This is a genomic window from Pseudomonas marginalis (genome assembly GCF_001645105.1).
Taxonomy (GTDB): Bacteria; Pseudomonadota; Gammaproteobacteria; order Pseudomonadales; family Pseudomonadaceae; genus Aquipseudomonas; species Aquipseudomonas petroselini.
In genome coordinates this window covers 55,326-96,751 of the sequence record NZ_LKEG01000057.1, presented here as the reverse complement: position 1 = coordinate 96,751, position 41,426 = coordinate 55,326, and the positions used below count along the sequence as shown (strand labels likewise).

The following is a 41,426-nucleotide window of genomic DNA, read 5'->3' as shown; positions in this document are numbered from 1 at the left end:
TGAGAGTAGGTCATCGTCAAGATTAAATTCCGAAACCCCATTTGCGAAAGCAGATGGGGTTTTGTTTTGGGCGGTCGAAAATGTCTAACACATCCCAATTCCGCCAATAACTGCCCACAGTGCTAAAGTCGCACCTTCGATTTTTGCTTTTCCCAAGGAAGCCGTTATGCCGGACGCGACGTCCCTCAGTGCTGGATTCATGGTGGTTCACGGCAACCGCCTGGACGAACTGCGCAGCCTGGTGGTCAGTTGGATGCGCCGCTACCCACTGGCTCCCCTGGAAAACGAAATCGCCTTGGTACAAAGCAACGGCATCGCCCAGTGGCTCAAGCTGGCTTTGGCTGAAGATCCTGAAGATGATGATATGGGCGGTTGTGGAATCGCCGCAGCAATCGACGTGCAACTGCCCGGCAGCTTCATGTGGCAGCTGTACCGCATGGTCCTGGGCCGTGATGAAATCCCCCCCAAGTCCCTGCTCGATAAAGCCCCACTGACCTGGCGCCTGATGCGCCTGCTCCCGGAGCTTATCGATCAGCCGCACTTCGAACCGCTGCAGCGTTTCCTCACCCACGACACTGATCTGCGAAAACGCTATCAACTCGCCGAGCGCCTGGCTGATTTGTTCGACCAATACCAGGTTTACCGTGCCGATTGGCTGGAAGACTGGGCTGCCGGCCGTCACCAGTTGCGCAACGGTCGAGGCGAATCCAAACCGCTCAACACTGCCAACTGCTGGCAAGCCGAACTATGGCGAGCACTGCTGCTGGACGTAGGTGAAGAGGGCATGGCCGAAAGCCGCGCCGGCGTTCACCAACGCTTTATCGAGCGCATCAATACACTGGAAAAAGCGCCTGAAGGCCTGCCATCCCGAGTCATCGTTTTTGGCATCTCCTCGTTACCTGCGCAGGCACTCGAAGCCCTTGCCGGTCTCGCACGATTCAGCCAAGTTTTACTCTGCGTGCACAACCCCTGTCGCCACCATTGGTCAGACATCGTCGCCGACAAAGACCTGCTGCGTAACGAATACAAACGCCAAGCGCGTAAGAGCGGCATGCCGGTCACCATCGACCCACAAACCCTGCACCAGCACGCCCACCCGCTGCTGGCTGCCTGGGGCAAACAGGGCCGCGACTACATCAGCCTGCTGGACAGCTACGACGACCCCAACAGCTACCGCGCTGCCTTCCGCGATGGTCGTATCGACCTGTTCAGCGACAGCGAGCCCACCACACTGCTCAACCAGCTCCAGGACGACATCCTCGAACTGCGCCCACTCAACGAAACCCGCGAGCTTTGGCCTGCCGTCGACCTGGACCGCGATACCTCAATCCGCTTCCACATCGCCCACAGCGCCCAACGCGAAGTGGAAATCCTCCACGATCAACTGCTCCAACGCTTCAGTGCGGACCCCACGCTGCGCCCCCGGGACATCATCGTCATGGTTCCCGACGTGGATAGTTACGCGCCGCATATCCGCGCCGTGTTCGGCCAGCTCGAGCGCAATGACCCGCGCTTCATCCCGTTCACCCTGACCGACCAGGGCCAACGTGGCCGCGACCCTCTGCTCATCGCCGTCGAACACCTGCTGAAACTCCCCGACAGCCGCTTCCCCGTCAGCGAGATCCTCGACCTGCTTGATGTTCCGGCCCTACGCGAACGCTTTGCCATCAAGGAACGCGACCTGCCCACATTGCACCGCTGGATAGAAGGTGCCGGCATCCGCTGGGGGCTTAACGCCGAACAACGTGCCGGCCTGGGCCTGCCAACGGAGCTGGAGCAAAACAGCTGGCGTTTCGGCCTGCGCCGTATGCTGCTAGGTTACGCCGTAGGCACCGGCGCCGCGTGTGACGGCATCGAGCCCTACGATGAAATAGGTGGTCTGGACGCCGCCCTGATCGGCCCATTGGTCGCCTTGCTCGACGCACTCAATGACGCCCACCAAGCCCTGTCCCAACCCGCACCTCCGAGGGTGTGGGGTGAGCGTCTGCAACGCCTGATGCAACTGTTCTTCCTGCCCAGCAGCGAACACGACGATTACCTGCTGGGCCAACTCGAACAACTCAGAGAAACCTGGCTGGAAACCTGCGAGTCCGTAGGTCTGCAGGACGAGTTACCCCTCACTGTAGTCCGTGAAGCCTGGCTGGCCGGCCTCGACCAAGGCCGCCTGTCCCAGCGCTTCCTCGCCGGAGCTGTCAATTTCTGTACCCTGATGCCCATGCGTGCGATCCCCTTCAAGCTCGTCTGCCTGCTCGGCATGAACGACGGTGATTACCCGCGCGCGCAACCACCGCTGGACTTCGACCTGATGGGCAGCGACTACCGCCCCGGCGACCGCTCACGCCGTGAAGACGACCGCTACCTGCTGCTCGAAGCCCTGCTTTCAGCCCGTGACCAGCTGTACATCAGTTGGGTCGGCCGTAGCATCCGCGACAACAGTGATCGCCCGGCCTCGGTACTGATCGGTCAACTGCGTGACCATCTCGCCAGTGGCTGGCACCACGCAAACAGCGACGAGCCACTGATCGATGCCATGACACAAGAGCATCCGCTGCAACCGTTCAGCGCCCGCTATTTCCATGAGGGCGATGCGCTGTTCAGCTACGCGCGCGAATGGCAGTTGCTCCACGAAGCGTCCGATGCCCTCCCAACCGAACACGACCTGGCTCCCCACCAACAGGAAGAGCCCCTGAGCCTCGGCCAGCTCCAAGACTTCCTGCGCAACCCGGTCAAACACTTCTTCAGCCAACGCCTGAAAGTATTCTTCGAGGCCGCCGAAGTCCCGCTGGCCGACGAAGAGCCCTTCGTTCTCGACGCACTGCAACGCTACAGCCTGAGCGACAGCCTGCTCAGTGCTGCACTCACCCAACCCGATCACCTCGACCAGGCGCTGAATGCCCAGGCCCTGCGTCTGCAAGGCAGTGGCCTGTTGCCGATGGTCGGTTTTGGCGAATGCCTGCGTAACGAACTGATCGAGCCCTTGCCCGACCTGCTGCGACGCTACCAGCAATTACTGGCCCTTTGGCCCACCCCGCACCCCGGCGCCGAACCCGTCAGTTTTGAGCATCATGGCGTTCAGTTGGAAGGCTGGATCAGCGGATTGCATCGGCGCAGTGATGGCGGATTGCTCAGCGTCACCACCATTCCCAACAGTATTGGCTCGATCAAGACCCGCAAGTGGCATCGCCTGATTCGCCCCTGGGTCAATCACGTGGTTGCCTGCGCCTGCGGCTTGCCGTTAAGCACGGGCTTGGTGGCCAGCGACGACACCCTGCTCCTGCCACCACTGGATACATCCAATGCCCAGGAAATCCTCTGCAACCTGCTGCTGGCCTGGCATACCGGAATGAGCAAACCGCTACCCGTTGCCGTGAAAACCGCCTTCGCGTGGCTCAGCCAAACCGACCCAGTCAAGGCCGAAGCCGCCGCCAGTAAAACCTACGAAGGCGATGGCCTGACCAACCATGGCGAGCGTCGCGAAACCTCGGCGCTCACCCGGCAATTCCCCGACTACGCCACACTGATCGCCAGCGAAGAGTTTGAAGGTTGGTGCGAAACCCTGTATCGCCCCTTGCTCAACGCACCATGGCGATCACTCACCGGCGAGGACGGCGCATGACCCGTAAACCCTTGGCCCTGGCCTTCCCGCTCAAAGGCAGCCAGCTGATCGAAGCCAGCGCGGGTACCGGCAAGACGTTCACTATCTCCGCCCTCTACCTGCGCCTAGTCCTCGGCCACGGTGGCGACGAAGCAGGCTTCGGCCGTGAATTGCTGCCGCCGCAAATCCTGGTGGTGACCTTCACCGACGCCGCCACCAAGGAGCTGCGCGAACGCATCCGCATTCGCCTGGCCGAAGCCGCACGCTTTTTTCGCGAAGAAATCGAACAGCCCGATGCCCTGATCGCCGATCTGCGCGTCGAGTACCCACCCGAACAATGGCCTGCCTGCGCCAACCGACTGGACATCGCCGCCCAGTGGATGGATGAAGCCGCTGTCTCGACGATCCACAGTTGGTGCCAGCGCATGCTGCGCGAACATGCCTTCGACAGCGGTAGCCTGTTCACCCAGACCCTGGAAACCGACCACAGCGACCTGCTCGGCGAAGTGTTGCGCGATTACTGGCGGCTGTTCTGCTACCCGATGCACGACGACGCCCTCGACTGGGTGCGCAGCAACTGGGGCGGCCCCGCCGCATTAATGCCGCGAGTACGTGCGCTATTTGGCAGCGAACGGCCGACGGGTGAAACCCGCGAGCCCGCCGAGCTGATCAACGCCTGCCTGCAGGAGCGCCGCGAAGCACTGCAAACGCTCAAGGCCCCCTGGCAACAATGGGCCGCCGAACTGCGCGATATCTGCCTGCAAGCCGTGGCCGCAAAAACCGTCGACGGCCGCAAGATGCAAGCCCGTTACTTCGAGCCCTGGTTCGAAAAGATCAGCGCCTGGGCCGCTGACGAAACCCTTGAGCAACTGGACATCGGCACCGGTTTCGCCCGCCTCACGCCCGACGGTATGGCCGAAGCCTGGAAGGGCGAGCCTCCGCAGCATCCCGGTATCGACGCCATGGCCGGCCTCAAGGCCGCCCTTGATGCGCTGCCGACCCCCGACGCCGCCGTGTTGCAACACGCCGCCGGCTGGGTGGGCAAACGCTTCGAGGACGAAAAACGTCGCCGCGCCGAGATGGGTTTCGACGACATGCTCATCCGCCTCAACGCCGCCCTGCAAGCCGACGGCGGTGAACGCTTGGCCAGTGTGATCCGCGAGCAGTTTCCGGTGGCCTTGATCGATGAATTCCAGGACACCGACCCGGTGCAATACAGCATCTTCGACAGCATCTACCGCATCGAAGAAAACCACCTCGACAGCGGGCTGTTCCTGATCGGCGATCCCAAGCAAGCGATCTACGCCTTCCGTGGCGCCGACATCTACACCTACCTGCGCGCCCGACAATCCACTACCGGTCGCCACCACACATTGGGCACCAACTTCCGCTCCAGCCATGCGATGGTCGAGGCGGTCAATCACGTATTCCAGCATGCAGAAACAGGTCGCGGTGCGTTCCTGTTCCGCGAGCCCAACGGTGAAAACCCGGTGCCTTTCCACTCGGTGCTGTCCCAGGGCCGCAAGGAACAATTGCAGGTTAATGGGCAAACGCTGCCGGCCATGAACCTCTGGCACTTACCTACCGACCAGCCAGTGTCCAATGCGGTTTATCGTCAGCAATTGGCGGCCGCCTGTGCCACGCACATTGTTGAATTGCTCAACGGCGGGCAGCAAGGTACCGCCGGTTTCCTACGGCCGGACGTGAGCTTCACCGGTGTGCTTCCGTCAGACATCGCCATTCTCGTTCGCGACGGCAAGGAAGCCCAAGCCGTGCGCACCGAACTGGCAGCCCGTGGCGTACGCAGCGTCTACCTCTCCGATAAGGACTCAGTCTTCGCCGCCCAGGAAGCCCACGACCTGCTCGCCTGGCTCAAGGCCTGCGCCGAGCCGGATGTCGAGCGCCCGCTGCGCGCCGCCTTGGCCTGCGTCACGCTGAACCTGTCGTTGCCGGAGCTGGAGCGTCTGAACCAGGATGAGCTCGCGTGGGAAAGCCGTGTCATGCAGTTCCGTGGCTACCGCGCGATCTGGCGTACCCAAGGCGTGCTGCCGATGCTGCGCCGCCTGCTGCACGACTTCAAACTGCCGCAAACCCTGATCGCACGCAGTGATGGCGAACGGGTGCTGACCAACCTGCTGCACCTCAGCGAATTGCTGCAACAGGCAGCCTCGGAACTGGACGGCGAACAGGCACTGATCCGACACCTGGCGGAACACCTGGCACTCTCCGGCCAGGCGGGTGAAGAACAAATCCTGCGCCTGGAAAGTGATGAGCAACTGGTCAAGGTGGTGACGATCCACAAGTCGAAAGGCCTGGAGTACGACCTGGTTTTCCTGCCTTTCATCTGCTCGGCCAAACCGGTCGACGGCAGCCGCTTGCCGCTGCACTACCACGATGAACACGGCAAATCCCACGTCAGCCTGCGCCCTACGCCCGAATTGATCGCCCAGGCCGACAACGAGCGCCTGGCCGAAGACCTGCGCCTGTTGTATGTCGCCCTAACCCGCGCCAAGCATGCATGCTGGCTGGGCATCGCTGACCTCAAGCGTGGCAACAGCAATAGCTCCGTGTTGCACCTGTCGGCGTTGGGCTATCTGCTCGGCGCGGGTGCTTCGCTGGGGGAGTCTGCCGGTCTGGCGCGCTGGCTGTTGGACCTGCAAGCAGGTTGCCCTGCCATCGACTATGCGCAGGTGCCCGAAGCGCAACCCATCGTCTTCCACCCACCCCGCAACGAAGCCACACTGCGGGCGCCCTTGCTGCCCAAGCGCAAGGCCGCGGAAAACTGGTGGATTGCCTCCTACAGCGCCTTGCGTATCGGCGACAGCATGAGTGCCGCCACGCTCGAAGCGCCGGAAAGCCCCCAGGCCCAGAAGCTGTTCGATGACGAGCGCCTCGACCCCGATGCCCCTCGCGAAGTGGCGGCGTCCGGCGGCGACATCCACCGTTTCCCACGCGGTCCTAACCCAGGGACTTTCCTTCACGGTCTGCTCGAGTGGGCAGGGGAGGAGGGCTTCAACGTCACACCCGAGGCCATCGAAAAGGCCGTGGGCGCCCGCTGCAATCGTCGTAACTGGGAAGGCTGGATCATCACCCTCAGCGGTTGGCTCGGCCACCTGTTGCAAACGCCATTGCCGGTGGATAACGGTCACGTTTCCCTCAACGGTTTGCAGCAGTACCAGATCGAAATGGAGTTCTGGTTCGCCAGCCACAAAGTCGACGTACTCGCCCTCGACAAACTGGTTTGCCAGTACACCCACAACGGCGTATCCCGTGTCGCCGCCGAACCCGTGCTGCTCAACGGTATGTTCAAGGGATTTATCGACTTGACCTTCGAACATGACGGCCGCTATTACGTAGCGGATTACAAATCCAACTGGCTCGGCCCCGACGATTCGGCCTACACCCAGGACGCCATGGAACAGTCGATCCTCGAACATCGGTACGACCTGCAATACGTGCTTTACCTGCTGGCCCTGCACCGCCAACTCAAGGCGCGCCTGCCGGACTACGACTACGACCGCCATGTCGGCGGTGCGCTGTATCTGTTCCTGCGCGGAACCCGGTCCGCGAGCCAGGGTGCGTATTTCACCCGGCCGCCACGGGACCTGATCGAAGGCCTGGACCTGCTGTTCCAGGGCAAGACCCTCCCGCCCAAGGTTGAGCCCGCCTGGGAACAAGGAGTGCTGTTATGAGCCTGTCGCCATTACCGCTGGAGGCGTTGATGCCGCTCAGTCGCGCCGCCGACCTGGTGCAACTGCTGGAGCGTTGGGTCGATCGCGGTTGGTTGCGCGCCCTGGACAAAGCCTTCGTCGGCTTTCTGCACGAGCTTGACCCGCACGCTGACCCGCTGGTACTGCTGGCCGCCGCGCTGACCAGCCATCAATTGGGTCATGGCCACGTCTGCCTCGACCTGTTCGAAACCCTCAAGGCGCCGGACTTTGCCCTGTCGTTGCCGCCTGAAGGCGACCTGCAAACCGGTGCCATGCTGCTGCCGTCGCAGTTGCTGGAAGGCCTGGACGGCGCCCACTGGTGCCATGCGCTGGCTGCCAGCCACTTGGTCGCGTTGGCAGTCGATGGTAGCGAATCCGCCCAAAGTCGCCCCTTGGTGCTGTCCGGCAAACGCCTGTACCTGCGCCGTTACTGGACCTACGAGCGGCGCATCGACACCGCCTTGCGCCTGCGGCTCGCCACCCAGGAACGTGTCGCCGCCGATTTGCCGCAGCGCCTGGACAGCCTGTTCGACCAACCGCCGCCCGACGGCGTGATCGACTGGCAAAAGCTCGCCTGCGCCCTGGCCACTCGCGGTGCATTCAGCATCGTCACTGGTGGCCCCGGCACCGGCAAGACCACCACCGTGGTGCGCCTGCTCGCGCTGTTACAGGCGCCGGCTGTCGAAACCGGCAGCCCGTTGCGCATTCGTCTGGCCGCGCCCACCGGCAAGGCTGCCGCACGCCTCACCGAGTCCATCAGCCAGCAAGTGCTGTCGCTGAAAGTGCCGGACAACGTGAAGGAAAAAATCCCGACCCAGGTCACCACCGTCCACCGGCTACTGGGCAGTCGCCCAGGCACGCGGCATTTCCGTCATCACATCGGTAACCCGTTGCCCCTGGATGTGTTGGTCGTGGATGAAGCCTCGATGATCGACCTGGAAATGATGGCCAACCTGCTCGACGCCTTGCCACCCCATGCTCGCCTGGTATTACTGGGCGACAAGGATCAACTGGCGTCGGTAGAAGCGGGCGCCGTACTCGGTGATTTGTGCCGTGATGCCGAAGCCGGCTTCTACAGCGCCGAGACCCGCCAATGGTTGCAAGCCGTCAGTGGCGAAGACCTCAGTGCCAGTGGCTTGCAGGAAGACCTCGACGGTACCCATCCCCTGGCCCAGCAAGTGGTGATGCTGCGTTACTCACGCCGTTTCGGCGAAGGCAGTGGCATCGGCCAACTGGCGCGCTGGGTCAACCAGCAAAACGCTGAAGAAGCCCGCAAGCTGCTGGCGGCGCGTAGTCACGATGATCTGTTTTGCGTCAGCCTCAAAGGCGAACACGATTACGCCCTGGAGCGTCTGGTACTGGACGGACAGGGTGACGGTGCCGAGGGCTATCGCTATTACCTCAATCTGTTGCAAAGCGCCCGGCCATCTGCCGCCACCCCGCGCGAAGACACCGCCTGGACCCACTGGGCGCAACAACTGCTGCAAGCCTTCGATGCTTTCCAACTGCTCTGCGCGGTACGCAAGGGCCCTTGGGGCGTTGAAGGCCTCAACCTGCGCATCACCGCCGCCCTGCGCAAGGTGCGCCTGATCGAAGGCGACGAGCAATGGTACGAAGGGCGCCCGGTGCTGATGACCCGCAACGATTACGGCCTGGGTTTGATGAACGGTGACATCGGCATCGCGCTGAAACTGCCCGAAAGCGACGGCGGCCCCCCAGTGCTGCGCGTAGCGTTCCCACGTAACGATGGCCAGGGCGGCGTGCGTTTTGTGCTGCCCAGCCGTCTGAATGATGTGGAAACCGTGTACGCCATGACCGTGCACAAATCCCAGGGCTCGGAGTTCACCCACACGGCGCTGATCCTGCCGGATGCGCTGAACCCGGTGCTCACCAAAGAGTTGATCTACACCGGCATCACCCGTGCCAAACGCTGGTTCAGCCTGATCGAACCCCGGGGCGGCGTGTTTGAAGAGGCCGTGCGGCGCAAGGTCAAGCGCTTGAGTGGGTTGATGCTGGAGTTGGGTCAGGAGTCAGAAATATCCGACGCTGTGCTATCGTTGCGGCATCACCCCGAAAACACCTGAGAGTATCGCTGCATGAACGTGGCCGTCTCGCCCACAGAGCGAAGTTTGAGCTGGAGACGCCTGCTGCTGGCAATCCTGTGTGTGCTCGCGCCGCACGCCTTCGCCCAGGCGCCCGATCCCGCAGACCTTGCAGACCAGCGCGCCCAGGCGGTCACCCAAGTGGTACTTGGCATCCTCAGTTATGCCCGCTGGCCAGTCGAGCCGGCGCAATTGCGCCTGTGTATCGTCGGCCCGACCCAGTACACCGACGACCTGATCAAAGGCACTACCCAGGCCACCGGCCGTCCGGTCGTGGTGCAGCGCCTGCTGGCCAGCCATCCCGATATCGTCACCGCGTGCGATGCGGTGTACATCGGCAAACTCACGGCGGATGAGCGCAGCCAACTGTTCGCCGCGTTGATCGGCCACCCGGTGCTCAGTATCAGCGAAGGCGGCGACCAGTGCACCGTGGGCAGCCTGTTCTGCTTGCGGGTAGGGGATGAACAGGTGTCTTTCGAAGTCAACCTGGACTCCGTGGCCCGCAGCGGCGTGCGCATTCACCCCAGCGTGTTGCAACTGTCCCGTCGCCGAGCGCCCGCGCAATGAGCGGCGCCAAGGTGCGACCGACGCTGCGCTCGGTCATCGGCCGAGGGCACCTGATCCTGGCGCTGGTGGCCGTGACCCTGGCCAGCGTGTCCCTGACCCTGCTCGGTGTGTTGGCGCTGCGGGTGTATGCCGAACACAACCTCCACCTGATCGCGCGCTCCATCAACTACACCGTGGAAGCGGCGGTGGTGTTCAACGACAGCGCCGCAGCCACCGAAGCCCTCAGCCTGATTGCCTCCACCGAAGAGGTGGCCCAGGCCGAAGTCTTCGATGCCAATGGTAAGTTGCTGGCGCAGTGGATACGCCCGGATACCGGCCTGCTCTCGCGTGTGGAACTGGAGCTGGCGCATACGCTGCTCGAACAACCCATCAGCCAGCCGATCCTTCACCAAGGGCGAACCATCGGCAGCATCCATCTCATCGGCCACGGCGGTAGCCTGCTGCGCTTCCTGCTCAGCGGCCTGGCCGGGATCTTCATCTGCACCGCCCTCAGCGCGTGGATCGCCCTGCACCTGGCGCGCCGCTTGTTGCGCGGCATCACCGGCCCGCTGCAAAGCCTCGCCGCCGTGGCCCACGCCGCCCGCAGCGAACGCGACTTCGACCGCCGCGTACCGCCGGCAAAAATCGCCGAACTCGACAGCCTGGGCAGTGACTTCAACGCCTTGCTCGGCGAGATGGAAGCCTGGCAAAGCCACTTGCAAAGCGAAAACGAATCCCTCGCCCACCAGGCCAACCACGACAGCCTCACCGGTCTGCCCAACCGCGCCTTCTTCGAAGGCCGTTTGATCCGCGCCCTGCGCAGCGCAGCCAAGGCCAAGGAACAAGTGGCAGTGCTGTACCTCGACAGCGACCGCTTCAAAGAGATCAATGACAGCTTTGGCCACGCCGCCGGTGATGCCGTCCTCGTGGCCGTCGCCGAGCGTGTGCGCGCGCAATTGCGCGAAGACGACCTGGTGGCGCGCCTGGGCGGCGACGAGTTCGCCATACTGCTGGCGCCGTTGCACAAGGTCGAAGACGCCGAGCGCATCGCCGACAAGATCATCGCCAGCATGGACGTGCCGATCTCCGTGCCCGGCAATACCCAGGTATTGACCTCTCTCAGTATCGGCATCGCCATCTACCCCGATCATGGCGCCACCCCCGGCACCTTACTCAATGCTGCCGACGCAGCGATGTACCAGGCCAAGCGTTTGTCCTCGGGCGGCCAGCAAACGGCGGAGTCGGAGAACCCCGTCGTCAACGTTAAACACAGGAGTTGATCCCTTGTTCTCGACCGTGCGTTTCATGTTTATCACCCTGCTGGTGTCATTGCTCGCCCTCGGCGGTTGCCAGACGGCCCCACCCAAAGGCCTGACCCCGGCGCAAGTCGCCGTTCTCAAGCAGCAAGGCTTTGAACTGACCGACGAAGGCTGGGCATTCGGCTTGTCCGGCAAAGTGCTGTTTGGCAGCGATGTCGAGGCGCTCAACCAACCCAGCACCGACATCGTCCAGCGCATCGGCAAGGCCCTGCTGGGCGTCGGGATTGAACGCGTCCGCATCGACGGTCACACCGACGCGTCGGGCAAGGAAACCTACAACCAGCAACTGTCCCTGCGCCGCGCTAAAAGTGTGGCGACGGTGTTGATGAGTGTGGGCATGAAGGAAGAAAACATCCAACTGCGCGGCTTGGGCAGCAGCGAGCCGGTGGCGTCCAATGACACCGCGGCGGGGCGCACGGAGAATCGACGGGTGTCGATAGTGGTGATGTCGGACTGAGCGGCTTCACCCGTTTCAATCTGAAATACGATCAAAAGGTGGGGGCTTGCTCCCGATAGCAGTGGGTCAGTGATCGATAAGCTGACTGTCACACCGCCATCGCAGCAAAGGTATCTACACAATATTGTAGTGAGCGGGCTTGTCCCGCGCTGGGCTGCGAAGCGGCCCCAGCTCTTTGTTTAAAAAGACTGGGACTGCTGCGCAGTCCAGCGGGAGCAAGCTCCCTCGCCACAGGTTACTTTGCGCTCTTAAGACTTCTTAACTGACCGGCATTAGGGTTTGCCCCCGATACCAGTGGGTCAGTGATCGATAAGCTGACTGTCACACCGCCATCGGGAGCAAGCCCCCTCCCACCTTTTGATTGGTGTTGGCTTAACGGTCCGGTGTCATTGCCTGCGTTGGTGCTCCATCACCGAATCTCAGCAAAAACCTTCAAGCATTTTTCCTGTAGGAAAAGTCTGCCATGACGAATCTTGATGGCTAGGCTGACGAAGTTTCGCTTTTTCGCAAAGGGTGGGCTTAGTTAAATGGCCGCTCCAACTAACCATCGTAAAGGACTGCGATGAGCATAAACGTCAGTAATTTCCGCCAGAAATTTTCTAAGGCTAGGCTTTCAAACGTTGCTTTTAATGAGCTGTTGAGCGCAAGAGAGTTGCTCGAGCCAGGACAGATACTTATTTCAGCCGATAATAAGTTTCTCCATACCCGTACGCACTTTATCGATACGAATACGCCACGTGGCGTGATTGATGATTCGGAGTGCTTGAGTGATCTAAATCGCTACATGCTACGGATGTGGTTACGCAAACAATGATGCCCCGACGCACATAACGTGCAGCCGCCACTATCCGCCATAAGCCGAGCCCCATGGATAACTCTGATATTGCGATCACGCTGGTCTTGATCTCTGCCTTTATGCACGCCACTTGGAACGCCGTAGTCCGCGCCGGTAGCAGTCGCTTCATGACCTTGGCGATGGTGGATGGCACTGCGCTGGTGATATGCCTGCTGGCGCTGCCGCTTGTCAGTGTGCCGAGCCTGGAGGTGGGGGGTTATATCTTCGTCTCCGTGGTCCTCAATACGGTCTATCGGTTATTTCTGATCAACGCTTACGAAACCGGTGACTTCGGTCAGGTTTACCCGGTGATGCGTGGGGTACCCCCGGTACTGGTCGCGCTGTTTTCCTACTTTCTGCTGCATGAAGAGTTGTCATTCCAGGCCTTAACCGGAGTGTTGATGATTTGTGCGGGAATTATCAGCCTGACCTTTGTTCGCAGGATGACGGCGCAGAGGTTCAAGCCGATCCTGATGGCGGTGTGCGCCGGGGCGCTTATTGCGTCTTACACGGTGGTGGATGCCAAGGGTGTAAGAGCCAGTGAGACGGTGCTGCAGTACATCATCTATCTGACGGTGTTCCAGAGTATTCCAATTCCACTGCTGGCGTTTTCCAAAGAACGCTCGGCCTTGGCTCAAACGATACGTGGGCATTGGCGAATCGGCCTATTAGGTGGTGTTTTTTACCTGGCGTCCTACGGATTGGTGTTGTTTGCGTTGTCGCTGGACGCGGTGGCCAAGGTCTCAGCGCTGCGGGAAACCAGTGTTATTATCGGCGCCATTATTGCCGCGCTGTTCTTTCATGAACGGTTCGGTTGGCGACGGATGCTGTCGGCATTCGTCATTGTTAGCGGGATCATCTTGATCAAAGTGAGCACCTGATGGCTCAGCGTCCGCCTCCCACACCGATGCTTCAAGCGTTCGTCAGTGCTGCGCAAACCGGTAGTTTTTCGCGTGCGGCGTCTGAGCTTAACCTTACCGCCAGTGCCATTAGCCATCAAATTGCAGGCCTGGAGGAGTGGTGGGGCGTGCAGTTGTTTGAGCGGCATTCACGCGGCGTCAAGCTGACCGCAGCGGGGCAAGCCTTATTGCCGGTTACCGATGGCTTTTTCAATGCACTGGATGGGGTACTGCAGTCCCTCAACCCCGGTAAATCCCAACCGTTGTACCTCTCATGCACGTCTTCCCTCTGTTCGACGTGGCTAATCCCCAGGCTGCATGGGTCGCACACTGAGGCCTCGTTCAACCTTGATCTGGTACTGACCAGCGCCGACATGAACAACACCCGCCTGGAAGCTCATCAATACGATGTCGCGGTGGTGATGGGGTACGGCGATTACCCGGATCATCATGTTGAGCTGCTGATGCGTGACGCGGTGTTCCCGGTTTGTTCACCGGAGTTTCTGCGGTTGAAGGGGGATATTTCACTGGAGGGTGTCGCTCGGTACCCGCTGATTCATCGGGTGGACGATCAGGTATGTCCAGGGTGGGAAAGCTGGTTTGCGTTTCAGGGGTTGGCGCCGCCGCCTTATCACCATGGGCCGCGATTTCCGGATTCGAGCCTGGCGATCAGTTTGGCAGTGAAAGGCACAGGGATCGCGCTGGGCAGGACTGCGTTGGTGTTTGACCAATTGGAAGACGGTGCGTTGGTTGCGTTGAAAAGCCCCGTGATGATGTCGCCGGCGGCCTACTACATCATTTGTCGTAGCGGGCGGCAGTCAGAGCCGGATATCGCTCGGCTGATTGAATGGCTCAAGACCAGTGCGAGTAAGTTTCTGCGCGAAGTTCGGGCGCGGTATCCGCAAATTTCCGGGGCTGGTGCGGTTTAAATGTGGGAAGGCGCAAGGCTCCTCCCACATTCGAACGGTATCGCTTAACGGCCCGGCGTCATCGCCTGCGTCAAGTCATCTACCACGGCTTTGCCCATCTCACATAGGTAATGCGCAGCCCATGCGTATTGCTCGCCACGCACATCCATGGCGGCTTCCATCGCGAGTTTCTTGGAGTAAAAAAGTAAGGTGGAGGCGTGTTCCAAAGCTTCCTCAATCGGCATGCCGGAGTTGACGCGGAACAAGGGTTTTTGATTTTCGCCGTAGTCGCCGAAGGTGGCTACGCCGAGGGTGGTGATGGAGGAAAGCGGTGGGTCGGGGACGATTTTTGACATGATGTTTCCCAAATTTACAGTAGGGGTCACCACGGCATGTCGCTAAACATGAAGAGGTGGCAGCTGTACACGGGTTAGCGAACCGGTAAATTTGGGAACCCGGCAGACCCGAAGGTCTCCCGCGTACAGCCGCCATAAACGGTAAAGACAGATAAAAAGCCTGGCAATACTTTGGCATCACATCCCAACTAATCCGAGTCGCTAAACCCGATCGCTGATGAGCAGCGAAGTCAGGAGGCTAGTGACCCAAACGGTAAGGCGCAATGGGGTAGAGAGTCTCTAGGAAACGTCCTGCAATTTAAAGCGAATCGTCGTTGATGGCACTTTAATCCGCGAACCGCATCTCCCGCGTCTCACCCATCAACAACCCCTGATTCTGCTCCGTCACCTCCCTTATGTAATCCCACAACAACGTAATCCGCTTCAACTTGCGCAAATCCTCCCGGCAATACATCCAAAACTGCCGTGTAATCGCAATCTGCTCCCCCAGCACTGGCAGCAACCGTGGATCCTGTGCCGCCAAAAAACACGGCAATATCGCCATCGACCGCCCCTGCTGCGCCGCCACGTACTGCGCGATCACGCTGGTACTGCGCAGGCTGGCGCTGGCGCCGGGCACCACGTTCGCCAGGTACAGCAGCTCTGAACTGAACGCCAAATCATCCACGTAGCTGATAAACGGATGTTCGGCCAAATCCGTGGGTTTGCGGATCGGCGGGTGTTGGTCCAGGTATTCCTGGGTCGCGTACAGCTGCAGTTTGTAGTCGCACAATTTGCAGCACACATAGGGCCCGTGTTCCGGCCGTTCCAGGGCGATGACGATGTCGGCTTCGCGCTTGGACAGGCTGATGAAGTGGGGCAGGGGCAGGATGTCCACCGAGATGGCCGGGTAGGTGTCGACGAAGTGGCTCAATTGCGGGGTGACGAAGAAGCTGCCGAACCCTTCGGTGCAGCCCATGCGCACGTGGCCGGACAGCGCCACGCCGGAGCCGGAGACTTGTTCGCAGGCCATGTGCAGGGTGCTTTCGATGGACTCGGCGTAGCCCAGCAAACGCTGGCCCTCAGGAGTGAGGACGAAACCGTTGGTCCGGGATTTTTCGAACAGCAGGGTGCCGAGGGACACTTCCAGTGAACTGATGCGCCGCGACACGGTGGTGTAGTCCACCGCCAGGCGCTTGGCGGCCACGCTGGCCTTGCGGGTGCGGGCCACTTCGAGGAAAAACTTCAGGTCATCCCAGTTCAGGGAGCCCAGCGACGTGATGTTTTTTTGCATATTGGTCCGGCTTTTATGTGCGTTCTTATTAGAGATTTGCACATCTATACTCCAAAAACAGTCCGAACGCCTCATTTCCCAAGGCGGTTACGCGCCTTGTCTCTGTATAAATATAAGATTGGAGACCACATGAACGCATCTGCCGATATTTCCGTGCAACAGGTCAAGTTGCTGATCAACGGCGAGTGGGTCGAGTCCAAGACCACCGAGTGGCAAGACATCGTCAACCCGGCTACCCAAGAGGTGCTGGCCAAAGTCCCGTTCGCTACCGCCGATGAAGTCAACGCCGCCATCGACGCCGCCCACCGCGCCTTCCAAACCTGGAAGCTGACGCCAATCGGTGCGCGCATGCGCATCATGCTTAAGCTGCAAGCCTTGATCCGTGAACATTCCAAGCGCATCGCCGTGGTGCTCAGCAACGAGCAAGGCAAGACCATTGCCGATGCCGAGGGCGATATTTTCCGTGGCCTGGAAGTGGTGGAGCACGCTTGTTCCATCGGCACCCTGCAAATGGGCGAATTCGCTGAAAACGTCGCCGGTGGCGTCGATACCTACACGCTGCGCCAACCCATCGGCGTGTGCGCCGGTATCACCCCGTTCAACTTCCCGGCGATGATTCCGCTGTGGATGTTCCCGATGGCGATCGCGTGCGGGAATACCTTCGTCCTAAAGCCGTCTGAGCAAGACCCACTGTCGACCATGCTGCTGGTCGAGCTGGCGCTGGAAGCCGGTGTCCCTGCTGGCGTGCTTAACGTGGTGCACGGTGGCAAGGATGTGGTGGATGCGCTGTGCACCCACAAAGACATCAAGGCCGTGTCCTTCGTCGGCTCGACCGCCGTGGGCACCCACGTCTATGACCTGGCCGGCAAACACGGCAAGCGCGTGCAATCGATGATGGGCGCCAAGAACCACGCGGTGGTGCTGCCGGATGCCAACCGCGAACACACCCTCAATGCCCTGGTCGGCGCCGGTTTCGGCGCGGCGGGCCAACGTTGCATGGCCACCTCGGTGGTGGTGCTGGTGGGCGCGTCCAAGCAATGGCTGCCAGACCTCAAGGCGCTGGCACAAAAGCTCAAGGTCAACGCGGGCAGCGAAGCGGGCACGGATGTGGGCCCGGTGATTTCCAAGCGCGCCAAGGCACGTATCCTGGAACTGATCGAAAGCGGCGTGAAAGAAGGCGCCAAGCTGGAGCTGGACGGCCGCGACATCAAGGTGCCGGGCTTCGAGCAAGGCAACTTTGTCGGCCCGACCCTGTTCTCGGGCGTGACCCCCTCCATGCAGATCTACACCCAGGAAATCTTCGGCCCAGTGCTGGTGGTGCTGGAAGTGGCGACCCTCGATGAGGCCATCGCGCTGGTCAACGCCAACCCGTTCGGCAACGGCACCGGCCTGTTCACCCAGAGCGGTGCGGCGGCGCGTAAGTTCCAGAGCGAAATCGATGTCGGCCAGGTCGGCATCAATATCCCGATCCCGGTGCCGGTGCCGTTCTTCAGTTTCACCGGTTCCCGTGGTTCCAAGCTCGGCGACCTCGGCCCGTACGGCAAGCAAGTGGTGCAGTTCTACACCCAGACCAAAACCGTCACCAGCCGTTGGTTCGATGACGACACGGTCAATGATGGCGTTAACACCACCATCAACCTGCGCTGATTCGGGAGACGACCATGAAGATTGCATTTATCGGCTTGGGCAACATGGGCGCGCCCATGGCTCGCAACCTGATCAAGGCCGGCCACGCGCTGAACCTGTTCGATTTGAACCAGACGGTGCTCAAGGAACTGGCCGAGCTGGGCGGCACCATCAGCGCTTCGCCACGCGATGCGGCGAAAGACGCTGAGCTGGTGATTACCATGCTGCCGGCGGCGGCGCATGTGCGCAGCGTATGGCTGAATGACGACGGCGTTTTGGCCGGTATCGGCAAAGGTGTACCGGCGGTGGATTGCAGCACCATCGACCCGCAAACCATCCGCGATGTAGCGGCTGCGGCGGCCAAGCAAGGTGTCGTCGTAGCCGACGCCCCGGTCTCCGGCGGCACCGGCGGCGCCGCCGCAGGGACGCTGACTTTCATGGTCGGCGCCACCCCGGAACTGTTCGCCACCCTGCAACCGGTGCTGGCGCAGATGGGCCGTAACATCGTGCATTGCGGCGACGTGGGCACCGGGCAAATCGCCAAGATCTGCAACAACCTGTTGTTGGGCATCAGCATGGTCGGCGTCAGCGAGGCCATGGCGCTGGGCGACGCGTTGGGCATCGACACCCAGGTGCTGGCCGGCATCATTAACAGCTCCACCGGTCGCTGCTGGAGTTCCGACACCTACAACCCATGGCCTGGCGTGATTGAAACCGCGCCGTCGTCCCGTGGCTACACCGGCGGTTTTGGCGCCGACCTGATGCTCAAGGACCTGGGCCTGGCCACCGAAGCCGCGCGCCAGGTGCACCAGCCGGTGATCCTCGGCGCCGTGGCCCAGCAGCTGTATCAGGCGATGAGCCAGCGCGGGGAGGGGGGCAAGGACTTTTCGGCGATTATCAACAGCTACCTTAAAACCAATTAAGGGGAGGGGGGCCGGCGTAAGGCTGGCTCCCGGCTTTTACACCCGTGTTTAAGGGGGCCAATTTGGCAACGATTGAAATCCCCGAAGGGTAATAGCCGAGTGCCCTGCCCGCGGCTTTTTTAAGCCTGGTGTTCAACGCGGAAAAGTTTTTTTGGTTCTCGCCGGTTGCGGGATCCATATAGCTGCCGTCTGCCCGCTGTACCACCCAGTGCAATCCGATCGGCAAGCCGACACACGACACCGCCATGGCCTCTAGTTTTACCTCGTTGCTGTCGAGTGCGGGACCCGGCAGGTCAATAGGGCAGCCAATGCCTCTGAGCTTGTTTTCGATCGTCGGATAAAGCCAGTTCAACCCGGCGACAAGCATGCCCGGGTTCTTTTCCACCTTCATGTCCAAGCCCAAAAGCCTTCCCGCGATGACAAGACTGTCCGGCATCGAATAACCGGCTTGTTCCAGGTCGGTCTGCCCGTGCCTGACGGTTGTGCAGCCGCTGGTGATCCTGTACAGGTCGCTTTCACAACGATTGTCCAACTCCAGTGTGTCGACGCCTAAATGCTCAGACATTGATCCGGTAAGAACCGGGATTTTATCGACCCCCAGTTCTTTGGCCGCGCACAGCAGGGCAGCCGCGCCGCAGGAGTTGGGAAACACCTGCTTTTTGGCAATTTGGCTGACCGGGTCTGGCGGTTGGTGGATGACTGAGTGCCAGGCAGTTGGGGGCGCGGTACGGATCATGATTACCCTCTGGCGACTGTTCAATTCGCTTGATGAAGTCAGTCCAGATCTTGTCGATCAGCCCACGGAAGGCCTGTAGGAAAGCACTTAATACGCCATGAGTTTGGGCCTTAAAGAGCGCACTGGGCCGAATCCGTGTTCAGTGCGCCAAGGCATAGCGGGTCAAGCAAACACAAAATACTTACGCACTGTTTCCACCACTTCCCACGTTCCCTTCATCCCCGGTTCCACCACGAAGATATCCCCAGCCCGCAGGTGAATCGGCTCCATGCCTTCTGGCGTGATGATGCAGTAGCCTTCCTGGAAGTGGCAGTATTCCCACTTCACGTAGTCCACGTACCACTTGCCCGGTGTGCAGATCCAGGTGCCCATGATCTTGCTGCCGTCTTCGCTGGTGTAGGCGTTGAGGTTGACGGTGTGCGGGTCGCCTTCGAGTTTTTCCCATTTGCACGCGTCCAGGACCGGCATTGGGTGGGTGTCGCGCAGTACGGTGATGGGCTTGGACATGATGACTCCTAGGCAGGGAATGGAAAGATCCACCCTAAGGCCTTGGGCGTTGCACCAGTGGTCTGAACTCGACATCGGGATGCCCAGAAGCGCAGCGGTATTTATTTGATATAACCCATCACCAATCCGCTATTTCCTCGCAGTAAGTGCGAAAGATTTCCCGCTTCACGCCAGAATTCGCAAGAAAATTCGCAGCAGGGCCTCGTATCATTCACCCCAGTAACCGCCGAGAGCCTGCAAATGAACCCAATAAAAACGTGGTGGGATATCAGCCCGCCCTTGAGTGCGGCGACCCCGACCTGGCCGGGAGACACGCCGTTCCAGGAAGAGCGCGTGTGGCAGTTCGGCCCGGAGTGCCCGGTGAATGTCGGGCGCATCACCTTGTCGCCGCACACCGGCGCCCATGTGGATGCGCCGCTGCATTACAGCGCCGACGGTGCACCGATCGGTGAAGTGTCGCTGGACGTGTACATGGGGCCGTGTCGGGTGTTGCATTGCCTGGACAGCGGCGCGTTGGTGCAGCCGCATCAGTTGGAAGGGCGTGTGGATAACGTGCCCGAGCGTGTGTTGTTGCGCACTTATCCACAAGCGCCGCTGACCGAATGGGATGCGGACTTCACTGCCATTGCCCCGCAAACCATCGAGCTGCTGGCCAGCCTGGGGGTGCGCCTGATCGGTATCGATACACCCTCGCTGGACCCGCAGCAGTCCAAGACCATGGATTCCCACAACGCCGTGGCCCGCCATGGCATGGCGATTCTCGAAGGCATCGTGCTCGATGACGTACCGGAAGGCGACTATGAACTGATCGCGCTGCCGCTGCGTTTTGCCCACCTGGACGCGAGCCCGGTCCGCGCCATTCTCCGTCCGCTCAAGGAGCCCACGCGATGAGCCAATGTCCTTTCTCTGCTGATTACCAGCCGCCCGAAGAATGGCATAACGCCGAACTGAATTTTTCCGAGTCCATGAGCTACGGCGATTACCTGGACCTGGGCAAAGTCCTCAGCGCCCAGCACCCGCTGTCGCCGAACCACAACGAAATGCTCTTCATCATCCAGCACCAGACTTCCGAGTTGTGGATGAAACTGATGCTCCACGAACTCAAGGCTGCCCGCGAGCACGTACGACTGGGCGAATTGCCGCCGGCGTTCAAGATGCTGGCGCGGGTGTCGCGGATCTTCGATCAACTGGTGCACGCCTGGGCGGTGCTGGCGACGATGACGCCGTCGGAGTACAAGGCCATCCGCCCGTTCCTGGGGCAGTCGTCGGGGTTCCAGTCGTTCCAGTACCGCGAGATCGAATTTATCCTCGGCAATAAAAGTGCGGCGCTGTTGCGGCCTCACGCCCACCGGCCGGAGCTGTTGAACGAGCTGAAAGTGGCGATTGCCACGCCGTCGCTGTATGACGAGGCGATCAACCTGATGATCAAGGCGGGCCTGGCGATTGATCCCAAGCGTGCCGAGCGTGACCCGACGGCGGCGACGGTTCACGATGAGTCCGTGGAGGCGGCGTGGCGGGAGGTGTATCGCGACCCGAACCGTTACTGGGATTTGTATCAGTTGGCCGAGAAGTTTATCGACCTGGAGGATTCGTTCCGCCAGTGGCGCTTCCGCCATGTGACCACGGTGGAGCGGATCATTGGCTTCCAGCCAGGAACCGGTGGCACGGAAGGTGTGGGGTATTTGCGCAAGATGCTCGATACCGTGCTCTTCCCCGAGCTATGGCGAGTACGCTCAACGCTCTAAACAAATGTGGGAGGGGGCTTGTTCCCGATGGCGGAGTGTCAGTCACTTAATAGGTTGACTGGTACTCTGCCATCGGGAGCAAGCCCCCTCCCACAGGGGTTATTGCGCCACGGCTACTTTCGCGTTTCTCATCCGCAACCGATAGGCCACATAGATAATCCCCACCCATACCGGCATCGCATACACCGACTCACGAATCCCTGGGATCGCCAGCATCACGCTGATGATCATCAGCATGAACGCCAGGCACAGGTAGTTGCTGAACGGGAACCAGAAGGTCTTGAACGACGGCGTCACGCCTTGCTCGCCCATGGCTTTGCGGAACTTAATGTGGGTGATGCTGATCAGCGCCCAGTTGATCATCAGCGAGGCAACCACCAGCGCAAACAGCAACTCCAGGGCACTTTGTGGCGCGACGTAGTTGACCACCACGCACAGCATCGTCACCAGTGCCGAAATCGCCAGCGCCCGCAGCGGCACGCCTTGCTTGTTGAGTTTCATCAACGCCTTTGGCGCATCGCCTTGCTCGGCCAGGCCGAACAGCATGCGACTGTTGCAGTACACGCCGCTGTTGTACACCGACAGCGCCGCGGTCAGCACCACGAAGTTGAGGATGTGCGCGGCGGTGTCGTTACCGATCAGCGAGAAGATCTGCACGAACGGGCTGCCGCTGTAGGCATCGCCCGACGCGCCGAGGGTTTGCAGCAGTTGGTCCCACGGGTACAGCGACAGCAACACAGTCAGGGCGCCGACGTAGAAAATCAGGATCCGGTACACCACCTGGTTGATCGCTTTCGGGATCACTTTGCGCGGCTCGCTGGCCTCGGCAGCGGTGATGCCTACCAGCTCCAGGCCACCGAACGAGAACATGATGAACGCCATGGACATCAACAGCCCCATGCCGCCATTCGGGAAGAACCCGCCGTGGCTCCACAGGTTGCTGACCGAGGCTTGTGGGCCGCCGGTGCCGCTGAACAGCAGGTAGCAGCCGAGCGCGATCATGCCGACAATCGCCACCACCTTGATGATCGCAAACCAGAACTCGGCCTCACCGAAGAACTTCACGTTCAGGGTGTTGATCAGGTTCACCGCCACGAAGAACACCAGTGCGCTGACCCAGGTCGGGATTTCCGGCCACCAGAACTGGATGTACTTGCCCACCGCCGTCAGTTCGGCCATGCCCACCAGGACGTAAAGTACCCAGTAGTTCCAGCCTGCCAGGAAGCCTGCGTAGCCGCCCCAGTATTTGTGGGCGAAGTGGCTGAAGGAACCGGCTACCGGCTCTTCGACGATCATCTCGCCGAGCTGGCGCATGATCAGGAACGCGATAAAACCAGCAATCGCGTAGCCCAGGATCATCGACGGCCCCGCCGACTTGAGTACCCCGGCCGAGCCGAGGAACAACCCCGTACCAATCGCCCCTCCCAAGGCGATCAGTTGAATGTGCCGGTTCTTCAGGCCACGCTTGAGGCCTACCGGGTTAACCATGTCATCCGCCATTAACATTCCCTTCTACTTGTTTTTCTCAGGGTTGAGTGCACGCCGCATCAGCCCCTCAGAAGTGCTGAGGGTCAGATATTACTCTGCGTGAACTTTTCGTAATACAACTGAACGCCATCAAGTGCCTGATCCGCCAGCCATTGTTGGACGGATTCGACCATTGGCGGGGGACCGCACAGGTACATATCCGCCGATCTGTCCCGCAATTCGGCCAAGTCAAAATGCTCGGTCAGGTAGCCGCGCTTGCCGGGCCAATCCGCTGAGGGGGCGCTAAGGACTTCGGTGTAGCGGAAGTCCGCGATGCTTGAGGCGTAGGCCTGGATGCGCGCCGCTTCGCACAAGTCCTCGGCACCGCGCACGCCATAGTAGAGGTGCACGGGTTGGTCGCAGCCATTGGCGGCCAGTTCGTCGAGCATGCCCAGCAAGGCCGATAACCCGGTTCCGCCTGCCACCAGCACCAAGGGTTTGGTGACGTGACGCAGGTAGAAGGCGCCCAGGGGCGCTTCCATCAACAGCTCATCGCCCACCTGGCAGCGCTCGCGCAAGTAGTTGCTCATCACCCCGTCGGGCAACAGCCGCACCAAAAACTGCAAGTGATTGCCCGCAAGGTTGGCGAAGGAATACGAGCGCCAACTGTCCGTGCCAGGTACCGACAGCCGTGCGTATTGGCCCGGTAGAAAATCCAGCGCCTGATCCAACTGCACCTGCAGGATCGCCGTACTGGTCGACACCTGCCGTACCGCGCTCACCGTGCCACGTACCTGCACCGGTCCCGGCGCATTGCACAGGCTCGAATCAAAGTCGAAATAGAACGTCGCATCGGACTTCACCCGCGTCTGGCAACTGAGCATTTTGCGTTGTTGCAGGTCGAGGCTGGAGAGGGCTTCCTCATCCACATAGTCCTGGCTGTAGTCGCCGGATTCGCAGCGGCCCTGGCAGGTGCCGCACACCCCTTCGCGGCAATCCAAGGGGATCTTGATGCCGTTGCGCAGCGCTGCATCCAGCAGGATTTCATTCGCGCCCACCGGGAAAAACAGGGTCTTGCCGTCGGCAAAACTGAAGGCCACTTTGTGATTCATGTGTTGTTCTCTGCCTATTTATGACGTACGCACGGCCTGTTGTGGTGAGCGGGCTTTTTGTAGTGAGCGGGCTTGCCCCGCGCTGGGGCGCGTAGCGGCCCCAATAAAGTCACCGCATTTCTCCAGTCAAGCCGTAGTGCCTGCACCAGGGGCCGCTGCGCGCCCCAGCGCGGGGCAAGCCCGCTCACCACAACAAGCCCGATCACCACCACAAAAAGCCCGCTCACTACCACAACAAGGGCGCTTTAGAGGTGATAAAAATCCAGCACCGAGTTGATGGTGTCGTTGAGCAGCAGCGCGTGCTTTCGGGTGATCAACCAACTGTCGCCATCAGGCTTGAGGGTGTAAGTGGCGTGGCCGTAAAACTGCTCCGACGTGGCCAGGCGATAGAACAGCGTGTGCCAGTTCAGTTTCACCTCCAGCGTGCCCTCCGTCCGCTCGGCGATGCGCACGTTGTTGATCAGGTGCAACGTGCGCGGCATCGGCGTGGCCGACGCCGCCTTGCCGGTGCGCAGGCGGAATACGCGGTCTTCCAGGCCCGAACGGTTGGCGTAATAGATCAGCGACATCTCGCGCTTGGGGTCGCGGGTGTAGACGTGTTCCGAGTCCCACTGCGGCAGGTGGAATTCACTCTGCGGGTCGAACAGCTGCACATAGGCGTCCCAGTCCTGCGCATCGCACAGCTCGGACTTGCGGTAGAAGAACTGCTCGATCTGGTACTGCAATTGCGCATTCATCATTCCACCTCCCGCAATTTCAGCGCTTGGTTATCGAGGCCCTTGAGCAGGAACTGCTGCCAGTTGCGATGCTGGTTCACATAGAGGCCTTCGTGGGTGAATTCGGTGCCGGTCATCGCCGGTTGGATGCCGATGGCTTCGCTGTTCGGCGTGGGGCCGGTTTCCCAGCGGTGGCTGCCGCGTGAGATATCGCTCCAGCGTTCAAGCCGGCCCTGGAAACCGCGCTGGGCTTCGCGGAACTCCACCAGGTCATCCGGCGTGCCCATGCCGGACACGTTGAAGAAATCCTCGAACTGGCGAATGCGGTTTTCACGGTCGGCGTCAGACTCGTTTTTCACCCCCAGGCACTGGCTGATGATCTCGGTCTTGTTCCACGCCACGGGGCGGATGATGCGCAGTTGCGAGCTGATCTGGTCGAGAAAGAACAGGCTCGGGTAGATATTCAAATTGCGCAGGCGGTGCATCATCCATTCGGCTTTTTGCTGGCCGTGTTCTTCAATCAGGCGCGGCATGATGGTGGCGTAGCCGGAGCGCACGCTGGGGTTGGGCATGTCGCTGAACAACAGGCTATGGCCGTTGTTGAAGGCGAACCAACCGTCATCGGTGTTGGCGTCGCCGGCGCCAAGCTTGCTGTAGTCCAGGGTGCTGCCTGCGCTAGCGCCATGCTCGGTGTTCACCTGTTGGCGATGCTGCACCGTGGCCACGTAGTTGTAGTGCACGGTGCTGACGTGATAACCGTCCAGGCCGTTTTCGTTCTGCAGTTTCCAGTTGCCGTCGTAGGTGTAGGAGGATTTGCCGGGCAGCACTTCCAGCTCACCGGTAGCGGACTGCGCGACCATCATGTCGAAGAACACGGTGGCATCGCCCAGGAAGTCTTCCAGGCTGTCGGTGCCCTTCACGTCCAGGCTGATGAACACAAAGCCTTTGTAGCTCTCGATACGCGCCTTTTTCAGGCCGCGTGTGGCTTTGTCGAAGCCCTCCGGGTATTCCCCCGGCGCCTTGACCTTCACCAGTCGGCCATCGCTCTTGTAGCACCAGGCATGGAACGGGCAGGTAAAGGTGGACTGGTTGCCTTTGCCGACCCGCGTCAGGGTGGTGCCACGGTGCTGGCAGGCGTTGATCAGCGCATTGAGCTGGCCTTCGCCATCGCGGGTGATGATCATCGGCTGGCGCCCGGCGCGCATCGTTACGAAGTCGTGGTTATGGGCCAGTTCGCTTTCGTGGCAGGCATAGATCCAGTTCTTTTCGAAGATCAGTTCCATCTCCAGATCGAACAGTTCCGGCTCGGTGAACATGTGGCGGGCGATACGGAATACTTCGTCTGCCGGGCGAAAGTCCAGGCAGCCTTCGATAAACGTTTTCCACTGCTCGACGCTTCTTGCACCACTCATGGGAGGCACCTTTTTGATAGGGGCTAATCGGTGGTTTATTAGAGGCAGCGGGGCAGGGCGCGGGCTATCCGCTTAATGGGGGAACCTGGGCCGAAAAATGGGCAGCAAATACCCAACCCGGTGCAGCACGGTGACGGGATGCGCTACTGTCTGGCAGGGCAATTGTCGGAAAAGACCGCTTCTTATCCACTTAATCGACCGTTGCTATCCACCCAGTGGCCATTGCGCTGGCGTGGCGCATTACTTGCTGTCCTACACCAACGACGCGCCGCCAGAGCGCGCAACAGCCTAACCGCCGTGGGTGCACCCTGATGAGCAGCCAAACGATTCAACGCTTCGACCTGGAAGGCGCCCGCAGCTGGATGTCCGGCATTTGCGGGCCCCATCGCCTGGCCACCGCCACGCCTGAGCGCCTGCGTTTTCACCACAGTGCCAACGTGTTCAAGTCCCGCGCCACCACCCTGGGCGTGATCGAGTACGGCACGGACGTGACCATCGACATCGAAGACGCCGAGCACTTCAGCAGCTACAGCCTGAGCCTGCCCCTGGTGGGTGAGCAGGAGCTGAGCAAGAACGGTGAGCGCCTGAGTTCCAACCGCGACCAGGGCGTGATCATCTCGCCCAACGAGCATCAGGTGCTCGCGATCTCCGGCGACTGCCGCAAGTTGCAGGTGGTGATCACGCGCGCGGCCATGAGTGAGTCGCTGGAAGGTTTGCTGCAACGGCCCATTGAAGCGCCGTTGCGCTTTGAGTCGGTGATGGACGCGGTAGAGGGGGCGTCGGCGTCGTGGTGGCGCATGGCGCGTTACTTCATCGCCGAGCTGGAGCACGGCAGCGAGCTGTATGAGCAGGCTGCCTTTACCCGTGACCTGGAAAGCTCGCTGATCAAGGGCCTGATCCTGGCCCAGCCGAACAACTACTCCGAAGAACTGCGCGATGTCCTGGGGGTGAAACTGCCGCATTACCTGATCCGTGCGCGCCAGTACATCCACGACAACGCCCGCGAAGCCGTGCACCTGGAAGACCTGGAAGCTGCTGCGGGGGTGTCGCGGTTCAAGCTGTTCGATGCCTTTCGCAAATACTTCGCCCTGTCGCCCATGGCCTATTTGAAGAAGTACCGGCTAGGCGCCGTGCGCCAGGAAATCCTTGAGCACGGCTCCACCCGCACCATCTCCGAGATCGCCCTGGGCTGGGGCTTTACCCACCTGGGACGGTTCTCGGCGGAGTACCGCAAGCTGTTCGATGAGTCGCCGAGCCAGACGTTGCAGCGCAAGCGTGTGCGCGGTAGTTAAACATTGGATCTTCAGTGTGTGGGACATCTCAGATCAGTTCTTCCACCAGTTGCAGGCAATGACTCAACCCCGGCGACTGATCATGCACCCGCCGGCTGAGAATGATCGGCGACGTCGCCGTGGCTTCCACAATCGGCGTATAGCCAATATCCGCGCGGTGCAGCACCTGCACCGAGGCGGGTACCAGCGTCACGCCCATGCCGGCGCCGACCAGGCCGATGGCGGTCTGCAACTCGTTGGTCCACTGCGCCACCTTGAGGCCCAAGCCATGGGCATCAAACAGCGCGATCACATGGTCGGCATAGCTGGGGCGCGGGTTGCCGGGGTAGAGCACAAACGGTTCGGCGGCCAGTTGAGCCAGCGTGGCCGGCGCGCCCAGCAGCGGGTGGCCAGCCGGCAGCACGGCGACCAGCCGGTCCTCGACCAGCACGCGCTGGACAATGGCCGGGTCGTCGATACGAATCCGCCCGAACCCCACATCGATCCGCCCAGCCTTGAGCGCTTCAACCTGTTGCAAGGTGGTCATTTCCGACAGCCCCAACTCCAGCTCCAGCGCCTCATGGCTGCGCAGTCGCCGAATCAATTCCGGCAGCACGCCGTACAGGGTCGAAGGCGCAAAGCCGATGCCCAGCCAGGTCTTTTCACCCAGGCCGATACGTCGCGTGTTGTCGCAGACCTTGTTCAGTTGTTCCAGCAGCGCATTGGCGTGTTCATAGAAAAACCGCCCGGCCTCGGTCAGCCGCAGCGGTCGGCTACGTTCGAGCAAAATGACGCCCAGCTCATCCTCCAATTGCTGGATCTGTCGGCTCAACGGCGGCTGGGCGATGTGCAGGCGTTCGGCGGCGCGGGTGAAATTCAGGGTTTCCCCCAGCACCTGGAAATAGCGCAGGTGACGCAGTTCCATAATGGCTCCTTTCATACCTTGCGGGTATTGCTTGAGACCCATTCTATATTGGAAGCCTTTAAAGATAAGGGACAGAATCGGCTCAAACCTAAAAATAACCCAGCGGGTATAGCCATGCCGATTTGCCCCATCGAGTCGATCGACACGATCATTGTCGACCTCCCGACCATTCGCCCGCACACGCTGGCGATGCACACCCTGCAAAACCAGACCCTGGTGGTTATCCGCCTGCGCTGCGCCGACGGCATCGAGGGCATCGGCGAAGCCACCACCATTGGCGGCCTGAGCTACGGCAATGAAAGCCCCGACAGCATCAAGGTCAACATCGACCGCCACTTCGCGCCGCTGCTGATCGGCCAGAACGCCAGCAATATCAACGCCGCCATGTTGCGCCTGGAGCGCAGCATCCGTGGCAACACGTTTGCCAAGTCCGGTATCGAAAGCGCCTTGCTCGATGCCCTTGGCAAGCGCCTGAACCTACCGGTCAGCGAACTGCTCGGTGGCCGCGTGCGCGAGGCACTGCCGGTGGCCTGGACCCTGGCCAGCGGCAACACCGAAAAGGACATTGCCGAGGCGGAAAAGATGCTCGACCTGCGCCGCCATCGCATCTTCAAATTGAAAATCGGTGCTGGCGAAGTCAGACATGACCTGGCCCATGTGCTCGCGATCAAAAAGGCCTTGGGTGACCGCGCCAGTGTGCGCGTTGACGTCAATCAAGCCTGGGACGAAGCAGTGGCACTGCGGGCGTGCAAGGTGCTCGGCGACAACGGCATCGACCTGATCGAACAGCCCATCTCACGCAACAACCGTGGCGGCATGGCGCGGCTTAATCTGTCGAGCCCGGCGCCGATCATGGCGGATGAATCCATCGAGTGTGTCGAGGATGCGTTCAACCTGGCCCGCGAAGGCGCGGCGTCGGTGTTCGCCCTCAAGATCGCCAAGAACGGCGGCCCGCGCGCGGTGTTGCGCACCGCGGCGATTGCCGAGGCAGCGGGGATCGGCCTGTATGGCGGCACCATGCTCGAAGGTGGCATCGGCACCCTGGCGTCGGCGCATGCTTTCCTCACGCTGAACAAACTGGCGTGGGACACCGAACTGTTCGGCCCGCTGCTGCTCACCGAAGACATCCTCACCGAGCCACCGGTGTACCGCGATTTCCAACTGCATGTCTCCAATGCACCGGGCCTGGGCCTGGCCATCGATGAAGAGCGTTTGGCGTTCTTCCGTCGTGACAAACACTAAGAGGCACCTGCCATGTTGTTCCACGTAAAAATGACCGTGAACCTGCCCGTCGACATGAGCCCCGAGCGCGCTGCCAGCCTCAAGGCTGACGAAAAAGCGCTGGCGCAGCGGCTGCAGGAGCAAGGTAAGTGGCGCCACCTGTGGCGCATCGCCGGGCACTACGCCAACTACAGCGTGTTCGACGTCGACAGCGTGCAAGAGCTGCACGACCTGCTGATGCAACTGCCGCTTTACCCCTACATGGCCATCGAAGTGAACGCTCTGTGCCGGCACCCGTCGTCGATCCATGAGGACGACCGCTAGGTCGGTGATGCACCCAATAATGACAAGATGAGGAATGCACCATGTCCACCCGACTGTCCCAGACTGCCCATGCCCAACAGTTTCTCGAAGAAGCCAGCGGCAACCTTAACGACGCCGGCAACCCGCGCACCAAGGCGCTGATCTATAGGATCCTGCGCGACACCGTGAACATCATCGAAGACCTCGACGTGACCCCGGAAGAGTTCTGGAAGGCGGTCAATTACCTCAATGAGCTGGGCAAGCACCAGGAAGCCGGTCTGCTCGCCGCCGGGCTGGGCCTGGAGCATTATCTGGACTTGCTGATGGACGCCGCTGATGAAGAAGCCGGTAAATCCGGCGGCACCCCGCGCACTATCGAAGGCCCGCTGTATGTGGCCGGTGCGCCGTTATCGAAGGTCGAGGCGCGGCTGGACGATGGCCAGGACGACGCGGTGCCGCTGTTCATGCGTGGGCAGGTGCGCGACACCGACGGCAAGCCGTTGGCGGGGGCGATTGTGGACGTGTGGCAGGCCAACACCGGCGGTACGTATTCGTGGTTTGATCCGACGCAATCCGAATTCAACCTGCGCCGACGCATCGAGACCGATGCCCAGGGCAACTACCGATTCCGCAGTATCGTGCCATCCGGCTACGGCTGCCCGCCGACCGGGCCGACTCAGCAGTTGCTCGATCAACTGGGGCGCCACGGGCAGCGGCCGGCGCATATCCACTTCTTCATTTCGGCGCCGGGGCATCGGCACCTGACCACGCAGATCAACCTCTCGAACGACCCGTACCTGCATGATGATTTTGCCTACGCGACGCGGGATGAGTTGATCGCCGAGATTCGCTTCAGTGAGGATCCGCAGCTGGCGCGCGAGTTTGGCGTGGAAGGGCGGTTTGCGCAGATTGATTTTGACTTTGAGTTGCAGGTGGCGGATGCCCCGGTGGAGCAGAAGCGCATGCAACGCGTCCGTGCCCTGGAAGATTGATCAACGCGGTAAAAAAGTGTGGGAGGGGGCTTGCTCCCGATAGCAGTGTGTCAGTCACTGATAGGTCTACTGATACGCCGCTATCGGGAGCAAGCCCCCTCCCACATTTGACCGATGGTGTTGCGGTTATTTGCGTACCACCAGGTCCAACACCTCATCCCTATCCTTGATTTTCTGCAACACAATCTCCGAGCGAATATCCATCACCCCCGCCGTGCGGTTCAGGTGGTTCACGATAAAGTCCGAAAAGTGCTTGAGGTTGCGCGCCTGCACCCGCAGCACATAGTTGCTGGCACCGGTGATTACATACGCACTGGCGACTTCCGGCCAGCCCTGCACCTTCTTGATAAACGTCTCGTGCCAATCCTCCACATCCTGGCGCAGGGACAGGTGCACGATGGCCTCCAGCTCGATCCCCAATTGCTCGGCATTCAGCACCGCGCGGTAGCCGCAGATGATGCCTTCGCTCTCCAGCAGACGCAGACGGCGCAGGCACGCGGAGGGCGACAGCGCGACTTTTTCCGCCAGTTCCTGGTTGCTGATGCGGCCATCCTGTTGCAGGAAATGCAGGAGGCGCAGGTCGGTGGCGTCGAGAATCATGGTTAGAATAAATCCGCGTGTTTGGGGGTTAAATTCGAATTTCCTACAGCTTAATTAGCCTGTTGCCCGTCACTTTGCACGAAAATTCTCTAAAACTTCGTTCAAAATTTGGTCCATTCTTACTTATAAAAACCAGGACAGCCCATGACCACTCGAAGCCATTGCCAAGCCCTCGACGCGCAGGACTCGCTGGCGCCATTGCGCAGTCAGTTCGCCTTGCCCGAGGGGGTGATCTACCTCGATGGCAACTCTCTCGGTGCCCGTCCGGTGGCGGCGTTGGCGCGGGCGCAGGCGGTGATTGTCGAAGAGTGGGGCAATGGCCTGATTCGCAGCTGGAACAGCGCCGGTTGGGCGGACTTGTCCCAGCGCCTGGGCAACCGCCTGGCACCGCTGCTCGGTGCGCGTGACGGCGAAGTGGTGATTACAGACACCACCTCCATCAACCTGTTCAAGGTGCTCAGCGCCGCGTTGAGCGTGCAGCGTCAACGCCAGCCGAATCGCAAGGTGATCGTCAGCGAGGCGAGCAACTTTCCCACCGACCTGTACATCGCCGAGGGCCTGGCCGAACTGCTGCAACACGGCTATTCCTTGCGCCTGGTGAACAGCCCGGACGAATTGCCCCAGGCCATTGACCAGGACGTGGCGGTGGTGATGCTCACCCACGTCAACTACAAGACCGGCTACATGTACGACATGCAGGCGCTGACCGCCCTGAGCCATGAGTGTGGCGCGTTGAGCCTCTGGGACCTGGCGCACTCGGCGGGCGCAGTGCCTATCGACCTGCATCAGGCCGGTGCCGATTACGCGATCGGCTGCACCTACAAGTACCTCAACGGTGGCCCGGGCTCCCAGGCATTTGTGTGGGTCAACCCGGCGTTGGTGGACCTGGTGCGTCAGCCGCTGTCGGGCTGGTTCGGGCACACCCGGCAGTTCGCCATGGAATCGACTTACGCACCGAGTGCCGGTATCGCACGCTACCTGTGCGGCACGCAGCCGATCACCTCGCTGGCGATGGTGGAGTGCGGCCTGGAGATTTTTGCCCAGACCGACATGGCCAGCTTGCGCAGCAAATCCCTGGCGTTGACCGACCTGTTTATTGCGCTGGTGGAAACGCGTTGCGCGGCCCATGAACTGGTGTTGATCACCCCGCGTGAGCACGCCCGGCGTGGTAGCCATGTGAGCTTCGAGCACCCTGAAGGCTACGCCGTGATCCAGGCCTTGATCGCCCGTGGCGTGATCGGTGACTACCGCGAGCCGCGCATCATGCGTTTCGGATTTACGCCGTTGTACACAAGCTTCACTGAGGTCTGGGACGCCGTGGAAATCCTCGGCGACATCCTCGACAACCACACCTGGAACCAGCCGCAATTCAAAGTCCGTAACAGCGTCACCTGACACAACGCCGATCAAACTGTGGCAGGGGGCTTACCCCCTCCCACAGGGGATCTGCGTGAATATCCAAACGGTGCAATCACAATAATAAAGGGGCACACCACGTGACCACGCCAGACACCGGCTTTGCCGAGATCACCCACCGCGAACTGGGCCTGCGGCGCCAGCTCACTTCCGGCCAGATGAGCATGATCGCCATCGGTGGCGCCATCGGCACCGGGCTGTTCATGGGCAGCGCCTACGCCATCGGTTATGCCGGGCCCAGTGTGCTGGTGAGCTACGCCATCGGCGCGTTGATCACGTTGCTGCTGATGGGATGCCTGGCGGAGATGACGGTGGCCCATTCCACCTCGGGCTCCTTCGGCGCCTACGCCGAGTTCTACATCAGCCCGCTGGCCGGTTTCCTGGTGCGCTACGCCTACTGGGCGGCGATTGTGCTGGCGGTGGGCGCCGAGGTTACGGCGGTGGCGATGTACATGAAGTACTGGTTCGCCAACGTGCCGGAATGGGTGTGGATCGTGTCGTTTTCCAGCGCGCTGATCCTGCTCAACGCCATCAGCGTGAAGACCTTCGGTAACTTCGAATACTGGTTCTCGACGATCAAGATCAGCGCCATCGTCGGCTTCATCCTCCTTGCCGTGTACGTGGTATTCGGTTCCGGCAACCCGGACTACGGCGTGCAGAACTACACGGCCCACGATGGTTTTTTCCCCCATGGCCTGAGCGGCATGTGGATCGCGGTGATCGTGTCGATCTTCAGCTACCTGAGTGTGGAGATGATTGCCGTGGCTGCCGGTGAAGCGGCGGACCCGGAACAGGCGGTGAAGAAAGCCTTCCGCGCCACCCTCGTGCGCCTGGTGGTGTTTTATCTGCTGACCCTGGCGCTGATGCTGGCCATCGTGCCGTGGAACCAGGCCGGGCAGACCCAAAGCCCGTTCGTCACAGTGATGCAGACCATCGGTATTCCCGGCGCCACCGGGGTGATGAATTTCGTGATCCTGATCGCGGCGCTGTCGGCGATGAACAGCCAGCTTTACATCACCACGCGCATGATGTTCAGCCTGTCCCGCGCCGGCTTTGCGCCCAAGTCAATGGGCGCCTTGAGCAAGAGCGGCATTCCGCTGAACGCGTTGCTGCTGTCCAGCTCGGGCATTGCCCTGGCGACCTTGCTGAACGTGGTGTACCCGGAAAGCTCGTTCACCCTGATGATGGCGATTTCGATGTTTGGCGCGATCTTTACCTGGTTCATGATCTTCCTCACGCACCTGTGCTTCCGCCGTTACCGCAAGCGCCATGGCGGGCCGAAGCTGTCGTTCCAACTGCGGTTGTTTCCCTACAGCACCCTGCTTGGCCTGGTGCTGATGGGCGCGGTAATGATCACCACCTATTTCACCGAGGCGTTCAAGATGACCCTGGTGTTTGGCGTGCCGTTCCTGCTGATTCTGTCGGCGGTGTACTACGGGTTTTTCCGCAAGGGCAGGGCCAAGGCGTCGAACAAGGCTTTGGCGTAACCGGGCAGATGCTCAAACGCGCGCGCGCAGAGCAGTAGCCTGCGACAGGCCCAGTCCTCTGTGAGCGGCTGGGCCTTGAAGCAACGTTCTGAACGCCAACGCTCCAGTGCCGCCTGGGGCACGATACCCAGGCCGGCGCCACGGGCGACCATGCGAATCACCCCATCAAACCCCTCGGCACGGATGCGTGTCTGCAAGCGGAAACCGGCGTGCAGCGCCTGTTCTTCCAGGTACACCGCCAGGGCGCTGTCAGCGGCCAGGCCGACGTAGTCGTGTTGGAGGCTGTCGATGAAGCTCACGTGTTGCGTGGTGAGCGGATGGTCCAGCGGCATGATCAATACCAGCGGGTCATCGCGAAACGGCAGGGTTTGCAGGCCGTGGGTGTCGACGGCGTCGGAAATGATCCCGAGGTCTGCCGTGCCCTGGCGCAAGGCCTGGGTAATGCGCAGGCTCGGCAGCTCCTGCAGGTCGATATCGAGGTTAGGATGCTCGCGCAAAAAGTCCGCCAGCAGTTCGGGCAGGTATTCGCTGAGGGCGGTGGTGTTGCACAGCAGGCGCACCTGGCCTTTGACGCCGTTGGCGTATGCCGCCAGGTCCTGTTGCAGGTGCTCGGCCTGTTGCAGCAACAGCCGGGCGTGACGGGCGAGGGCTTTACCGGCGGGCGTGGGTGTGACGCCACGGCGGCCGCGTTGAAAAAACTCGATACCCAGCGACGCCTCCATTGCACGGATACGCGCACTGGCGGCGGCCAGGGACAAATGACTGCGGGCCGCCCCGGCGGTGATGTTGCCGGTGTCGACGATGTGCAGGTAAAGGCGCAGGTCTATCAGGTCAAAGTGCATGGGCACCAGCCTCAGGCAAAACGAGAGTCTGCCTCAGTATATGGCGCATTTTCCAACGCGCCTCAATGCTCGACAATCCGCCCATGAATACCTTCCTCGCGTTCTACCAACATATCGGCCCCGCCTTGACGCTGCTGGTGATCGGCACCTTCCTGCTGGCCGGTACCGTCAAAGGCGTGATCGGCCTCGGTCTGCCCACCGTCGCCATGGGCCTGCTCGGCCTGGCTATGCTCCCGGCGCAGGCAGCCGCATTGCTGATCATTCCCTCGACCGTGACCAATCTGTGGCAACTGGCATTCGGCGGTCACCTGAGCGCCTTGATCAAGCGCCTCTGGCCGATGCTGCTGCTGATCTTCCTCGGCACCGGGCTTGGCACGTTATGGCTGGGCATGGACGGGGGTGGCTGGGTCGTTCATGCGTTGGGCGGGGCGTTGCTGGTGTATGCACTGAGCGGCTTGTTCCTGCCCTCGTTCAAGGTAGCGCCGCACACCGAACGCTGGCTGGGCCCGCTGTGCGGGGGGATCACCGGCATCATCACCTCGGCGACCGGTGTGTTTGTGATTCCTGCCGTGCCGTATCTGCAAGCCCTCGGCTTGAGCCGTGATCAGTTGGTGCAAGCGCTGGGGCTGTCATTCACCGTGTCGACGCTGGCACTCGCTGCCGGTTTGGCCTGGCGCGGCACTTTGGGCGGTGGAGAGCTGAACGCGTCATTGCTGGCGCTGGTGCCGGCGCTGTTGGGCATGTGGTTGGGCCAGGTGGTGCGCCAGCGCATCAGTGCGCTGTTGTTCAAGCGCGTGTTCTTCATCGGCATGGCGTTGCTCGGCGGCCATCTGCTGATCAGTGGGACGTGATGAAGCGCCCGGCGATCGAGGCTCATGTGGTGCGCTACGAGCCGCATCTGGCGCAGGTGTTTAATTTCTCGGTGTAAGCTGCTGTGAACCGATAACGAGGCGCGCCCGTGAAAGCCCGATCCGATGAGCTACAGATCTTCGTCAGCGTGATTGAATGCGGTTCGATTTCCGCTGCCGCCGAGCAGGTCGGGCAGACGCCCTCGGCGGTCAGCCGCACCTTGTCGCGCCTGGAGGCCAAGCTCGACACCACGCTGATCAACCGCACGACGCGGCGCATGGACCTGACCGAGGAGGGCAAGTACTTCTTCGAACAGGCCAAGGTGATCTTGGCGCACATGGAGGCGTTGGAAGAGCGCCTGTCGTCGCGCCAGAAGAAACCGGCGGGGCGCCTGCGCATCAATGCTGCCGTGCCGTTCATGCTGCATGGGATCGTGCCGTACATCGCCGAGTTTCGCAGCCTCTACCCGGAGATCCTGCTGGAGCTGAACAGCGATGACTTGATCATCGACCTGCTGGAACAGAGCACGGACATCGCCATTCGCATTGGCGCCCTGGCTGACTCCACCCTGCATGCGCGCGCGCTCGGTTCTACGCCGTTGCATATCCTCGCCAGCCCCGAGTACCTCAAGCAACACGGCACGCCAACCACGGTCGCCGAGTTGGCGGGCCACACGCTGCTGGGGTTCACCCAGACCGAAACCCTCAACCACTGGCCGCTGCGCCATGTGGAGGGCGACCGCTGGTTGATCCAGCCCCGCGTGGCGGCGTCCAGCGGCGAAACCGTGCGGCAATTGGCGCTGGAAGGGCAGGGCATCTGCTGCCTATCGAACTTCATGACCGTCGACGATATTGACGCCGGTCGCCTGGTGCCGGTGCTGGAGGCGTTCAACAGTGGTTATCGCCAGCCGATCCACGCGGTGTTCTATCGCAACTCGCAGTTGGCGTTGCGCATCCAGTGTTTCCTCGACTTTATCCAGGCCAAACTGGCGCGGTATGCCTGCTGATTCGTGATCTGCACGCAAGAGTGAATTGGGCAGCAGGGGCTTATTCGTCAGGGATGAGCCCTTGATACTGAGCTCATCACTTACCCAGTCAGGAGCACTCTCCATGAACGTATTCGTTACCGGCGCCGCCGGTTTTATCGGTGGTTCCATCGCCACCGGCCTGGTCAAGGCTGGCCACACGGTAACCGGCCTGGTGCGCAGCGCTGAGCAAGCGGCTGAGATGACCGCCTTGGGCATCACCCCGGTGATCGGCACCCTTGACGACGACGCCGTGTTGACCGAACAAGCGCAGAAGGCCGACGCGGTGATCAATGCCGCGAGCAGCGACCATCGCGTCGCCGTGGAAACCCTGTTGACGGCATTGCAGGGCTCGAACAAGCCGTTCCTGCACACCAGCGGTTCGAGCATTGTCGGTGATGCGTCGGGTGGCAAGTCCAGCGATGTCATTTACGTTGAAGACAATCTGCCGGAGCCGACCGTCGACAAGGCTGCCCGCGTGGCCATCGACAACCTGATCCTGGCGGCGGCCCATGACGACGTGAATTCAGCGGTGATCTGCAACACCCTGATCTACGGCCACAGCCTGGGCGTGAAGCGCGACAGCGTGCAATTGCCGCGTCTGCTCAAGCAGGCACGCAAAAGCGGCGTGGTGCGCCATGTGGGCAGTGGGCAGAACATCTGGTCCAACGTGCACATTGATGACGTGGTGGCGCTGTACCTGCTGGCACTGACCAAGAACGTGCCGGGCACCTTCTACTTCGTGGAAAGCGGCGAGGCGTCGTTTATCGACATGACCACCGCGATTGCCGAAGCCCTGAACCTGGGCAAACCGCAGGATTGGCCTTTGGCCGACGCTGAAGCCGAGTGGGGCTATGAAATGGCCAACTATGGCTTGGGCTCCAACAGCCGGGTGCGTGGTAAGCATGCCCGTGAGTTGCTGGGCTGGGTGCCCAAGCGTACGTCGGTCGTGGAGTGGATTCGCCACGAAATGGTGTGATGTTCACCTGAGTCCGAGGTGTCGCCATCGGGGGCTCGCCCCTCCCACATGTGTTGGCATTCCAAGCGTGGAACTCGGTCAACTGTGGGAGGGGGCTTGTCCCCGATGGGTTCGACTTGGTCTCCCTGACTAGCTCCCCTCGCCGCAATTCCGTACCATTCCCCGCCTTATCCCCCGCATTACCCTGGTACCTCATGAACCTCACCCGTCTGCGCGCCGATGCCCTGGCTGGCCTCACCACGTCTTTTGCGCTGCTGCCCGAATGCATTGCCTTCGCCCTTGTGGCTCACCTCAACCCGCTGATGGGGCTCTATGGCGCCTTTATCATCTGCACACTGACCGCGTTATTCGGCGGTCGCCCTGGCATGGTGTCCGGTGCGGCAGGCTCGATGGCGGTGGTGATCGTCGCGTTGGTGGTTCAGCACGGCGTGGAGTATCTGCTGGCCACGGTATTGCTGGGCGGGCTGATCATGGTCGCCTTCGGCCTGTTGCGCCTGGGCAAGCTGGTGCGCATGGTGCCGCATCCGGTGATGCTGGGCTTCGTCAACGGCCTGGCGATCATCATTGCCCTGGCGCAGTTGGAGCATTTCAAGAGCGGTGAACACTGGCTCACGGGCACGTCGCTGTACGTGATGACCGGCCTGGTGCTGGTGACCATGGCCATCGTCTACCTGCTGCCACGCATCACCCGCGCCGTGCCGCCCGCGCTGGTGGCGATCCTGGGCGTCGGCCTGGCGGTGTACCTGCTCGGCCTGCCGACCCGCACGTTGGGTGACATGGCCCACATCGCCGGCGGCCTGCCGACCTTCGCGCTACCGCAGATTCCGTGGAACCTGGAAACCTTGGGCATCATTGCCCCCTACGCGTTCCTGATGGCCATGGTCGGCCTGCTGGAAACCCTGCTGACCCTCAACCTCACCGATGAAATCACCGAGACCCGTGGCTACCCGGACCGTGAAAGCGTGGCGCTGGGCGCGGCCAACATGGTTTCGGGCGTATTCGGCGGCATGGGCGGTTGCGCGATGATCGGGCAAACCGTGATCAACCTCAGCTCCGGCGGGCGCGGGCGTTTCTCCGGGGTGTTTGCCGGGGTGATGATCCTGTTGTTCATTCTGTTCCTGTCGCCGTTGATCGAGCGGATCCCGCTGGCGGCGTTGGTGGGCGTGATGTTCGTGGTGTCCCAGCAGACCTTCGCCTGGGCGTCGCTGCGGGTGATCAACAAGGTGCCGCTCAATGACGTGCTGGTGATCATCGCGGTGACGGTGATCACCGTGTTCACCGACCTGGCCACGGCGGTGCTGTGCGGGATCGTGATTGCGGCGCTGAATTTCGCCTGGCAACAAGCGCGGGAGCTGTATGCGGATGAGCACCTGGAAGCCGATGGCAGCAAGCTCTATCGCCTGCATGGCACGTTGTTCTTTGCCTCGACAACGCCGTTTTTGAATCAGTTCGACCCGGCCAACGACCCGGACCAGGTGACGCTGGATTGCCGTCACCTGAGTTTTGTCGACTATTCAGCGATTGCCGCCTTGATGACCCTGCGTGAGCGTTACACCAAGGCGGGCAAGCACTTGCGGGTGCTGCATTTGTCCGAGCGCTGCAAGAAGTTGCTCAAGCGTGCCAAAGTTCACCACGACTGATTGAGCCGCTTCTGCATTACCGGGCTGGTCTGCAGAGCGCAGCGCTGCGAAGGTTTTTGGGGCCGCTGCGCAGCCCAGCGGGAGCAAGCTCCCTCGCCACGGGAGGTCGGCTTGTGCAGTTATGGCCCGACCAGGTCTTCCAGCTCTTGGGCGCGGGTTTGGGTCATGTCGAGCACGCAGCCGGAGCCGTTGACCTGGTCGAGGGTGCCGCCGGTGGCGGAGCCTGCGAAACCGCAATTGGCGTCACGGTATTTTATCCACAGGCGCTGCACGTCTTGCAGTTGCTGTTTGCGCGCGCCTTCCTGGGCGGCGAGGGCGGTCTTGTAGGCCCTGTTCAGGCGCGCATCCTGCACCTTGGTTTCCTTGGCGTTGCAACCGACCATGTCTGCGGTCGTATTGGCGCTGTCCATGCATTTTTTCAAGGCGGCGTTGTCGGCGGCCGAGGCGGTGCCGCAGAGGGCGAGAAGCATAGCGCTGGCGGCAAGGGCGGTGCGAATCATGGTCGGTGTTCCTGGGCATGAGTGGAGGCGCATTCTATGACTCGATGGCGCACGTTGAGTTTCCGGCATCGTCTGATCTTCATGTAAGAACACCCCTCGAATTTTCATACACGGTTGTCGGGCATATCCCAGCGCGACACCGCTTGTCCGTTGGCGAAAATTACTTTCATAAAAATTGAAAACACTCCTCGGTAATGATTTATGAGTTTCACAACTCATTCGACGTGACCCTTTCCGAGGAGTACCGCATGGCCGCATCACCGGGCTTGGGGCTATTGGCATACGCTGCCATCGCCATCATTGCTTTGATCGTGCTGATTGCACGTTACCGGCTCAATCCGTTTATCGTCATCACCCTGGTGTCCATCGGCCTGGCGCTGATGGCCGGGATGCCGGCGGACACCATTATGGGCTCTTACGAAGCGGGCGTCGGCAAGACCCTGGGGCATATCGCCCTGGTCGTGGCGCTGGGCACCATGCTTGGCAAGATGATGGCCGAGTCCGGCGGTGCCGAGCAGGTGGCGCGTACGTTGATCAACCGGTTTGGCGAGCGCAATGCGCACTGGGCCATGGTGTGCATCGCCTTTCTGGTGGGATTGCCGCTGTTTTTCGAGGTGGGTTTTGTGCTGCTGGTGCCGATCGCCTTTACCGTGGCGCGGCGTGTGGGCGTGTCGATCCTGATGGTCGGTTTGCCGATGGTCGCCGGCCTGTCGGTGGTGCATGCGCTGGTGCCGCCGCACCCGGCCGCGATGATGGCGGTGCTGGCGTATAACGCATCGGTGGGGCAGACCGTGCTGTATGCGATCCTCATTGGTATCCCCACGGCAATCATCGCCGGCCCGCTCTACGCCAAATTCATTGTGCCGCGCATTCACCTGCCGGCGGAAAATCCGCTGGAACGCCAGTTCATCGACCGCGAACCGCGTACACGCTTGCCAAGCTTTACGCTGACCATGGGCACCATTCTGTTGCCGGTGGTGCTGATGATGATCGGCGGCTGGGCCAACGTGATTTCCACGCCGGGCACCGGTTTCAACCAGTTCCTGCTGTTTATCGGCAACTCGGTGATTGCGCTGCTGGTGGCGACCTTGGTGAGCTTCTGGACCTTGGGTATTGCGCAGGGTTTCAACCGC

35 protein-coding genes and 1 pseudogene (1 of these 36 only partly in view) are annotated in these 41,426 nt (G+C 61.1%); 24 read left to right on the top strand and 12 right to left on the bottom strand.

The window, feature by feature from the left end:
* Positions 1-166 precede the first annotated feature (166 nt).
* From recC to AO064_RS27500, 8 genes are all read left to right on the top strand, one after another.
* On the top strand, positions 167-3,616 hold the full coding sequence (recC, locus tag AO064_RS27540; protein WP_064055219.1) for an exodeoxyribonuclease V subunit gamma: 3,450 nt from the start codon (positions 167-169) through the stop codon (positions 3,614-3,616).
* Positions 3,613-7,287, top strand: a complete 3,675-nt coding sequence (gene recB / locus AO064_RS27535; RefSeq protein ID WP_064055218.1) for an exodeoxyribonuclease V subunit beta — start codon at positions 3,613-3,615, stop codon at positions 7,285-7,287. The genes recC and recB overlap by 4 nt, the downstream gene beginning before the upstream one ends.
* Entirely contained in the window at positions 7,284-9,389 is a 2,106-nt protein-coding gene (recD, locus tag AO064_RS27530; RefSeq protein ID WP_064055217.1) for an exodeoxyribonuclease V subunit alpha, read from the top strand. The genes recB and recD overlap by 4 nt, the downstream gene beginning before the upstream one ends.
* 12 nt (positions 9,390-9,401) lie before the next feature.
* Positions 9,402-9,974: a regulatory sequestration protein YfiR gene (gene yfiR / locus AO064_RS27525; protein ID WP_046035170.1), complete on the top strand. Its 573-nt coding sequence runs from the start codon at positions 9,402-9,404 to the stop codon at positions 9,972-9,974.
* Positions 9,971-11,233 carry a diguanylate cyclase DgcN/YfiN gene (gene dgcN / locus AO064_RS27520; protein ID WP_064055216.1) on the top strand — a complete coding sequence of 421 codons (1,263 nt, stop codon included), beginning with the start codon at positions 9,971-9,973 and terminating at the stop codon, positions 11,231-11,233. Before yfiR ends, dgcN begins: the two co-directional genes overlap by 4 nt.
* A gap of 4 nt (positions 11,234-11,237) precedes the next feature.
* Positions 11,238-11,729: an outer membrane lipoprotein YfiB gene (gene yfiB / locus AO064_RS27515; protein WP_064055215.1), complete on the top strand. Its 492-nt coding sequence runs from the start codon at positions 11,238-11,240 to the stop codon at positions 11,727-11,729.
* An 867-nt stretch (positions 11,730-12,596) separates the two neighbouring features.
* Positions 12,597-13,445 (top strand): EamA family transporter, encoded by an 849-nt coding sequence (locus AO064_RS27505; protein ID WP_064055213.1) that lies wholly within the window; start codon positions 12,597-12,599, stop codon positions 13,443-13,445.
* The gene (locus AO064_RS27500) at positions 13,445-14,392 is read left to right on the top strand and encodes a LysR substrate-binding domain-containing protein (RefSeq protein ID WP_064055212.1); all 948 of its coding nucleotides are present in this window, start codon (positions 13,445-13,447) and stop codon (positions 14,390-14,392) included. The genes AO064_RS27505 and AO064_RS27500 overlap by 1 nt, the downstream gene beginning before the upstream one ends.
* 44 nt (positions 14,393-14,436) lie before the next feature.
* Here the strand turns inward: AO064_RS27500 and AO064_RS27495 are convergent, their stop codons facing one another.
* Together AO064_RS27495 and AO064_RS27490 are read right to left on the bottom strand one after the other, a co-directional pair.
* A complete protein-coding gene (locus tag AO064_RS27495; RefSeq protein ID WP_043205893.1) occupies positions 14,437-14,727 on the bottom strand; it encodes a DUF3077 domain-containing protein in 291 nt (96 codons plus the stop codon).
* 325 nt (positions 14,728-15,052) lie between these two features.
* Positions 15,053-16,000 (bottom strand): LysR family transcriptional regulator, encoded by a 948-nt coding sequence (locus AO064_RS27490; protein ID WP_064055211.1) that lies wholly within the window; start codon positions 15,998-16,000, stop codon positions 15,053-15,055.
* A 129-nt stretch (positions 16,001-16,129) separates the two neighbouring features.
* Between AO064_RS27490 and AO064_RS27485 the strand changes: the two genes are divergently transcribed.
* Complete coding sequence (locus AO064_RS27485) at positions 16,130-17,647, top strand: CoA-acylating methylmalonate-semialdehyde dehydrogenase (RefSeq protein ID WP_015885874.1); 1,518 nt, start codon at positions 16,130-16,132, stop codon at positions 17,645-17,647.
* A 14-nt stretch (positions 17,648-17,661) separates the two neighbouring features.
* On the top strand, positions 17,662-18,549 hold the full coding sequence (gene mmsB, locus AO064_RS27480) for a 3-hydroxyisobutyrate dehydrogenase (protein WP_064055210.1): 888 nt from the start codon (positions 17,662-17,664) through the stop codon (positions 18,547-18,549).
* On the opposite strand, the gene AO064_RS27475 is transcribed toward mmsB, so the two are convergent.
* Complete coding sequence (locus AO064_RS27475; RefSeq protein ID WP_064055209.1) at positions 18,536-19,285, bottom strand: T3SS effector IpaJ family cysteine protease; 750 nt, start codon at positions 19,283-19,285, stop codon at positions 18,536-18,538. The two genes, mmsB and AO064_RS27475, sit on opposite strands and share 14 nt — an antisense overlap.
* 162 nt (positions 19,286-19,447) lie before the next feature.
* Entirely contained in the window at positions 19,448-19,792 is a 345-nt protein-coding gene (locus AO064_RS27470; RefSeq protein WP_064055208.1) for a cupin domain-containing protein, read from the bottom strand.
* A gap of 240 nt (positions 19,793-20,032) precedes the next feature.
* Between AO064_RS27470 and kynB the strand changes: the two genes are divergently transcribed.
* Entirely contained in the window at positions 20,033-20,683 is a 651-nt protein-coding gene (gene kynB / locus AO064_RS27465; protein WP_064055207.1) for an arylformamidase, read from the top strand.
* Positions 20,680-21,537: a tryptophan 2,3-dioxygenase gene (gene kynA, locus AO064_RS27460; RefSeq protein ID WP_064055206.1), complete on the top strand. Its 858-nt coding sequence runs from the start codon at positions 20,680-20,682 to the stop codon at positions 21,535-21,537. The genes kynB and kynA overlap by 4 nt, the downstream gene beginning before the upstream one ends.
* A 99-nt stretch (positions 21,538-21,636) precedes the next feature.
* On the opposite strand, the gene AO064_RS27455 is transcribed toward kynA, so the two are convergent.
* The 4 genes from AO064_RS27455 to antA form a co-directional block, all read right to left on the bottom strand.
* Positions 21,637-23,037: an amino acid permease gene (locus AO064_RS27455; RefSeq protein ID WP_064055205.1), complete on the bottom strand. Its 1,401-nt coding sequence runs from the start codon at positions 23,035-23,037 to the stop codon at positions 21,637-21,639.
* A 71-nt stretch (positions 23,038-23,108) separates the two neighbouring features.
* On the bottom strand, positions 23,109-24,116 hold the full coding sequence (antC, locus tag AO064_RS27450; RefSeq protein WP_064055204.1) for an anthranilate 1,2-dioxygenase electron transfer component AntC: 1,008 nt from the start codon (positions 24,114-24,116) through the stop codon (positions 23,109-23,111).
* A gap of 245 nt (positions 24,117-24,361) precedes the next feature.
* Positions 24,362-24,853: an anthranilate 1,2-dioxygenase small subunit gene (gene antB, locus AO064_RS27445; protein WP_064055203.1), complete on the bottom strand. Its 492-nt coding sequence runs from the start codon at positions 24,851-24,853 to the stop codon at positions 24,362-24,364.
* Positions 24,853-26,244, bottom strand: a complete 1,392-nt coding sequence (antA, locus tag AO064_RS27440) for an anthranilate 1,2-dioxygenase large subunit (protein WP_064055202.1) — start codon at positions 26,242-26,244, stop codon at positions 24,853-24,855. The genes antB and antA overlap by 1 nt, the downstream gene beginning before the upstream one ends.
* Positions 26,245-26,555: 311 nt before the next feature.
* Between antA and AO064_RS27435 the strand changes: the two genes are divergently transcribed.
* Positions 26,556-27,536, top strand: coding sequence for an AraC family transcriptional regulator (locus AO064_RS27435; RefSeq protein WP_064055201.1), 981 nt, complete (start codon positions 26,556-26,558; stop codon positions 27,534-27,536).
* 28 nt (positions 27,537-27,564) lie between these two features.
* Here AO064_RS27435 and AO064_RS27430 read toward each other — a convergent pair whose 3' ends face one another.
* Positions 27,565-28,440, bottom strand: a complete 876-nt coding sequence (locus AO064_RS27430; protein WP_015885864.1) for a LysR family transcriptional regulator — start codon at positions 28,438-28,440, stop codon at positions 27,565-27,567.
* Between the two features lie 114 nt (positions 28,441-28,554).
* Between AO064_RS27430 and AO064_RS27425 the strand changes: the two genes are divergently transcribed.
* From AO064_RS27425 to catA, 3 genes are read left to right on the top strand one after another with little or no spacing between them, the layout of a single operon-like run.
* Positions 28,555-29,682 (top strand): muconate cycloisomerase family protein, encoded by a 1,128-nt coding sequence (locus AO064_RS27425; protein ID WP_064055200.1) that lies wholly within the window; start codon positions 28,555-28,557, stop codon positions 29,680-29,682.
* Between the two features lie 12 nt (positions 29,683-29,694).
* Positions 29,695-29,985: a muconolactone Delta-isomerase gene (catC, locus tag AO064_RS27420; protein WP_064055199.1), complete on the top strand. Its 291-nt coding sequence runs from the start codon at positions 29,695-29,697 to the stop codon at positions 29,983-29,985.
* Positions 29,986-30,026: 41 nt separating this feature from the next.
* A complete protein-coding gene (gene catA / locus AO064_RS27415; RefSeq protein ID WP_064055198.1) occupies positions 30,027-30,956 on the top strand; it encodes a catechol 1,2-dioxygenase in 930 nt (309 codons plus the stop codon).
* Between the two features lie 126 nt (positions 30,957-31,082).
* On the opposite strand, the gene AO064_RS27410 is transcribed toward catA, so the two are convergent.
* On the bottom strand, positions 31,083-31,556 hold the full coding sequence (locus AO064_RS27410; protein ID WP_015885860.1) for an Lrp/AsnC family transcriptional regulator: 474 nt from the start codon (positions 31,554-31,556) through the stop codon (positions 31,083-31,085).
* 144 nt (positions 31,557-31,700) lie between these two features.
* Between AO064_RS27410 and kynU the strand changes: the two genes are divergently transcribed.
* Positions 31,701-32,951 carry a kynureninase gene (gene kynU / locus AO064_RS27405; protein WP_064055197.1) on the top strand — a complete coding sequence of 417 codons (1,251 nt, stop codon included), beginning with the start codon at positions 31,701-31,703 and terminating at the stop codon, positions 32,949-32,951.
* 101 nt (positions 32,952-33,052) lie between these two features.
* A complete protein-coding gene (locus AO064_RS27400; protein WP_064055196.1) occupies positions 33,053-34,459 on the top strand; it encodes an amino acid permease in 1,407 nt (468 codons plus the stop codon).
* Here AO064_RS27400 and AO064_RS27395 read toward each other — a convergent pair.
* The gene (locus AO064_RS27395) at positions 34,405-35,301 is read right to left on the bottom strand and encodes a LysR substrate-binding domain-containing protein (protein WP_064055195.1); all 897 of its coding nucleotides are present in this window, start codon (positions 35,299-35,301) and stop codon (positions 34,405-34,407) included. The two genes, AO064_RS27400 and AO064_RS27395, sit on opposite strands and share 55 nt — an antisense overlap.
* 83 nt (positions 35,302-35,384) lie before the next feature.
* Between AO064_RS27395 and AO064_RS27390 the strand changes: the two genes are divergently transcribed.
* The 5 genes and pseudogenes from AO064_RS27390 (at position 35,385) to AO064_RS27375 (ending at position 39,793) form a co-directional block, all read left to right on the top strand.
* Entirely contained in the window at positions 35,385-36,152 is a 768-nt protein-coding gene (locus AO064_RS27390; protein ID WP_064055222.1) for a sulfite exporter TauE/SafE family protein, read from the top strand.
* Positions 36,146-36,229, top strand: a pseudogene (locus AO064_RS31420) (NADPH quinone reductase MdaB); the annotation flags it as partial. The gene AO064_RS27390 and the pseudogene AO064_RS31420, both read left to right, overlap by 7 nt.
* Before the next feature lie 30 nt (positions 36,230-36,259).
* Positions 36,260-37,156 (top strand): LysR family transcriptional regulator, encoded by an 897-nt coding sequence (locus AO064_RS27385; RefSeq protein WP_064055194.1) that lies wholly within the window; start codon positions 36,260-36,262, stop codon positions 37,154-37,156.
* Between the two features lie 103 nt (positions 37,157-37,259).
* Positions 37,260-38,153, top strand: a complete 894-nt coding sequence (locus AO064_RS27380) for an NAD-dependent epimerase/dehydratase family protein (protein WP_064055193.1) — start codon at positions 37,260-37,262, stop codon at positions 38,151-38,153.
* 194 nt (positions 38,154-38,347) lie between these two features.
* Positions 38,348-39,793 carry a SulP family inorganic anion transporter gene (locus AO064_RS27375; RefSeq protein ID WP_015885853.1) on the top strand — a complete coding sequence of 482 codons (1,446 nt, stop codon included), beginning with the start codon at positions 38,348-38,350 and terminating at the stop codon, positions 39,791-39,793.
* A gap of 119 nt (positions 39,794-39,912) precedes the next feature.
* Here the strand turns inward: AO064_RS27375 and AO064_RS27370 are convergent, their stop codons facing one another.
* A complete protein-coding gene (locus tag AO064_RS27370) occupies positions 39,913-40,293 on the bottom strand; it encodes a lysozyme inhibitor LprI family protein (RefSeq protein WP_064055192.1) in 381 nt (126 codons plus the stop codon).
* A gap of 248 nt (positions 40,294-40,541) precedes the next feature.
* Here AO064_RS27370 and AO064_RS27365 point away from each other — a divergent pair, with 248 nt between their 5' ends.
* Positions 40,542-41,426: the 5' portion of a GntT/GntP/DsdX family permease gene (locus tag AO064_RS27365; RefSeq protein WP_122256107.1), read on the top strand. 465 nt of this gene lie beyond the right edge of the window; 885 of the gene's 1,350 nt are visible here — the first part of the coding sequence; it begins with the start codon at positions 40,542-40,544; its stop codon lies off the right edge, out of view.

Excerpts from the sequence above, each read along its gene's own strand:
- recC (WP_064055219.1), top strand. The coding sequence starts at position 167 with ATGCCGGACGCGACGTCCCTCAGTGCTGGATTCATGGTGGTTCACGGC.
- recB (WP_064055218.1), top strand. The coding sequence starts at position 3,613 with ATGACCCGTAAACCCTTGGCCCTGGCCTTCCCGCTCAAAGGCAGCCAG.
- recD (WP_064055217.1), top strand. The coding sequence starts at position 7,284 with ATGAGCCTGTCGCCATTACCGCTGGAGGCGTTGATGCCGCTCAGTCGC.
- yfiR (WP_046035170.1), top strand. The coding sequence starts at position 9,402 with ATGAACGTGGCCGTCTCGCCCACAGAGCGAAGTTTGAGCTGGAGACGC.
- dgcN (WP_064055216.1), top strand. The coding sequence starts at position 9,971 with ATGAGCGGCGCCAAGGTGCGACCGACGCTGCGCTCGGTCATCGGCCGA.
- AO064_RS27505 (WP_064055213.1), top strand. The coding sequence starts at position 12,597 with ATGGATAACTCTGATATTGCGATCACGCTGGTCTTGATCTCTGCCTTT.
- AO064_RS27500 (WP_064055212.1), top strand. The coding sequence starts at position 13,445 with ATGGCTCAGCGTCCGCCTCCCACACCGATGCTTCAAGCGTTCGTCAGT.
- AO064_RS27495 (WP_043205893.1), bottom strand. The coding sequence starts at position 14,727 with ATGTCAAAAATCGTCCCCGACCCACCGCTTTCCTCCATCACCACCCTC.
- AO064_RS27490 (WP_064055211.1), bottom strand. The coding sequence starts at position 16,000 with ATGCAAAAAAACATCACGTCGCTGGGCTCCCTGAACTGGGATGACCTG.
- AO064_RS27485 (WP_015885874.1), top strand. The coding sequence starts at position 16,130 with ATGAACGCATCTGCCGATATTTCCGTGCAACAGGTCAAGTTGCTGATC.
- mmsB (WP_064055210.1), top strand. The coding sequence starts at position 17,662 with ATGAAGATTGCATTTATCGGCTTGGGCAACATGGGCGCGCCCATGGCT.
- AO064_RS27475 (WP_064055209.1), bottom strand. The coding sequence starts at position 19,285 with ATGATCCGTACCGCGCCCCCAACTGCCTGGCACTCAGTCATCCACCAA.
- AO064_RS27470 (WP_064055208.1), bottom strand. The coding sequence starts at position 19,792 with ATGTCCAAGCCCATCACCGTACTGCGCGACACCCACCCAATGCCGGTC.
- kynB (WP_064055207.1), top strand. The coding sequence starts at position 20,033 with ATGAACCCAATAAAAACGTGGTGGGATATCAGCCCGCCCTTGAGTGCG.
- kynA (WP_064055206.1), top strand. The coding sequence starts at position 20,680 with ATGAGCCAATGTCCTTTCTCTGCTGATTACCAGCCGCCCGAAGAATGG.
- AO064_RS27455 (WP_064055205.1), bottom strand. The coding sequence starts at position 23,037 with ATGGCGGATGACATGGTTAACCCGGTAGGCCTCAAGCGTGGCCTGAAG.
- antC (WP_064055204.1), bottom strand. The coding sequence starts at position 24,116 with ATGAATCACAAAGTGGCCTTCAGTTTTGCCGACGGCAAGACCCTGTTT.
- antB (WP_064055203.1), bottom strand. The coding sequence starts at position 24,853 with ATGAATGCGCAATTGCAGTACCAGATCGAGCAGTTCTTCTACCGCAAG.
- antA (WP_064055202.1), bottom strand. The coding sequence starts at position 26,244 with ATGAGTGGTGCAAGAAGCGTCGAGCAGTGGAAAACGTTTATCGAAGGC.
- AO064_RS27435 (WP_064055201.1), top strand. The coding sequence starts at position 26,556 with ATGAGCAGCCAAACGATTCAACGCTTCGACCTGGAAGGCGCCCGCAGC.
- AO064_RS27430 (WP_015885864.1), bottom strand. The coding sequence starts at position 28,440 with ATGGAACTGCGTCACCTGCGCTATTTCCAGGTGCTGGGGGAAACCCTG.
- AO064_RS27425 (WP_064055200.1), top strand. The coding sequence starts at position 28,555 with ATGCCGATTTGCCCCATCGAGTCGATCGACACGATCATTGTCGACCTC.
- catC (WP_064055199.1), top strand. The coding sequence starts at position 29,695 with ATGTTGTTCCACGTAAAAATGACCGTGAACCTGCCCGTCGACATGAGC.
- catA (WP_064055198.1), top strand. The coding sequence starts at position 30,027 with ATGTCCACCCGACTGTCCCAGACTGCCCATGCCCAACAGTTTCTCGAA.
- AO064_RS27410 (WP_015885860.1), bottom strand. The coding sequence starts at position 31,556 with ATGATTCTCGACGCCACCGACCTGCGCCTCCTGCATTTCCTGCAACAG.
- kynU (WP_064055197.1), top strand. The coding sequence starts at position 31,701 with ATGACCACTCGAAGCCATTGCCAAGCCCTCGACGCGCAGGACTCGCTG.
- AO064_RS27395 (WP_064055195.1), bottom strand. The coding sequence starts at position 35,301 with ATGCACTTTGACCTGATAGACCTGCGCCTTTACCTGCACATCGTCGAC.
- AO064_RS27390 (WP_064055222.1), top strand. The coding sequence starts at position 35,385 with ATGAATACCTTCCTCGCGTTCTACCAACATATCGGCCCCGCCTTGACG.
- AO064_RS27380 (WP_064055193.1), top strand. The coding sequence starts at position 37,260 with ATGAACGTATTCGTTACCGGCGCCGCCGGTTTTATCGGTGGTTCCATC.
- AO064_RS27375 (WP_015885853.1), top strand. The coding sequence starts at position 38,348 with ATGAACCTCACCCGTCTGCGCGCCGATGCCCTGGCTGGCCTCACCACG.
- AO064_RS27370 (WP_064055192.1), bottom strand. The coding sequence starts at position 40,293 with ATGATTCGCACCGCCCTTGCCGCCAGCGCTATGCTTCTCGCCCTCTGC.